General features: G+C 62.7%; 58 protein-coding genes, 1 tRNA gene and 4 pseudogenes (2 of these 63 running past the window's edge). 33 read left to right on the top strand and 30 right to left on the bottom strand.

What is annotated here, in order from left to right:
- The 7 genes and pseudogenes from BKP54_RS16385 to obgE form a co-directional block, all read right to left on the bottom strand.
- Positions 1–200, bottom strand: the 5' portion of a protein-coding gene (locus BKP54_RS16385) for a murein hydrolase activator EnvC (RefSeq protein ID WP_084814571.1). It extends 1,183 nt beyond the left edge of the window; the window shows 200 of its 1,383 coding nt (coding positions 1–200); the start codon lies at positions 198–200; the stop codon falls past the left edge of the window.
- Between the two features lie 257 nt (positions 201–457).
- Positions 458–940, bottom strand: a complete 483-nt coding sequence (rlmH, locus tag BKP54_RS16380; protein WP_025425128.1) for a 23S rRNA (pseudouridine(1915)-N(3))-methyltransferase RlmH — start codon at positions 938–940, stop codon at positions 458–460.
- Between the two features lie 265 nt (positions 941–1,205).
- Positions 1,206–1,697 carry a ribosome silencing factor gene (gene rsfS, locus BKP54_RS16375; protein ID WP_025425127.1) on the bottom strand — a complete coding sequence of 164 codons (492 nt, stop codon included), beginning with the start codon at positions 1,695–1,697 and terminating at the stop codon, positions 1,206–1,208.
- A 44-nt stretch (positions 1,698–1,741) separates the two neighbouring features.
- Positions 1,742–2,350 carry a nicotinate-nucleotide adenylyltransferase gene (locus tag BKP54_RS16370; RefSeq protein ID WP_113567003.1) on the bottom strand — a complete coding sequence of 203 codons (609 nt, stop codon included), beginning with the start codon at positions 2,348–2,350 and terminating at the stop codon, positions 1,742–1,744.
- Positions 2,351–2,366: 16 nt separating this feature from the next.
- Positions 2,367–3,650 (bottom strand): glutamate-5-semialdehyde dehydrogenase, encoded by a 1,284-nt coding sequence (locus BKP54_RS16365; protein ID WP_025425125.1) that lies wholly within the window; start codon positions 3,648–3,650, stop codon positions 2,367–2,369.
- Positions 3,643–4,812 carry a glutamate 5-kinase gene (proB, locus tag BKP54_RS16360; protein WP_025425124.1) on the bottom strand — a complete coding sequence of 390 codons (1,170 nt, stop codon included), beginning with the start codon at positions 4,810–4,812 and terminating at the stop codon, positions 3,643–3,645. The genes BKP54_RS16365 and proB overlap by 8 nt, the downstream gene beginning before the upstream one ends.
- A gap of 1 nt (position 4,813) precedes the next feature.
- Positions 4,814–5,825, bottom strand: a pseudogene (gene obgE / locus BKP54_RS16355) (GTPase ObgE).
- Between the two features lie 85 nt (positions 5,826–5,910).
- Here obgE and BKP54_RS16350 point away from each other — a divergent pair.
- A complete protein-coding gene (locus tag BKP54_RS16350; protein WP_025425122.1) occupies positions 5,911–6,771 on the top strand; it encodes an endonuclease/exonuclease/phosphatase family protein in 861 nt (286 codons plus the stop codon).
- 42 nt (positions 6,772–6,813) lie between these two features.
- Here BKP54_RS16350 and BKP54_RS16345 read toward each other — a convergent pair whose 3' ends face one another.
- The 4 genes from BKP54_RS16345 to rplU all read right to left on the bottom strand — a co-directional run bounded on the left by BKP54_RS16345 (position 6,814) and on the right by rplU (position 8,831).
- A complete protein-coding gene (locus BKP54_RS16345) occupies positions 6,814–7,398 on the bottom strand; it encodes a GNAT family N-acetyltransferase (protein ID WP_025425121.1) in 585 nt (194 codons plus the stop codon).
- Entirely contained in the window at positions 7,395–8,027 is a 633-nt protein-coding gene (locus BKP54_RS16340; protein ID WP_025425120.1) for a GNAT family protein, read from the bottom strand. Before BKP54_RS16340 ends, BKP54_RS16345 begins: the two co-directional genes overlap by 4 nt.
- A gap of 129 nt (positions 8,028–8,156) precedes the next feature.
- Positions 8,157–8,426 (bottom strand): 50S ribosomal protein L27, encoded by a 270-nt coding sequence (gene rpmA / locus BKP54_RS16335; protein WP_025425119.1) that lies wholly within the window; start codon positions 8,424–8,426, stop codon positions 8,157–8,159.
- A 33-nt stretch (positions 8,427–8,459) separates the two neighbouring features.
- Positions 8,460–8,831 (bottom strand): 50S ribosomal protein L21, encoded by a 372-nt coding sequence (rplU, locus tag BKP54_RS16330; RefSeq protein ID WP_025425118.1) that lies wholly within the window; start codon positions 8,829–8,831, stop codon positions 8,460–8,462.
- Positions 8,832–9,133: 302 nt separating this feature from the next.
- Between rplU and BKP54_RS16325 the strand changes: the two genes are divergently transcribed.
- Positions 9,134–9,223, top strand: a tRNA-Ser gene (locus BKP54_RS16325).
- An 87-nt stretch (positions 9,224–9,310) separates the two neighbouring features.
- Here BKP54_RS16325 and BKP54_RS36555 read toward each other — a convergent pair.
- The 5 genes from BKP54_RS36555 to BKP54_RS16305 all read right to left on the bottom strand — a co-directional run bounded on the left by BKP54_RS36555 (position 9,311) and on the right by BKP54_RS16305 (position 12,164).
- Positions 9,311–9,532: a hypothetical protein gene (locus BKP54_RS36555; protein WP_225906505.1), complete on the bottom strand. Its 222-nt coding sequence runs from the start codon at positions 9,530–9,532 to the stop codon at positions 9,311–9,313.
- 59 nt (positions 9,533–9,591) lie between these two features.
- Entirely contained in the window at positions 9,592–9,807 is a 216-nt protein-coding gene (locus tag BKP54_RS36550; protein WP_245317843.1) for a hypothetical protein, read from the bottom strand.
- An 87-nt stretch (positions 9,808–9,894) separates the two neighbouring features.
- Positions 9,895–10,317, bottom strand: coding sequence for a hypothetical protein (locus tag BKP54_RS16315; RefSeq protein WP_084814570.1), 423 nt, complete (start codon positions 10,315–10,317; stop codon positions 9,895–9,897).
- Positions 10,314–11,006 carry a DUF937 domain-containing protein gene (locus tag BKP54_RS16310; RefSeq protein WP_084814569.1) on the bottom strand — a complete coding sequence of 231 codons (693 nt, stop codon included), beginning with the start codon at positions 11,004–11,006 and terminating at the stop codon, positions 10,314–10,316. Before BKP54_RS16310 ends, BKP54_RS16315 begins: the two co-directional genes overlap by 4 nt.
- 648 nt (positions 11,007–11,654) lie before the next feature.
- Positions 11,655–12,164, bottom strand: a complete 510-nt coding sequence (locus tag BKP54_RS16305) for a hypothetical protein (RefSeq protein ID WP_025425116.1) — start codon at positions 12,162–12,164, stop codon at positions 11,655–11,657.
- Between the two features lie 237 nt (positions 12,165–12,401).
- Here BKP54_RS16305 and BKP54_RS36070 point away from each other — a divergent pair, with 237 nt between their 5' ends.
- Positions 12,402–12,563: a hypothetical protein gene (locus BKP54_RS36070; protein ID WP_164474930.1), complete on the top strand. Its 162-nt coding sequence runs from the start codon at positions 12,402–12,404 to the stop codon at positions 12,561–12,563.
- Positions 12,564–12,741: 178 nt separating this feature from the next.
- On the opposite strand, the gene BKP54_RS16300 is transcribed toward BKP54_RS36070, so the two are convergent.
- Positions 12,742–14,049: an amidase gene (locus BKP54_RS16300; protein ID WP_025425115.1), complete on the bottom strand. Its 1,308-nt coding sequence runs from the start codon at positions 14,047–14,049 to the stop codon at positions 12,742–12,744.
- Positions 14,050–14,572: 523 nt separating this feature from the next.
- Here BKP54_RS16300 and BKP54_RS16290 point away from each other — a divergent pair.
- From BKP54_RS16290 to BKP54_RS16280, 3 genes are all read left to right on the top strand, one after another.
- Complete coding sequence (locus BKP54_RS16290; protein WP_025425113.1) at positions 14,573–16,135, top strand: alkaline phosphatase; 1,563 nt, start codon at positions 14,573–14,575, stop codon at positions 16,133–16,135.
- 201 nt (positions 16,136–16,336) lie between these two features.
- The gene (typA, locus tag BKP54_RS16285; RefSeq protein ID WP_025425112.1) at positions 16,337–18,163 is read left to right on the top strand and encodes a translational GTPase TypA; all 1,827 of its coding nucleotides are present in this window, start codon (positions 16,337–16,339) and stop codon (positions 18,161–18,163) included.
- A gap of 207 nt (positions 18,164–18,370) precedes the next feature.
- Positions 18,371–18,877, top strand: coding sequence for a GNAT family N-acetyltransferase (locus BKP54_RS16280; protein WP_025425111.1), 507 nt, complete (start codon positions 18,371–18,373; stop codon positions 18,875–18,877).
- Between the two features lie 114 nt (positions 18,878–18,991).
- On the opposite strand, the gene BKP54_RS16275 is transcribed toward BKP54_RS16280, so the two are convergent.
- Positions 18,992–19,609 carry a hypothetical protein gene (locus BKP54_RS16275; protein ID WP_025425110.1) on the bottom strand — a complete coding sequence of 206 codons (618 nt, stop codon included), beginning with the start codon at positions 19,607–19,609 and terminating at the stop codon, positions 18,992–18,994.
- 159 nt (positions 19,610–19,768) lie between these two features.
- On the opposite strand from BKP54_RS16275, the gene ppa reads away from it, so the two are divergent.
- The gene (gene ppa, locus BKP54_RS16270) at positions 19,769–20,305 is read left to right on the top strand and encodes an inorganic diphosphatase (RefSeq protein WP_025425109.1); all 537 of its coding nucleotides are present in this window, start codon (positions 19,769–19,771) and stop codon (positions 20,303–20,305) included.
- Positions 20,306–20,313: 8 nt separating this feature from the next.
- Here the strand turns inward: ppa and BKP54_RS16265 are convergent, their stop codons facing one another.
- Together BKP54_RS16265 and BKP54_RS16260 are read right to left on the bottom strand one after the other, a co-directional pair.
- Entirely contained in the window at positions 20,314–20,631 is a 318-nt protein-coding gene (locus BKP54_RS16265; RefSeq protein WP_025425108.1) for a DUF167 domain-containing protein, read from the bottom strand.
- Between the two features lie 4 nt (positions 20,632–20,635).
- The gene (locus BKP54_RS16260; RefSeq protein WP_025425107.1) at positions 20,636–20,929 is read right to left on the bottom strand and encodes a YggT family protein; all 294 of its coding nucleotides are present in this window, start codon (positions 20,927–20,929) and stop codon (positions 20,636–20,638) included.
- A gap of 133 nt (positions 20,930–21,062) precedes the next feature.
- Between BKP54_RS16260 and BKP54_RS16255 the strand changes: the two genes are divergently transcribed.
- Entirely contained in the window at positions 21,063–22,304 is a 1,242-nt protein-coding gene (locus BKP54_RS16255) for an MFS transporter (RefSeq protein WP_084814568.1), read from the top strand.
- Between the two features lie 44 nt (positions 22,305–22,348).
- On the opposite strand, the gene BKP54_RS16250 is transcribed toward BKP54_RS16255, so the two are convergent.
- The 7 genes and pseudogenes from BKP54_RS16250 to hemC all read right to left on the bottom strand — a co-directional run bounded on the left by BKP54_RS16250 (position 22,349) and on the right by hemC (position 28,226).
- Entirely contained in the window at positions 22,349–23,077 is a 729-nt protein-coding gene (locus BKP54_RS16250) for a glutamine amidotransferase (protein WP_025425105.1), read from the bottom strand.
- A 1-nt stretch (position 23,078) separates the two neighbouring features.
- A complete protein-coding gene (locus tag BKP54_RS16245) occupies positions 23,079–23,561 on the bottom strand; it encodes a TerB family tellurite resistance protein (protein WP_025425104.1) in 483 nt (160 codons plus the stop codon).
- Between the two features lie 25 nt (positions 23,562–23,586).
- A pseudogene (locus BKP54_RS16240) lies at positions 23,587–25,232 on the bottom strand (heme biosynthesis protein HemY).
- 11 nt (positions 25,233–25,243) lie between these two features.
- Positions 25,244–26,481, bottom strand: a pseudogene (locus BKP54_RS16235) (hypothetical protein).
- A 102-nt stretch (positions 26,482–26,583) separates the two neighbouring features.
- Entirely contained in the window at positions 26,584–26,847 is a 264-nt protein-coding gene (locus BKP54_RS36545; protein WP_245317844.1) for a hypothetical protein, read from the bottom strand.
- Positions 26,848–26,855: 8 nt separating this feature from the next.
- Positions 26,856–27,230, bottom strand: a pseudogene (locus BKP54_RS36540) (uroporphyrinogen-III synthase); the annotation flags it as partial.
- Positions 27,231–27,296: 66 nt separating this feature from the next.
- Positions 27,297–28,226: a hydroxymethylbilane synthase gene (gene hemC, locus BKP54_RS16225; protein ID WP_057221799.1), complete on the bottom strand. Its 930-nt coding sequence runs from the start codon at positions 28,224–28,226 to the stop codon at positions 27,297–27,299.
- Between the two features lie 74 nt (positions 28,227–28,300).
- Here hemC and tsaD point away from each other — a divergent pair, with 74 nt between their 5' ends.
- From tsaD to BKP54_RS16195, 6 genes are all read left to right on the top strand, one after another.
- Positions 28,301–29,395 (top strand): tRNA (adenosine(37)-N6)-threonylcarbamoyltransferase complex transferase subunit TsaD, encoded by a 1,095-nt coding sequence (gene tsaD, locus BKP54_RS16220; protein ID WP_057221798.1) that lies wholly within the window; start codon positions 28,301–28,303, stop codon positions 29,393–29,395.
- Between the two features lie 31 nt (positions 29,396–29,426).
- A complete protein-coding gene (locus BKP54_RS16215) occupies positions 29,427–30,416 on the top strand; it encodes an NAD(P)H-dependent glycerol-3-phosphate dehydrogenase (RefSeq protein ID WP_057221797.1) in 990 nt (329 codons plus the stop codon).
- Between the two features lie 78 nt (positions 30,417–30,494).
- A complete protein-coding gene (locus BKP54_RS16210) occupies positions 30,495–30,788 on the top strand; it encodes a YciI-like protein (RefSeq protein ID WP_025425097.1) in 294 nt (97 codons plus the stop codon).
- Positions 30,789–30,794: 6 nt separating this feature from the next.
- Positions 30,795–31,226 (top strand): EVE domain-containing protein, encoded by a 432-nt coding sequence (locus BKP54_RS16205; RefSeq protein WP_025425096.1) that lies wholly within the window; start codon positions 30,795–30,797, stop codon positions 31,224–31,226.
- 67 nt (positions 31,227–31,293) lie between these two features.
- The gene (locus tag BKP54_RS16200; protein WP_057221796.1) at positions 31,294–31,965 is read left to right on the top strand and encodes a methyltransferase; all 672 of its coding nucleotides are present in this window, start codon (positions 31,294–31,296) and stop codon (positions 31,963–31,965) included.
- A gap of 60 nt (positions 31,966–32,025) precedes the next feature.
- A complete protein-coding gene (locus BKP54_RS16195; protein ID WP_057221795.1) occupies positions 32,026–32,433 on the top strand; it encodes a DUF1761 domain-containing protein in 408 nt (135 codons plus the stop codon).
- A 42-nt stretch (positions 32,434–32,475) separates the two neighbouring features.
- Here the strand turns inward: BKP54_RS16195 and BKP54_RS16190 are convergent, their stop codons facing one another.
- On the bottom strand, positions 32,476–33,153 hold the full coding sequence (locus BKP54_RS16190) for a hypothetical protein (RefSeq protein WP_025425093.1): 678 nt from the start codon (positions 33,151–33,153) through the stop codon (positions 32,476–32,478).
- A gap of 306 nt (positions 33,154–33,459) precedes the next feature.
- Between BKP54_RS16190 and sdhC the strand changes: the two genes are divergently transcribed.
- From sdhC to BKP54_RS16100, 18 genes are all read left to right on the top strand, one after another.
- Positions 33,460–33,855: a succinate dehydrogenase, cytochrome b556 subunit gene (gene sdhC / locus BKP54_RS16185; RefSeq protein WP_025425092.1), complete on the top strand. Its 396-nt coding sequence runs from the start codon at positions 33,460–33,462 to the stop codon at positions 33,853–33,855.
- A gap of 12 nt (positions 33,856–33,867) precedes the next feature.
- Complete coding sequence (gene sdhD / locus BKP54_RS16180) at positions 33,868–34,248, top strand: succinate dehydrogenase, hydrophobic membrane anchor protein (RefSeq protein ID WP_025425091.1); 381 nt, start codon at positions 33,868–33,870, stop codon at positions 34,246–34,248.
- A gap of 7 nt (positions 34,249–34,255) precedes the next feature.
- Entirely contained in the window at positions 34,256–36,097 is a 1,842-nt protein-coding gene (sdhA, locus tag BKP54_RS16175) for a succinate dehydrogenase flavoprotein subunit (RefSeq protein ID WP_057221793.1), read from the top strand.
- Between the two features lie 18 nt (positions 36,098–36,115).
- Positions 36,116–36,895: a succinate dehydrogenase iron-sulfur subunit gene (locus BKP54_RS16170; protein WP_025425089.1), complete on the top strand. Its 780-nt coding sequence runs from the start codon at positions 36,116–36,118 to the stop codon at positions 36,893–36,895.
- A gap of 331 nt (positions 36,896–37,226) precedes the next feature.
- Positions 37,227–37,766 (top strand): protease inhibitor Inh/omp19 family protein, encoded by a 540-nt coding sequence (locus tag BKP54_RS16165; RefSeq protein WP_025425088.1) that lies wholly within the window; start codon positions 37,227–37,229, stop codon positions 37,764–37,766.
- A 62-nt stretch (positions 37,767–37,828) separates the two neighbouring features.
- Entirely contained in the window at positions 37,829–38,983 is a 1,155-nt protein-coding gene (gene zapE / locus BKP54_RS16160) for a cell division protein ZapE (RefSeq protein ID WP_057221792.1), read from the top strand.
- Positions 38,984–39,166: 183 nt separating this feature from the next.
- Positions 39,167–40,132 (top strand): malate dehydrogenase, encoded by a 966-nt coding sequence (gene mdh, locus BKP54_RS16155; protein WP_025425086.1) that lies wholly within the window; start codon positions 39,167–39,169, stop codon positions 40,130–40,132.
- Positions 40,133–40,242: 110 nt separating this feature from the next.
- The gene (gene sucC, locus BKP54_RS16150) at positions 40,243–41,436 is read left to right on the top strand and encodes an ADP-forming succinate--CoA ligase subunit beta (protein ID WP_025425085.1); all 1,194 of its coding nucleotides are present in this window, start codon (positions 40,243–40,245) and stop codon (positions 41,434–41,436) included.
- Between the two features lie 17 nt (positions 41,437–41,453).
- Positions 41,454–42,356 (top strand): succinate--CoA ligase subunit alpha, encoded by a 903-nt coding sequence (sucD, locus tag BKP54_RS16145; protein ID WP_057210840.1) that lies wholly within the window; start codon positions 41,454–41,456, stop codon positions 42,354–42,356.
- Positions 42,357–42,626: 270 nt separating this feature from the next.
- Positions 42,627–45,623, top strand: coding sequence for a 2-oxoglutarate dehydrogenase E1 component (locus BKP54_RS16140; protein WP_057221791.1), 2,997 nt, complete (start codon positions 42,627–42,629; stop codon positions 45,621–45,623).
- Positions 45,624–45,686: 63 nt separating this feature from the next.
- On the top strand, positions 45,687–46,928 hold the full coding sequence (odhB, locus tag BKP54_RS16135; RefSeq protein ID WP_057221790.1) for a 2-oxoglutarate dehydrogenase complex dihydrolipoyllysine-residue succinyltransferase: 1,242 nt from the start codon (positions 45,687–45,689) through the stop codon (positions 46,926–46,928).
- 66 nt (positions 46,929–46,994) lie between these two features.
- Entirely contained in the window at positions 46,995–47,384 is a 390-nt protein-coding gene (locus BKP54_RS16130; RefSeq protein WP_057221789.1) for an MAPEG family protein, read from the top strand.
- Positions 47,385–47,502: 118 nt separating this feature from the next.
- Positions 47,503–47,928, top strand: a complete 426-nt coding sequence (locus BKP54_RS16125) for a VOC family protein (protein ID WP_057221788.1) — start codon at positions 47,503–47,505, stop codon at positions 47,926–47,928.
- Positions 47,925–48,566 (top strand): LysE family translocator, encoded by a 642-nt coding sequence (locus tag BKP54_RS16120; RefSeq protein ID WP_057221787.1) that lies wholly within the window; start codon positions 47,925–47,927, stop codon positions 48,564–48,566. Before BKP54_RS16125 ends, BKP54_RS16120 begins: the two co-directional genes overlap by 4 nt.
- Positions 48,567–48,568: 2 nt before the next feature.
- A complete protein-coding gene (locus tag BKP54_RS16115) occupies positions 48,569–49,072 on the top strand; it encodes a hypothetical protein (protein WP_057221786.1) in 504 nt (167 codons plus the stop codon).
- Positions 49,069–49,821, top strand: coding sequence for an SDR family oxidoreductase (locus BKP54_RS16110; RefSeq protein ID WP_057221785.1), 753 nt, complete (start codon positions 49,069–49,071; stop codon positions 49,819–49,821). Before BKP54_RS16115 ends, BKP54_RS16110 begins: the two co-directional genes overlap by 4 nt.
- A gap of 25 nt (positions 49,822–49,846) precedes the next feature.
- Positions 49,847–51,253, top strand: a complete 1,407-nt coding sequence (lpdA, locus tag BKP54_RS16105) for a dihydrolipoyl dehydrogenase (protein WP_057221784.1) — start codon at positions 49,847–49,849, stop codon at positions 51,251–51,253.
- 173 nt (positions 51,254–51,426) lie between these two features.
- On the top strand, positions 51,427–51,906 hold the full coding sequence (locus tag BKP54_RS16100) for a DUF2867 domain-containing protein (protein ID WP_057221814.1): 480 nt from the start codon (positions 51,427–51,429) through the stop codon (positions 51,904–51,906).
- 235 nt (positions 51,907–52,141) lie between these two features.
- On the opposite strand, the gene BKP54_RS16095 is transcribed toward BKP54_RS16100, so the two are convergent.
- Together BKP54_RS16095 and BKP54_RS16090 are read right to left on the bottom strand one after the other, a co-directional pair.
- On the bottom strand, positions 52,142–53,221 hold the full coding sequence (locus tag BKP54_RS16095) for a TraB/GumN family protein (protein ID WP_057221783.1): 1,080 nt from the start codon (positions 53,219–53,221) through the stop codon (positions 52,142–52,144).
- 97 nt (positions 53,222–53,318) lie between these two features.
- Positions 53,319–54,254, bottom strand: a complete 936-nt coding sequence (locus tag BKP54_RS16090) for a tyrosine recombinase XerC (RefSeq protein WP_057221782.1) — start codon at positions 54,252–54,254, stop codon at positions 53,319–53,321.
- A gap of 134 nt (positions 54,255–54,388) precedes the next feature.
- On the opposite strand from BKP54_RS16090, the gene BKP54_RS16085 reads away from it, so the two are divergent.
- Positions 54,389–55,302, top strand: partial view of a GNAT family N-acetyltransferase gene (locus BKP54_RS16085; RefSeq protein WP_057221813.1) — the 5' portion only. 10 nt of this gene lie beyond the right edge of the window; the window shows 914 of its 924 coding nt (coding positions 1–914); the start codon lies at positions 54,389–54,391; the stop codon falls past the right edge of the window.

Here is a 55,302-nt window from a genome sequence, read left to right as displayed (position 1 = left end):
AGCGTGATGGTTTTCGACAGCGCATCGAGCTCGCTGCGGGTGCTGTCTCGACGAAGCGTCAGGTTTGCCGCCGGATCGGGCGGCCCCTGCTGCTGGTCCGCCGCTGATGCCGCTGGCGTCGCCGGTGCATCCTGGGCGCTGCCGGAAGCGCAGCAACAAGCACAAGCGCCAGCAGCGCCGCACTGCGGCCGGGCCGCCATGCTTCGCCACCGATCTTGCTGAAAGCGCTCATCATGCTTCGGCGCGTCATTCGTCCCTATGCATCCAACTGGAAATGCTTCGCGCTTACTTCCGCCAACCGGAACCGATTTTCGGAAAGCGTCATGCGCAGTTTCAACGTTTCTGAGCGCTCGCCGGGCATCTTTCCCCGGTGCGTGACGCTCTCCTCAAAAAGCCTAATCTGATTTGGCGGATGCGACCAACACATATTCTCGTTATCGCCGGTGCATGGCGCGTCTCAGACACGGTGATAGGGATGTCCGGAAAGGATGGTCACGGCGCGATAGAGCTGTTCGGCGATCAGAATGCGCACCAGCTGATGCGGCCAGGTCATCTTGCCGAGATTGAGCACGGCGTCGGCGCGCGAATGAAGGCCAGGGTCGAGCCCGTCGGCGCCGCCGATCGCGATCATCAGGTCGCGTTTGCCGCTATCGCGAAAACTGCCGAGCAGCGATGCGAAGCCTTCGGAATCGAGCGCCTTGCCGCGTTCGTCAAGCAGCACCAGCAGACTGCCGTCAGTGAGCGCTTTTTCAAGCTGGGCTGCCTCCTCCCGCTTGCGCGTATCGGAGTTGGAGGCGCGGCTTTCGTTGACTTCGACCACGCGGGAAAGCTCGAGACCGATCGCCGGACCGGCCTTGGCAAAACGATCGAGATAGCGGGCCGCAAGATCCTTTTCCGGCCCCGCCTTGAGGCGGCCGACTGCGAAAAGTCCGATACGCATGACCCAATCCGTCTCCGCCTGCGCTGGACCGCACTGCTGCACACCTCCTGAAACCGGGGTCGATTCAAGGAGAAGGTCATGCAGCGCACTAAAGCGTTACAGCGGCATTTGCACGTCATGCCAGACGCGGCGCTGCAAGCTACGATCAGTCGCAACAATTATCCTGGCTGCGAACGCCGCTTCGGCGATGACAGCCACATTCCCAATATGTATGATCGCAATACGGTGCGTGCGGCGGCTCAGACGCCCGACGAACCGTGCGATCTCAATGCAGCGTGCCGTCCTCGATCTCCGGTGTCGCCCACATCTTCTCGATGTTGTAGAACTCCCGGATTTCCGGCCTGAAGATGTGAATGATCACATCGCCGGTATCGATCAGCACCCAGTCACCCGTTTCCAGACCTTCGACGCGGGCGTTGCCGAAGCCCTCGTCCTTCAGGTCCGTGGTCAGATGGTCGGCAATCGCCGCCACATGCCTGCTCGATCGCCCGGAGACAACGACCATGAAGTCCCCCAGCGCCGACTTGCCGGCAATGTTGATGGTAACGATATCTTCTGCCTTCGAGTCCTCTAGGCTTTCGAGGACCAGTTGAAGCGCACGGACAGCGGCTTCGTCGCTAGATCCCGTGCTGCGTGGGAACGCGGAGGCCGCATATCCCTTGGCGTGTGCTGTTGTCAGGGTTTTTCCTTTCCAGGTGAACAGAACAGGCACTTCCGATTCGACTGTTTCGCTCGAACCGTCAGTAAATGTAGGCATCAAACCAGAACGGTTTCAAGACACGAGAAATGAATCATTCGATTTCACGCCGTTCTGGCGGATCGAAGTGCCGTCGAACTCATCGAGGAGCGCGGCCCGTGTATGAAGGTCCAGGCGGGTGCCGGGTGAAAAGCAAGGCGCCGGGCATCGTCTTCGTCGATGCGGGCATAGTCGAAAGTCTTGGCCATGCGCGAGGAGAGATAGGCAAGCGTCGAGCCCGGCCGATCGATGACGGCGATCGGAAACGTGCGGGCGATTTTCTGCCAATTCTGCCAGCGGTGAAAGCTGCGCAGGTTGTCGGCCCCCATGATCCAGACGAAGCGGATATCGCGGTTGCGGGCCTTTACCATCTCGAGCGTGCGAGCGGTATAGCTCTGCCCCAGCGCCTTTTCGAAGGCGGTCACCTTGATGCGCGGATTCGGGGCGATCTTCTCGCTGAGCGCGATGCGATCGGCAAGCGGCGCCAGATTATTGTGGTTCTTCAGCGGGTTTCCGGGGGTGACCATCCACCAGAGTTGGTTGAGGCCGAGGCGCTGGATCGCCGTTTCGGCGACCAGCACATGCCCCTGATGCGGCGGATTGAACGAGCCGCCGAACAGGCCGACCACCATGCCGCTTTCGACATGGGGCATGCGCAGATAGCGGCCGTTCACTTCGCTGGACGTCACGTCAGGGCCTGACCTGTCCGGCGCCGCGCACGCGATACTTGAACGATGTCAGCTGCTCGACGCCAACGGGGCCGCGGGCGTGCATCTTGCCGGTGGCAATGCCGATCTCGCCGCCCATGCCGAATTCGCCGCCATCGGCAAACTGGGTGGAGGCATTGTGCAGCAGGATGGCGGAATCGATTTCGGCGAAGAAGCGCTCGACGACATCGGCATCCTCGGCGATTACCGCCTCGGTATGCGCCGAGGACCAGGTGTTGATATGTTCGATCGCGCCGGAAATCCCGTCCACCAGTCGGACAGAGATGATCGCGTCGAGATATTCCGTCGACCAATCCGCGTCCGTCGCCGGCCGCAAGCCATCGATGGTTCCGGCAAGCTCTTCGGACACCCGCACTTCGCAGCCGGCTGCGAGCAGCGCCTGAAGTAGCGGCCTTGCCAGCTTGTCCGCAGCATTGCTGTCGATCAGCAGTGTCTCGGCGGCACCGCAGATACCAGTGCGGCGCATCTTGGCATTGACGACGATCTTTTCGGCCATGGCGAGATCAGCGGATGCGTCGACATAGATGTGGCAGAGGCCTTCGAGGTGGGCGAACACCGGCACGCGCGCCTCGTTCTGGACCCGTGCGACGAGGCTTTTTCCGCCGCGCGGAACGATGACGTCGATCGTGCCACCGAGGCCCGAGAGCATGGCGCCGACGGCAGCGCGATCGGCAACCGGCACCATCTGGATCGCATGCTCGGGCAGGCCAGCAGCCTTCAGGCCTTCGACGAGGCAGGCATGGATGGCGCGCGAGGAATGGAAGCTGTCGGAGCCGCCCCGCAGGATGACGGCATTGCCCGCCTTCAGGCACAGTGCACCGGCATCTGCCGTCACGTTCGGGCGGCTTTCGTAGATCACGCCGATGACGCCGAGCGGCGTACGCACGCGCTCGATGTGCAGGCCATTGGGGCGATCCCACTCGGCAATGACGTCGCCAACCGGATCCTTGAGGTCGGCAATCGCGCGAATGCCGTTGGCCATGTCGCGGATCCGGCTCTCCGTCAGCGTCAGGCGGTCGATGAAGGACGCGGCGATGCCGGACTGGCGGGCGTTTTCAAGATCGATCGCGTTGGCGGCAAGAATCTCGTCGCGGCGATTGACGATGATCTCGGCCATGGCAACGAGGGCCGCATGCTTGCGTTCGGCGGTGGCGACGGCAAGCGGCCGGCTTGCCGCCTTCGCCTGGCGGCCGATCTCCAGCATGACGCCTTCGACGTCATCCTTATTCCTGACTTCATCAAGCATGGACTTCATCCCTCCGGCCGTCCTTCTCGTCGGCGCGCTTGCCGGTCATCACCAGATCGTCGCGATGCACCATGGCGGCGCGGCCGGCATAGCCGAGGATCGCCGCGATCTCTGCGGATTTCTTGCCGGCGATCTGGCGAGCCTCGTCGGCGTCATAGCCGGCAAGACCACGGGCGATTTCGCGGCCCGCTGCGCCGAGAATGGCAATGGTGTCGCCGCGGCTGAAGGTGCCCTTCACTTCGCGCACGCCGGCAGGCAGCAGGCTCTTGCCGGAGCGCAGCGCCTCCTCGGCGCCGGCATCGATGGCGAGCGTGCCGGCCGGCAGCAGCTGCCCGGCAATCCAGGTCTTGCGTGCGGTCACCGGTGAGCCCGATGGTGCAAACCAGGACGAGCGAGCGCCTTCCTCGATGGCCGCCAGCGGATGGTTGGGTTTGCCCGAGGCGATGATCATGGAGCAGCCGGCGGTGGTTGCGATCTTGCCGGCATCAATCTTGGTGCGCATGCCGCCGCGCGACAGCTCGGAGGCAGCCCCCCCTGCCATCGCCTCGATCTCGGGCGTGATCTCCGCGATCGTGTCGAGGAAACGGGCATCGGGGTCGAGATGCGGCGGCGCCGTATAGAGGCCGTCGATGTCGGAAAGCAGCACCAGGAGGTCAGCGCCGACCATGGTGGCGACGCGGGCGGCCAGGCGGTCGTTGTCGCCATAGCGGATTTCGGTGGTCGCCACCGTATCGTTCTCGTTGATGATCGGCACGGCGCCGAGCTTCAGCAGCTGGTTGATCGTGGCGCGGGCATTCAAATAGCGTCGACGCTCCTCGGTGTCGCCGAGCGTCAGTAGCACCTGGCCGGCGACGATCGCGTCTGTCGAAAGACTTTCCGACCAGGCGCGGGCAAGCGCGATCTGGCCGACGGCCGCGGCCGCCTGGCTTTCCTCGAGTTTTAGCGCGCCAGAAGGGAGTTTCAGTACGGTGCGGCCGAGCGCGATGGCGCCGGAGGAGACGACGAGCACGTCGACGCCCTTGGCCCTGAGGGCGGCGATGTCGGCACACATGGCGTCGAGCCAGGCCTTTTTCAGCCCGGTCGCGCGATCGACCAACAGGGCCGACCCGATCTTGATGACGACCCGGCGATACTTCTGAAGCGGCTTGCGGGTCTTCGTCATGTCAGGCGGTCTCTTCTCCGGACTTTGCCGCGACAATGACGGTGCGTAGCGCCCGCAATGCCTCGGTCATGCCCTTGCTGGTGGCGGCCGAAAGCAGGAGAGGCTGCTCGCCGCAGGCCTTTGCCAGCGCCTTGGCCTTCACCTTCAATTCGTCCTCGTCGAGCACGTCGATCTGCGACAGCGCGACGATCTCGGGTTTGTCTTCGAGCCCGCCGCCATAGGCTACGAGTTCGTGTTTCACGGTCTTGTAGGCCTTGGCGACGTCTTCTTCCTGGGCCGAGACGAGGTGAAGCAGCACGCGCGTGCGCTCGACATGGCCGAGGAAACGGTCCCCGATACCAACGCCTTCATGCGCGCCTTCGATCAGGCCGGGAATGTCGGCGATGATGAACTCGTTGCCGTCGATGGTGGCGACGCCGAGGTTCGGGTGCAGCGTGGTGAAGGGGTAATTGGCGATCTTCGGCCGCGCCCGGGTGCAGGCGGCAAGGAAGGTCGATTTGCCGGCATTGGGCAGGCCGACGAGGCCGGCATCGGCGATCAGCTTCAGCCGCAGCCAGATGGTTTTTTTCTTCGCCTTCGAGGCCGGGGTTGGCCCAGCTTGGCGCCTGGTTGGTGGCGGACTTGAAATGGGCATTGCCGAAGCCGCCATTGCCGCCGGCGGCAAGCCGGTAGCGCTGGCCTTCGGCGACCATGTCGACGATCAGCGTCTCGCTGTCTTCCTCGAAGATCTGGGTGCCGACCGGAACCTTCAGCGTCACGTCGGCGCCGCCGGCGCCCGTGCGGTTGCGGCCCATGCCGTGCGTGCCGGTCTTGGCCTTGAAGTGCTGCTGGTAGCGGAAGTCGATCAGGGTATTGAGGCCGTTGACCGCCTCGACCCAGACGTCGCCGCCGCGGCCGCCGTCGCCGCCATCAGGTCCACCGAATTCGATGAATTTTTCACGACGGAACGACACGGCGCCTGCGCCGCCGTCGCCGGAGCGTATGTAGACTTTCGTTTCGTCTAGAAATTTCATTGGACTGCCATCTGTTCGGTGTATTTGCGCGGTCGTATTTTGCCGCCATCGATATAGGCGGTTCATCCGGAGGTCAAAGAATATCGTGCGTTTTGCCAGCTACAACATCCAATACGGCATCGGTCTTGACGGCCAGTTTGAACCCGAGCGCATTGCTGCGTCGCTTGGCGGCGCCGACATCATCGCGCTGCAGGAAGTGACACGCGGTTTTCACCGCAACGGCCACGTCGATCTGGTTGCCCGTTTCGAAGCGCTCTTCCCCGGTCATTTCTCAGCCTTTCATGCCCCTTGCGACATCGATATCGGCTCTTCGATCGAGGGCGGCCGCGCCGTCAACCGGCGCTTCCAGTTCGGCAACATGATCCTGTCGCGCTGGCCGATCCTGTCGACCCGGTTGATATCGCTGCCGCGCACCCGGACCATCAGCCCGATGAACCTGCAGCGCGGCGCCACCGAAGCGCTGGTCGCCACGCCGGGCGGGCCGCTGCGCGTCTATTCCGTGCATCTCGACCATGTGCTTCCCGCCGAGCGCATCGCCCAGATCCGCTTCCTCAAGGAGCGGCTGCTCGGCTATCCGCTTGAGGGCGGCGGCATTACCGGGGCTGCCGATTTCGGTCTTGCTGAGCCGCCGCATCCGGAGGATTTCGTCGTCATGGGCGACTTCAACATGGAGCCGGAGACGCCGGAATATTGCGCGATGGCCGGCTCGCGCGACGCTTATTACGGACGCTCGCTTCGGCTCGAAAATCCGGTCGACGTGCTCGCCCATCTCAACCGGCTGACGCCGGAAAGCTATAGCTGGGTTCATCCCGACAATCCTCAAAAGCGCATGCATCTCGACTATGGCTTCATCAGCACCGGCCTGGTGCCGCAGCTGAAGGACGCCTGGACCGATTACGACGCCAAGGGGTCCGATCATCTTCCTGTTGGTTTTGAACTCGCTTGACGAATATCCCCGCAAAGGCATGGCTTCGCGGGGATTGTTTCTTCAGTGTGGCCGGCGCAGATCTGCCGCGCTCAGCCGGGTCTCGATATGGGCGACCATGGCATTGCGGGCGAGCGCATAGATCTGGCTGCAGCCGGTGATCTGGAAGCCGAGCTTTTCCTGGACCTTGAGCGACCCCGGATTGTCGGCGAAGACGCCGGAATGCAGGGTCGTTTCCGGCATGCGCCGGAAGAAGCGCTCGATCGCCGCATAGGCTGCTTCGCTCGCCAGGCCCTTGCCCCAGTAGAACCGGTTCAGCCAGTAGCCGACATGCCATTGGCCGTGCCTGAGCTCGATGCCGATGCAACCGATATGCACGTCGTCGCCGGTGGTGATCGCCAGCGTCCAGTCGGGGGTGAGTCCCGAGGTCTGGCTTGCCAGCCAATCGAGCGCATCCTGCTGGTCGTAAGGTGCAGGCACACGCGAGAGCATGCGCGCCACCTGGAAATCGCCCAGCGACTGAGCGATCGCCTCGGCATCGCTTCGGCTGTGGGGCCTCAGCACCAGCCGCCTGGTTTCGATGACCGGGCAGGGCCCGGGGCCGGGACGGATCGCGGTGCGCGAGCGTTCGGAGGTGAGCGCGTTCATCGCATGCCTCCCCAGCTTCTGAGCGAAACCCAGGTCTTGCGGTCGAGCCGATACCATTCGACAGAGATCGAGCCGCCGAGCGCCAGGCTGCCGACCATGCCGCTGCCCTGGAACTGGAAGCCGCACTTCTGGATGACCCGGCGCGAGGCGAGGTTCATGACCCGGCAGCGCGCATCGATCTGGTCGATGTCACGGGTGCGAAAGGCCATGTCGGTGAGCGCCTGGGCAGCCTCTGTGGCATAGCCTTGGTTCCAATAGGGTTCGCCCAGCCAGTAGCCGAGTTCCGCCGTCTTGCCATCGGGGTGCGGCTCGATACCGCAACAACCGAGGAATGCGCCATTATCCGCTTTGGTAATCGCGTAGACGCACTTGCCAATCGTGCCGGCTTTGGCGCGTCGCACGAAATCGGCGGCATCGGCCGTCGTATACGGGTGCGGCATGCGCGAGACCATGGTGGCGACATTGGCATTGTTGGCAAGATGGGCAAGGGCGTCGATATCGTCTTCATGGGGCGCGCGCAGAACGAGCCGGGGTGACAACAATATCGGGCAATCGGTCCTTGACCGTTGGGGCCTCAGCCTTTGTTCGGGAGACCGTGATTGGTCTTCCCTCAGTAGCTCGGTTTGCATGGTTCGTCCTCCAGAAACGAAAAAAAGGGGAGTTGGGTATTGCCCCATCTCCCCTTTTTAGGTCTGGCTTGGAACCGAGGTGCGTCAGCCGGGTCGATGAGACGCCGGCTGTTTTAGAGCGCTACCGGCTTATTCCGCTGCTTCCGCTTTCGGCATTACAGACACGTACACGCGGCCATTGGCCTTCGTACGGAAGTCCACGTTACCTGCCGTAAGCGCAAAAATCGTATGGTCCTTGCCGAGGCCGACATTGGCGCCCGGATGCCACTTGGTGCCGCGCTGACGCAGAATAATGTTGCCGGCGATGACCTTCTCGCCGCCGAACTTCTTCACGCCAAGGCGCTTGGACTCGGAATCGCGACCGTTGCGCGACGAACCGCCAGCTTTTTTGTGTGCCATTGGTGTTCTCCTTTAAACCTTCGATCCCAAAACTCAGTTTGCAGCTTCAGCGGCGGCTTCAGACTTCTTGGAAGCCTTCTTTGCCTTGCCACCGGCAGCAGCGATGTCCAGGATGCGGACGGTCGTCTGGTGCTGGCGGTGACCGCGCGAGCGCTTGGAGTTCTGGCGGCGACGCTTCTTGAAGGCGATGACCTTCTTGGCGCGGCCCTGTTCAACGACTTCGGCGCTGACAACGGCACCTTCGACAAACGGAGCGCCGATGGTTGCATCGGCGCCGACGCCGACCATCAGGATCTCGGTGAATTCAATCTTGTCGCCTGCTACGCCTTCCAGCTTTTCGATGGTTACGACGTCGTTGGCTGCCACGCGGTACTGCTTACCGCCGGTCTTGATGACTGCGAACATTCTTTATCCTTTCATGTTCGGGCCGGCTCTTTACCCCAGGGGCAAGGCCGTCTTTTTGTCAGTCGACATTTTTAGCAGAACTCCGGGATCATTCCCGAAGCCCTGCCGGTGAATGGGCGCAAATCACACCCGCTGCGGTGAGGGCAAGCCACACCACTTCATTGCGCGAATTACGGGAAACGCGCTCCTCTGTCAAGAAGAAGGCACTCGCCGCATTGGATAATCTTCACCGAGGCCCTTGCCAGCACCCGAATCTGCCGCTATGAACCCGACCGCGCCGAACAAGCGCCGACCGACTATGCGGAGAGGTGGCAGAGTGGTCGAATGCACCGCACTCGAAATGCGGCATACCTGCAAGGGTATCGTGGGTTCAAATCCCACCCTCTCCGCCATCGGGACTTCAATCCTGCTTTAGCCCGAATTCCTCCCAGCTCGCCAGAGTAGCTTCAGGCGACGAAGCGGGCATTGCCGGCGCAGCGTCAGGCGATTTTCAGCGCGGCCGATATTTCCGATAGGGTCGCTTTCTCCGCTTCGCTGACGGCGACACCGCCGAAACCCAGGAATCCACCTTCCTTGGCGGCTTCCGCTACGCGCTGGCTGATCTGATACAGCCATGCGGCGAAGGCGCTGGCATCATCCGGAGCCTTGGTTTCGACGACCGTTCGCGCCTGCTGCAACGTTTCGATGCATCTGGCCTTCATGTCCTCAGGCTTGGAGCCTTTCAGTTTCGCCTGCAGGCCGTCGCGTGCCGTCGTTCGTCCTACCGAGGTTTCGAAGTCGGCGACGAGCGCTTTGACGAGCGGACTGGCCGCGGCATCGTTTTTGCCTGCAGCAGGGCGCGGCTGTTGGCGAGGCCCTCCTTGAGCATGCCCCACAGGCCGCTCGGCTCCGCCGCGGTCACGGCTATGCCCGCCATCATCACGCTCTCCAGAAGCAACGTCCATTCCTCCGGGGTGAATGCCGATTTGTCAGCCATGGCTGACCCTCCTTCGTTCGATTTCGTGTTCATGACAGTCGTTGCCGATCCACGCGGCGCGCCGAGTGCCGACGGTTTCTCGAAACATCAGGTCGACAGGGCCGTCAGCTTCGTCTTCAATGCATCGATAGTGGGTTTCAGAATGTCCGAAACGCCGGGGATGGCCAAAACCTTGTCGAACAGCCCATTGAGCGTGGGCATCATCGGCGTGATCAGGGCCGTGAGGGCTGCCTTCTGCCCGGCTGAGAGTTGCCCGGCCACACCGCTGACCTTGTCGAGCTGGCTCGAGACATCCTCCAGCTTCGGCAAGGCCGCCGTGGCGGAGGCCGCATCGGTAACGCCCGTCAGCGCTGTCTGCAGGCTGGCCATGCCGTCCTTGACCTGCTGGCCGACATCGACCCCGCCGACCGTCAAGCTCTGCTCAGGCGTGCCGGCCTGGGGTGCGACCGGTTCCTTTGGCCTGCCGAACAGGTAGAAAAGCACGCCGGCAATCACCAGGGCGGCAATCACCCAATAAAGCCAGTTGCGCGACGAGGCTGGCGCGGCGGCCGCTGCTGCCGCTGCGCGTTGGCCGCACCACCGACTGCGGAGGCCGAAGCGGCAGCGCTGCGGGTCGCTTGGCTGGCAGAGGCTGCAGCGGTTTGTGCCGGAGCGCCGAGCGAGCCGAGCAGGCCGGTGCCGCCGAGCAGGTCTCTGACGCCGGATGGCAATGCGGCGGCGATATTGTCCTTCTGGCTGGCGAGCAGACCGGCGATGCCGTTGGCGCTCAGGTCGCCTCCGCTCTGCTGGGCGAGGCCGCCCATGACCAGCGGAGCAAGCGTTGCCAGCAGCGAGCCGCTCGCCCTTTGATCCATGCCGGAAACCCCGCCTATGGCCGTTGCCAGCGCACTGCCGTCCTTGGCGCAAAACAGCGATGAGATGATCTGTGAGCCGTTTTGGGCAAGCGAAACCTGGTCGCCACCCGCCAGCATTCCCATGAGATTGTCGAGCGAGCCGCTCTGTTGTTTGGCGCTGTCGGCGATCTTTTGCGCGCCGCCCGGCTGCGCGGCGACGCCGGTCAGGCCCGCCAGAATTGCCGGTACGGCAGCGGCGACGGCGCTCTGCACCTTGCTGCTATCCAGGCCAAGCACTGAAGCGATGCGCGCGATCATGTCAGGGGTAAGCATCTGCGCGATGTAGGAAACAAGATTGCTGGCCATTGGCTTTTCCTCCACGTTGATGTCGTCGAACAACGACTCTGGTCATCGAGCGGGGCTCGACGGCGCGGCAATTGGCTGCAAGCAATTCGCGTTTAACTGATTATCGACTGCGAGATTTGTTCGCCAGGAACTCTACAGCGCCGCGCGTCTTGTTAGATGCGCAAAGGTCGCTGCAACACTTTGAATTGCTGCATGTTTTTAACCTTAAATCGAATTCGATTTAAGGAAACATGCAGTAGGCGCAGAAATACTAGCACCTGTAGGTGTATTGCGCCAGTTCGCAACAACCTTCGGAAATAAGCGTGTTGTGTCGCTTGTCGCCCACCCGGGCCTTGCCTCGCCTCTCCCGTTTGTCCGTCTTCTCCTTCTCTTAGAGGGCGGCCCGGACGATGCGCCGGAACATTTCTGTGCCGGATTCAGGCGTGATGACCGCCGCCTATGGACGGCATGTGCGAACGTTCCGGGAACTGAAACGCGCTGCTCAAGCGAGCCTCGACGGCCGGGAGTGATCTCGTGTCTACTGCATGTTTCCTTAAATCGAATTCGATTTAAGGAAACATGCAGTAATTCAGAGTGCTACAGCGACATTTGCGCGTGTAATAAAGACGCGCGGCGCTGTAGTCCAGGGATACCGCTGCGATGACGATGTCACTCTTCATGCGTGCGCAGCCACGCCTCCAGCCCGGCAATCACCGCGAGCCTCAGGCTTGCGTTCTTGGCAAGCGCTCGGGCAAGGGACTGTCCATCGGACAAAAAACCCATCTCGTGCATGACGTCGTCGGGCTTCAGGCGTTGCTTTGCCATGATCGCCTTGATCCGGGTGATCGTGGAGGGAAGCAGGTAACGTCCGCTGGCGATGGGGGCACCTGCGGGTATGGGAGAAGGCACGGCGGCCGTGGGCGGAACTGGAGTGGCAACAGGCAACACGCCTGATATCGCCAGCCAGGTCAGGAAGCCGTCGCGCTCGCCAGGGGTGGCCTTTGCCCACGAATTCTTGAGTTTCTCAAGGCGGGTCCGCTGCGGCTTCAGGCCGGCGATGACGAGAGCCTTGCGAAGCGAGGAGATCCTGCCGGTGAGCACATCACTGTGGATGTCCGGGAACTCGGCCTTCAACCGCTGCTCATAATGGGCGTTATCGCGCTTCGGCTTTTTCGACATTTTCAGTTCCGACGTTCATCTCCTGCGTCCTCTAGCGCGCCGCGCGGGCGAGGGCGAGTAAAAAGGCGATGCCGCCAAGCCGCGTATATCGGGCCACTTGTTTCGAGAGGCCGAGCCCGATGCCAAGCCGCGACCAGAGCGTCATGCAAAGCTCTGCCCGTCAAGCTTTGCACAAGTCGGGCTTTATACCATCGCGCCAAGAGCCGGGATGTGACACGGCGAACAAAGGACGATGATATGTCAAGCGATATCGAGCATTATACCGATCCGCAGGATTCGGCCGTTGCCCTCTACCTCACGAACAATGACGGCGAAGAGCTAACCAATGTGCTGGTCGCAGCACTCGAGGATGCGTTCCGCATCCTTCGCGACGAGGTTTCCGGCGAAACGATGCACTGAGGCGAGACGGCGAGGCCCAGTTCGCTATGCAAGCACAGGCGTGGGCTTTGCAACTGGCCGCCAACTGCAAAGCCGTTCGGTTCGCTGGCCAGGCTTCATATATACGATACGGGCGCCCTCGCGTGAGCGCCCTCAACTGATTATGTGCCGGGGTTTGGTTCGGGTCGAACCGGACGCATCACCTTTCCCGTAACAGCGCCTCGACCGAGGCCGCTACCGCCAGCAGCGTCCCGTCCGTTCCGTTCCTGCCCACCAACATCAGGCCAGCCGGGCGGGTCGGCCCCGGCATCGGCAAGGTTATGGCCGTGAGATCGAACTGGTTTGCGACCTGGCAGTTGCGCAAGAGCAAGCCCTCGACGCGATCATATTCTGCCTCATTCGCCTCCACGGAGGCGATCGGCACTGCGGCGATCGGCGTCGTCGGCAAGACGATGAGATCGTAGGCGGAGAGCCGATCGTCCATGGCACTTGCTAGGCCTGCTCTCGTTTCCAACAGCGCATCTAGTGCTGCCTGCGGCGTCAGCAAACGACGTCGAAGCGTCGATGAAACCCTGATGTCGACCGGTGCGTCGTGATCCGAAAGCCAGTCGGCATGCAGACGGCTCGCCTCGAGGCCGGCGATCGAGCCGATCGCGGTCGCCTTCTTCAACCGGTCGATAAGGTCGTCGATACCGCAATCGACAAGGTCGGCGCCCGCAGCAGTGAGGCGGTCGAGACATGCCGTAAAGTGTGTGGCTATTTCGGTTGAGAGCGCGGCCAGGAGCTGGCCGCGTGGCACGCCGATCCGCAGGCCGGCAATCGGCTGGGGAACAAGCGCTGTTACCGGCTCGCCGGCCATGACGGCATCGACAGCTGCGCAGTCGCTGACCGTGTGGGCGAGCGGCCCGATAGAATCGAGACTCGGGGCAAGCGGGAAGGCGCCGTCGAGGGACACGCGGCTGGCGGTCGGTTTGAAACCGACGAGGCCGTTCAGCGCCGCCGGGATGCGCACGGAACCGCCGGTGTCGGAGCCGATGGCGATATCGCAGGTGCCTTCCGCCGCCGACACGGCCGCGCCCGAGGACGAGCCGCCGGGGATCAGGCTTTCATCGGTCGCGTTGCCGGGAACCGGATAATGGGGATTGAGGCCGACCGCGGTGAAGGCGAATTCGGTCATATGGGTCTTGCCGACGATCACGGCGCCGGCGGCGCGCAATCTCCTGACCACGACGGCGTCCTGTTGCGGCACGGCTGCCGTGCGCTTGATGATCGAGCCGGCGAGCGTCGGTTCTCCGGCAACGTCGAAAAGATCCTTGATCGAAACGATCTTGCCGTCGAGCGGTCCGAGCGTGGCGCCGGCCTGAAGGCGGCGGTCGGCGGCATCGGCCTCGATGCGGGCGCTGTCGGCATAGAGCTTGACATAGGTCTTCTCGTTCTCCCGACGGGCATCGAGCCGGCTCAGGATCTGTTCGAGGTGATCACGCACGGGAGTGTTCGAATGGGACACGATAAGGAACCTGCCGATATCTGACGTCGCCGGGCGGCGAGCTGAAGCGTTTCGTCCGTAGCGCAGCAAGGGGGGCCGCGGCCGCGGACGAGATTCTTCATAGCAGGGCTTGCGGCAAATGCCATGAGGTTGCACCCGCCGCACCGCCTCCATGCAAGTGGATATTCAGCAGGGTTTATGCGCGCAGAGAATGAACCGACGATAGACGAAAGTGCGCAGGCAGTTTCGCAGGTTTGCAGATTTGCGCTGTGCGGCGGCGATCGATTGGTGCGAGGCGCGTTCGATGGTCTCGAAGCCGGCAGCCTTCGATCCCTGGCGGATCGCCCAGGTCGAGAAACGTCCGACTGCCTTCGGCCCGGCCCAGTCGCCGTCGAAGACGAGCCACCTTCGAAGGCCCTGTATTCACCGAATTGTCGCGAAACCGTTCAAATAGTTTCACGCCACTGTTAAGTCGCTGACATACGAACAGCTAAAGGTCCGGCACGCGAAATCCGCTTTCGCAGGGCTCGAACCGGAGGCTTGTTTGGCCGAAATCCTCACCACGCTGTCCCGCCGTTCCTTCCTTCTGTCTGCCGGTGCTGCCGGCCTCGTTGCGTCCTCCGGTCTTGCAACACCGTTCTATGCCCGCGGCTACGGCCGTCCGGAATTCATCCACGGGGTGCAGTCGGGCGATGTCGACACGAGTTCCGGCATGGTGTGGACGCGGGTCGACAGGCCGTCGCGGGTGACGCTCGACTATTCGACGACCGAAAGCTTTTCCAATCCGGTTCGTCTCGCCGAACTCACCGCAACACCGCAGACGGATTGTGCGGTCAAATGCGCGCTGGAGGATCTGCTTCCGGACCAGGACATCTTCTATCGGTTCACCGCGACCGATCTTTACGACATCAACCGGGTGTCCGAGCCGGTCGTCGGGCGGTTTCGCACCGCGCCGTTGCGCAAGCGCTCGGTCCGCTTCGTCTGGTCCGGCGACACGGCCGGCCAGGGTTGGGGCATCGACGATGTCGGCATGAAGACCTATTCGACCATGCGCCTGCACGAGCCGGACTTCTTCATCCATTCCGGCGACACGATCTACGCCGACAATCCCATTCCCGACGAGATAGCCTTGCGCGACGGCGGCATCTGGAAGAACCGGGTGGTGACGCATGAGAAGCGCGATGTGGCGCGCACGCTCGAGGAATATCGCGGCCAGTGGAAGTATAATCTGCTCGACAACCATGTGCGTGAACTCAACGCCGTCTGCCCGACCTTCTATCAGTGGGACGATCACGAGGTCCTGAACAACTGGTCGGCCTCGACAGACCTCAGCGACGATCCGCGCTATCCGGAAAAGGACGTTGCGGTCTACGCCGCGCGCGCGGGGCGCGCTTTTAACGAGATGACGCCGGTCCGCACGCCGCCGACGCAGCCCGGCCGCATCTTCCGCAAGATTGCCTACGGTCCGCTGCTCGATGTCTTCTTCGTCGACCTTCGGTCCTATCGCGGCCCCAACCAGGGGGAGGGTGATGGTGGCCTGTTCGGCTGGCGCCAGGCGGACTGGCTGAAGCGGGAGCTTGCCGCGTCGCGCGCCGTCTGGAAGGTGATCGCCTGCGATATGCCTGTTGGTCTCGTCGTCTGGGACGATTATGCCAACCGGCGTGGTTCCGATGCAATCGCCAATGGCGACAATGGTCCACCGACGGGTCGCGAAACCGAGTTTGCCGAGCTGCTCCGCTTCATCAGGGACAATGCCATCGACAACCTCGTGTGGCTGACGGCGGATGTGCATTATACGGCCGCGCATCACTACGATCCGTCGCGGGCGGCCTTCAAGGATTTCCTGCCATTCTGGGAGTTCGTTTCCGGTCCCTTGCATTCCGGTACCTATGGTCCGAAGGAGCTGGACATGACGTTCGGCCCGGACGTGCGCTTCATCAAGGCGTCCGGTGGAGGTGTGGACAGCAACCTGCCTCCATCAGCCGGGCTGCAGTTCTTCGGCATCGTCGATATCAACGGCCAGACCAAGCAGATGACCGTGCGGCTGATGGATCGGCAGGACCAGGAATTGTGGCGCGTGACGCTCGACCCGGCCGCCGTCGCATGAGCGTTTTGGCTTTGGTTGAACCCTTTCCAAACCCGGTTGGCGCGACCCTTTCCGGTTGCAAACCCATGGCCTGTCGGGACTTCGGAGCCGGGCTCTTGCGCGCGCCCCCCTTTCGCAATCGCAAAAAAACCTGTATGAGCCCGACCATTGAAAAAGCGGCGTGGCCCATTGGGGCGTGCCCTAAACCTTCCGAGACGAAAAATGAGCATTCGTAACATCGCGATTATCGCGCACGTCGACCATGGGAAAACGACCCTTGTCGACGAGCTTCTGAAGCAGTCGGGCTCGTTCCGCGAAAACCAGCGCGTTGCCGAACGCGTCATGGACTCCAACGACATCGAAAAAGAGCGCGGCATCACCATTCTTGCCAAGGCGACGTCGGTCGAGTGGAAGGGTGTGCGCATCAACATCGTCGACACCCCCGGCCACGCCGACTTCGGCGGTGAAGTCGAACGCATCCTGTCGATGGTGGACGGCGCCATCGTTCTCGTCGACGCCTCCGAAGGCCCGATGCCGCAGACGAAGTTCGTCGTCGGCAAGGCGCTGAAGGTCGGCCTGAAGCCGATCGTCGCGATCAACAAGATCGACCGTCCTGATGGACGCCACGAAGAAGTCATCAACGAAGTCTTCGACCTCTTTGCGAACCTCGACGCCACCGACGAGCAGCTCGACTTCCCGATCCTCTACGGTTCGGGTCGTGAAGGCTGGATGAACGTCGCGCCTGAAGGCCCGAAGGACCAGGGCATGGCACCGCTTCTCGACCTCGTGCTCAAGCACGTTCCCGAGCCGACGGTCGGCGAGGGCCCGTTCCGCATGATCGGCACGATCCTGGAAGCAAACCCCTTCCTCGGCCGTATCATCACCGGCCGCATCCATTCGGGTTCGCTGAAGCCGAACCAGCCGGTCAAGGTTCTCGGCCAGGACGGCAAGCTGCTTGAAAACGGCCGTATCTCGAAGATCCTCGCATTCCGCGGCATCGAGCGTCAGCCGATCGAAGAAGCCCATGCAGGCGACATCGTCGCGATCGCCGGCCTGACCAAGGGCACCGTCGCCGACACCTTCTGCGACCCGTCGGTCTCCGAAGCGCTGACCGCACAGCCGATCGACCCGCCAACCGTCACCATGTCCTTCATCGTCAACGACAGCCCGCTTGCCGGCACCGAAGGCGACAAGGTGACGAGCCGCGTCATCCGCGACCGTCTGTTCAAGGAAGCCGAAGGCAACGTCGCGCTGAAGATCGAGGAATCCTCCGAGAAGGATTCGTTCTTCGTCTCCGGTCGTGGCGAATTGCAGCTCGCGGTTCTGATCGAAACCATGCGCCGCGAAGGTTTCGAACTCGCCGTCTCGCGTCCGCGCGTCGTCATGCACAAGGATGAGAACGGCCAGCTGCTCGAGCCGATCGAAGAAGTGGTCATCGACGTCGACGAAGAGCATTCCGGCGTCGTCGTTCAGAAGATGTCCGAACGCAAGGCCGAGATGGTCGAGCTTCGTCCGTCCGGCGGCAATCGCGTCCGGCTGGTGTTCTTCGCACCGACCCGTGGCCTGATCGGCTACCAGTCGGAACTGCTGACGGATACGCGCGGCACAGCGGTCATGAACCGTCTGTTCCACGCCTACCAGCAGTACAAGGGTGAGATCGGCGGCCGCGTCAACGGCGTGCTGCTCTCCAACGACGCCGGCGAATCGGTCGCCTACGCCATGTTCAACCTGGAAGACCGCGGCCCGATGATCATCGAAGCCGGCGAGAAGGTCTATGCCGGCATGATCATCGGCATCCACACGCGCGACAACGACCTGGAAGTCAACGTGTTGAAGGGCAAGAAGCTCACCAACATGCGTGCATCCGGCAAGGACGAAGCCGTCAAGCTGACGCCGCCGATCCGCATGACGCTCGAGCGCGCGCTGTCCTGGATCCAGGACGACGAGCTGGTCGAAGTCACGCCGAAGTCGATCCGTCTGCGCAAGATGTACCTCGACTCGAACGACCGTAAGCGCTTCGAGAAGTCGCGTACGGCTGGCGCCGCTTAAGCGCCCACCGACAAAAGCGAGCGATTAGCGAAACCCCGGAGCAATCCGGGGTTTTTTGCTGTGTGTGCCAGCGGGGGGCGGCTTGCGGATAAAGTTAAAAAGGCGTTAACCTTCCATGGGATGCCGTTAAAGTTGCCTGTGGGTTAACGCGACGCGGCCCCCGGGTGGGATTCCTGTTCGCCCTGTGTGCGTTTAGAGTCGTGAGTCATGAAGACTGTTTCGATCGAGGTCAGGCCTGGAGAACCGCAAGAGGCGTCGGCGATTGCCGACGTGCATCGCGTTTCGTGGCTACAAGCCTATGGCGGCATCATTCCGCACCGCCCCCTGGTCCAGATGGTCAATCGTCGAGACGAGGTCTGGTGGCGCAAGGCGACGCGGGGTCCGGCGACCTTGCTGGTCGTCGACGTGGCCGGAACGATTGCCGGCTATGCGACCCTCGGCCTCAGCCGCGCCAAGGCGCTGCCGCAGGAAGGCGAAATCTACGAGATCTACCTGCGGCCGGAATATCAGGGCATCGGCCTTGGACGGGTTCTCTTCGGCGAAGCCAAGAGCCTGCTGCGGTCGCTCGGCTGCAGGGGACTGGTCGTCTGGTGCCTCGAAGACAGCGATAACGCCTATCAGTTCTTCCAGGGGGCTGGCGGCAGCGATATCGCCGAGGGCATGGAAGATTTCGGCGACAAGCACCTCAAGAAGATCGGCTTTGCCTGGAACTGACGCCTGCTTGCGTCTGACCTCGATGTCACCTCCTGCATAATTCCTTAAATCGGATCCGATTTAAGGACAAAATTATGCAGCAAATTTAAAGCGCTACAGCGTCCTTTGCGCCTCCTATTTGACGCGCGGCGCGGTAGGCAATTGGTGACGCGACCCGCTCGCCTTCTCACCGCGCTTGCCATGGTAGGCTGCTTCGTCGATACCGCACCGGAACCCCGGGGCAATGTCGTCGGCGATCTTGCGGGCGAGCGTGTTCGGATCCGGATTGGCGAGTGCATCGACATAGCCGGCGACGCAGCCGATCCCGTCTTCCTTCTGCGCAACCTTTGAGATCACCAGGACCTGGCCGTCATAGGCCGAGTTGCCTTCGCCGGTTTTCGGATCGCCGTTCTCGATCACCCAGCGCAGGATGGCCGATACCGGCACCTTGTCCTTGTTCAGGCGCCACTCCACCATCGTGCCGGCGTGGTTGAAGGGGCCGAAGGTTTCGAAACCTTCCTTCAGGTATCGCGCATTCAGATGCCCGAAGAAGAAGCTTTGCCGGATATCGGATTCCTTGAAGTGGGCGGGGTAGCCGTCAGGGCCAGGACAGGTCATCGACATGAAGATGCCTTCGACTTCCTCCACAATAGTGCACTTGTCGCGGCTGACATCCGAATAGACGCTGTCGTTGGCCAGAACCGGCGTGGCGGCAAGTGCTGCAGCAAGGAAACATGCGGCCTTTGCGGTCATCCAAAATCCCTCCTTACGAGAAATCCTCTGATGCAATCAACTTCAGGTCACGGCGGGTTGGCAAGGTGAATCTGCACTCCGGACGAAAGTTATGTTGCATCGCGGCATGTTTCCCTTTATCCGACGGGCAAATTTCTCAACCGACCCTGGGAGTATTCCATGCGTATCGATGCGATTTCCATCGGAAAGAATCCACCGGAAGATGTCAACGTCATCGTTGAAGTTCCTGTTGGCGGCCATCCGATCAAGTACGAGATGGACAAGGAAGCCGGCACGCTCGTCGTCGACCGTTTCCTCTACACGCCGATGACCTATCCGGGGAACTACGGCTTCGTGCCGCACACGCTTTCCGATGATGGCGATCCGATCGACGTTCTGATCTGCAACACCCGTCCGCTCGTTCCGGGCTGCGTCATCAACGTCCGCCCGATCGGCGTGATGATGATGGAAGACAATTCCGGCCAGGACGAAAAGATCATCGCGGTTCCGTCGGGTCACCTGACGCAGCGCTACGACAAGGTGCATGAATACACCGACCTGCCGGAAATCACGCTCAAGCAGATCGAGCACTTCTTCGAGCACTACAAAGATCTGGAGCCCGGCAAGTGGGTCAAGATTTTCGGCTGGAAGGATGCCTCCGTCGCCAAGCAGCTGATCAAGGAAGCGGTCGAGCGCGCCAAGGGCGAAAAGAAGTAAGCATCTGGCTATTTGCCGACCAGTTCGGCAAGCCGTTTCAAAACATCCTCCGGGTCGGCGTCGATCCGGAGGATTTTTTTGCGCTGCGTTTCGCCTGAGATGAAGGAAATGCGGTTCTTGGCGACGCCGATCTCTTTGGCGAGGACGGCGATCAGGGCCTGGTTGGCCTTGCCCTTTTCCGGAATGGCGCGCACGCGGACCTTGAGATGGTCCTGCCCGTCGGCGCCGCTCTCCACCCCATCGATCCCGTCGCGTCCGCCGTTCGGTGTCAGTCGAACGGTGACGCGCACGTGATCTCCGTGGGCGGTGAACGCTTGCTGCGTCAATGGATCAGCGCAGGAGCGCCGGCGCGATCGTCGTGTTCAGGAAAAGCTGGATGAAATAGAGGATCACCAGCACGACCAGCGGCGAAAGGTCGACGCCGCCCATATTGGGCAGGACCCGGCGGATCGGACGATAGAGCGGCTCGGTCAGCTGGTAGAGCGAGCGGCCGATCATGTTGATCGCCTGGTTGTTCACGTTGATGACGTTGAACGCATAGAGCCACGAAAAGATGGCTGACGCGATGATCAGAAACCACGCGATGTTGATAATAAAGTTCAAGGTGCCGATGACAGCAATCATGCCGGTCTCCAAATCGTTATTGACAGACATGTAGACATTGAGACCTAAACGAGCAAGTACGCCGATTTACCGTGCGCGATCATGTTTAATGCGGATCGGACAAAGATCGGTACCATCGAGGAGCGTTTCCCCTATGTCTGCCGTTCATACCACCCACCGTTTTGCCGCCTTCCGGCATGTCGGTTATCGCCGCTATTTCTTCTCGCGCTTCCTTGCCTACTTTGCCATTCAGATCATTTCAGTCGCGGTCGGTTGGCAGATCTACGACCTGACGCGCGATCCGTTCGACCTCGGGCTTATCGGGCTCTTCCAGTTCCTGCCGTCGCTGGTGCTGATTCTGGTCACGGGGTCAGTTGCCGATCGCTGTAACCGGCGCATGATCATGGGCATCTGCATGGCCGTCAGCACGCTGTGTGCCGTGGCGCTGCTCACGTTGACGGTCACGGGGCTTTTCTCGCCCTGGCCTGTTTATGCGATCCTGGTCGTCTTCGGCATCGAGCGGGCGTTTCTCGCCCCCGCCTCGCAGTCGCTGGCACCCAATCTCGTCCCGCCCGAAGATCTACCCAATGCGATCGCCTGGAATTCGACCTCGTGGCAGACGGCGATGATCGTCGGTCCGGTTGCAGGCGGCCTGATCTATGGCTTCGGCTCCGTTGCGCCCTATGCCGTCGGCGTCTGCTTCTTCGCCGCCGCGGCGCTGATGGTGTTTGCCATCCCCAAGCCGGCGGCGCGCTCCAAGGCACCGGTGCAGAGCTGGGAAACGATCACAGCCGGTTTCCGCTATATCAAGGCGGAGAAGGTGGTGCTCGGTGCGATCTCGCTCGATCTGTTCGCGGTGCTGCTCGGCGGCGCTGTCGCGCTGATGCCGGTCTTTGCCCGCGATATCCTTGATCTTGGCCCATGGGGCCTAGGCTTGCTGCGCGCCGCCCCCGGCGTTGGCGCCGTCGGCATGGCGGTGTGGCTTGCCGCCCACCCCATTCGCCACCGCGCCGGCTTTTACATGTTCACCGGCGTCGCGCTCTTCGGCCTCGGCACCGTCGTCTTCGGCCTGTCGGCAACGCCATGGATATCGATCGCTGCACTGGTGGTCATGGGCGCTGCCGACATGATTTCGGTCTATGTACGCGAGATCCTGATCACGCTGTGGACGCCGGACGAGCTGCGCGGCCGCGTCAATGCCGTCAACATGGTGTTCGTCGGCGCCTCCAACGAGCTCGGCGAGTTCCGGGCCGGCATGATGGCATCCGGCTTTGGCGCAATCTTTGCCGTCGCTTTCGGCGGCGCAGGCACGTTGCTGGTGTCAGCGCTCTGGGCGCTCGGCTTCCCGCAGTTGCGCAAGATCGACACGCTCGACGTGCCGGAGCATCATCGTTAGAGCCTTTCCAGGAAATGCGCGGGTTCGAGCTGCAAAGCTTGGCGTCAGGCCGCCTGCCTGGAGCCCGCCTGCACGAAAATGAGATCGAGGAAATTTTCCATCCAGGTGCGCAACGGCGCATCGTGCTGCATGCGCCCGTCGAGATGGGCCTTGCCCATCTGGGCGCCGGGCAGTTCGAAGCGGTGCGCGCCGTGCACCACCCATCGATGCATCATCGCGCGTGTCAGCTCGCCATGGAACTGGATGCCCCAGGCGTTTTCGCCATAGCGGAAGGCCTGGTTCGGATAGGTTTCGCCGGTTGCCAGCAACTCGGCACCTGCAGGCAGATCGAACCCCTCGCGATGGAAGTGATAGACCATGTCAGGCCAGTCCATCAGTGCCCGCCCGGCGTCGGTGGCGACCAGCGGGTACCAGCCGATTTCCGTCATGCCTTCATGATGCGGCGCGACCTTGCCGCCAAGGTTGCGCGCCAGCATCTGCGCGCCCAGGCAGATGCCGAGATAGGGCTTGTTTTCCTTGAGCGGCACCGATAGCCAGTCGATCTCGCGGCGGACGAAATCCTCCTCGTCATTGGCGCTCATCGGCCCGCCGAAGATGATCGTGCCGCCGTGGTGCTCGAGCGTCGGTGGCAGCTCGTCGCCAAGCGCCGGACGACGGATGTCGAGGGAAAAACCCTTCTGCGCGAGGATCTGGCCAACACGGCCGGCGCTCGATCGCTCCTGGTGCAGGACGATGAGGATGGGCTTCCTGTCGGTCTCGGCGGCTATCGGCATTTCAGCTTTCCTGTTGCGGTTCGCCTTCTTCCGCCGCATCGATCCTGGCCGCGACCTCCCGTCGCTTCAAAACCCGGTCCCGCCCGGAGACGCCGAGAAGATCGGCGATCCGCCAGATCACGTGATCTTCCATCTCGCTGCGCTCGCCATCGGCGTAGACGACCTCCCAGAGCATGCCGATCAATTCGATGCGCTGCTCCTCGGAGAGGTGGCGTTTCACTTCGGCGGTGAACTGATAGAAGTCGATCGCCTCGCTTTCGGCGGACTTGCCGGCCTCGACCAGCGCGTCGAGTGCTGCATCGTCGAGTTCATAGTGCTGCTTGATGATGGCGCGCATCTTGCGCTGCTCGGAGGCGAGGATCTTGCCGTCCGCCTCCATCACCTGAATGCAGAGCGCGATGACCGCCACGCGCGGATCACCCCTCTCGATCCGCGTCGTCGGGCCGGTCAGGCCCTCAAGAAACGTCCGGAAGCGTTCAAACATGTTTTCGCCCACAGCCCCTCAAAACTCAGAACAATCGGAAAGTGGTCTTTTCCGACACTTTTTTGCCGACAGCCGGTTCCCGCACGCCGGGATCATCCGGAGGACGGCCGAAGAACGGGTCGGCAACCGGCTCGCCATTGGAGGCGCCGTCCTTCTCGCGTGTCTTCTCGACGATCGGGGCAGGTCTTTTCGCTTCCGCCACCTTGATCGGCTCCGTGCGCTCGCGCGGCGTCTCGGCTGCGGCTTCGATGATCACGGGCGTATCGACGACCGGTTTGGCCGGAGCGTGCCGTGGGCTACGGGATGGTGCTCGGCCATGACAGGAGGCAGGCTGCGGATCGCTTCATCGGCGCTCAGGTGGCCATCCTCGACCTGTGTGGCCAGTTGCAGGGCCGGTGCCTTCCATTCGAAGGCGTCGAGCCGGCCGCTCACCGGCGAGACCGGCAGCCAGGTCGGCGAAGTGACGCCGTCGGCCGTCCAGGCCGGATCGCGCGGGCTCTTCAGGGCCTGGGCCATCCAGTGGCGGATGCGGCCCTCGTCCCCGGTGTCGGCCTCCTCGATATCTGCAAGCAGCAGGAAGATGCTTTCGGTCGGCTCCAGCCGGGCCGCGGCCTCCGCCTTGGTGCGGGCAAGCAGAAGCTCTCGCGCCTCGAGTGCTGCCTCGGCGACGGCTGCCATGGCCACCGCGTTGTTCGGGCGCAGCGATTCGAGTTTTCTCGCCCGCTTCAGCCGGTCGACCGCCGTGTCGCCGCCGCGTGCCCGCACGTAAAGTCGGGCGACATCGGGATGCGGCTCATGTTTCCAGGCCTTTTCGAGGATCGATGCTCCTTTGCGCAGGTTGTCCTCGCGAAACAGCGCCTTTGCCGCCACCTGCGCGGCGGGCACCAGATTTTCGTCGAGCTTGAGCGCGGCAAGCGCGTCGTCGCGGGCCGCCTTGGCATCGCCGTCGAGGCGCGTCATGGCGCGGGCGGTCAGAAGCACGGCCTTCTTGCGGTCGGCCTCCTTGCGCTCAAGCACATGGGCTGTCCTGCTCTGGTCGAGCAAGCGCAGTGCCTCATCCCATTGTCCGGCCTGGCTCTGGCTGTCGAGCGTTGCCAGTGTCGCCCAGGGCAGGTGCGGCGCTTTTTCGGCTGCCCGCTCGGCATATTGACGCGCCGCCTCGTGTGCGCCGAGGCGCTTGGCTTCGAGATAGAGACCGCGCAGGCCGAGTTCGCGCGTTTCCGGATCGTCGGCCATCAGTTCGAACTTCTTGCGCGCGTCGTCGTATTTGCCTTCGATCAGAAACGTCTGGGCTTCGAGCAGGTGGATCAGCGGTTCCTGGTCGGCGCTGATCAGGCCGCGGGTGCGGGCGGTCATCTTGCGCGCCTGGTTGGCGTCGCCGGCGCCGGCGGCGATCAGGCCAGTCGACAGTGCCTGGTAGCCCCTGTCGCGCTTTCGGGCGCGGAAATAGCGGGTGACGGTGTGTGGTGACAGCCAGATGGTGCGCACCAGCCAGATGGCGATCAGCACGGCGGCGACCAGCGAGATCAGCAGCGATGCCGCGCGCATCAGGCTCATTTCGATGAGCTGGCCCTGCCAGACGAGCGACAGTTCGCCCGGCCGATCCGCGAGCCACGCGAAGCCGAGGCCGAGACCCAGAACGATCAGGATGAAGATCAAAATGCGGATCATGTCTGTCTTCCTCAGCCCTGGGTGGTGGACTTGTTCATCGTTGCCGCGACCGCCGCATCGATGATGCCTTCGACCCGGAGACGCTGGTCAAGCTTGACTTGAACGGTTCACCGGCGGTCTTGGCCGCAGCCGGAAGACCGTCCCATTCCAATGCCGCGCCCTTAAGATCGCCGTTGTTCAGCTTGTCCTCGATGCGGGCGACGACGGCCTCCGGCGTGTCGCCTTCGACGCTGCCGACGGGACGCACGCGAATGCCCGACATGGCGCTGGAGACGAGGCGATCGAAGATGCCCTCGTTCGGGTCCGGCTGATTAAGCGCGTCGAGCATGGTATTGGATGTGGTTGCAAAATCCCGGCGAAGGTCGGCGCGCGTTGCCACGCCCGTCGTCGCAACCTGAGCGAGGGCGGTGACGGCCGTTTCATCAGGGGCGATGCTGCGAAGCGCATCGAGTTCAGCCAGGAACGGCCCGCCACGATCGATCGCGGTCTTAAGCGCGGTGACGGCGACGGCCTTGGCAACCTGGATATCGTTGGCGGGTTCGTTGAGTTTCTGTTCGGCGGAATCGATGCGGCTTGCCAGTTCGGCTCTGGCCGTCGTTGCCGATTGCTGCGCTTCGGCAAGGCCTGATTTCAGCGCGGCGATCTCCTTGGTGAGGTTCGTCACTTCGGCCTTGAGTGCCGTCATCTCGCCGGTCGCCACTCCGCCGGCGCCCGGTTGTGCTGCCGTCTGTTCCAATGCGGCGAGGCGGTTCTCGAGCGGTGCAATGTCGACGGTTGTGGTTGGCGCCTGTATGCCGGCCACCTGATCGCGCAGGGCCTGGATCTCGCTCGAAAGCGTCAGCTCTGTGGAAGACGTGCCGCGGTCGGGGCCGAGCCCCGGCACATAGCCGGCATATTGCAGTACGCCGAAGCCGAGCAGCGTCACCAGGCCGCCGAGGATCCCGGCTGCCAGTGAACCGGAATTGGACGGCGGTTTTTGCACGGGGCTTGCTTCAGGCTCACGGCTTAAATGCGGCGGCTCCTCGTTGAAGGCGGCGGCTGCCGCATCGGCGCGCTGTTCCTCGATTTCCTCTTCGACGCGGGCTTCCGCTGCGCCATCGGCTTCGGGGATTTCGGTCGGTTCATCGGCGGTTGCCGCGGGGTTTGCCGTCGTTTCGGCATTTTCCGTCACGGTCTTTTCCGCTTCAAGGTCGATCGTCAGCGGCTCTTTCTCGGCTTTCGAGCGGCGCGGCGGGTTTTCCGATACCATGGTGACCTCTTACCGTTGTTGCCTGTCGGTTCTTGCAACAAACCTAGTCAGGCTGGCCGGTGAGGGAAAGCCCCTTTGGTTCCGTTTTTGATCGAAATTGCATTAGAGAAGGCTGAAAAGGCTTTCTTCGTCGGGTCTTGCTGCGACCTCGACCGGTGCGCCATCCGGCAGCGCTCCGGCAACGGCGGCGCTGAGGCAGAGATAGCGCGGAGAGAAAGCGGCGGTCTTGAGGCCGGCTTCGACAAGCAGCGCGGCGAAGCGTCGCGCGGTGTCGTGGGAATAGAGCAGCACCGCGTCCGGCCGGCGGCCGATATCAGGCGCGCCAATATGTTGGGCGGATGGGCGATCGGCTGCATCCGGTAGCATTCGACCGTGACATGCTCGATGCGAAGCTGCCGTAGCGTGGCTTCAAGTCCGTCGGAGCGGGGGGAGCCTGCGAGATAGAGGAGGGGCGCCCGCGATGCAGTAAGCGTGGCGGCGATCATTTCGGCAAGGCTCCTGCCGGTTCCCTCTCCCGTGTGGAGCGAGGTAAAGCCGAGATCGCGCGCCGCCCGGGCCGTCGCTTCGCCGACGCAGAAGCAGGGTTCCGCTTTATAGGGCTCCAGATCGGCGCCAAGTTCGGCCAACGCCCGTACGGCTTCGGCACTGGTCAGCGCGACTGCGGCATGTGGTAGTTCGAGTGCTTTCCGTGCCGCCTCTGGCAAATGTTCCGCCCGCGCCAGCGGCAACAGCAGCGGCTGATGACCCATGACTTCCAACCGGCGGGCCGTAGCCTCGGCGGCGGGCTGCGGCCGGGTCACGAGCAGCCGCATGGCTCAGGTCCAGCTCGAGAAGAAGCCCGGTCCCGCCAACGCGCGGATATCTTCGCCGGCCTTTTGCCCGAGGGCTTCGGCATCGGCAGCCTTGCCTTCGACCGTGATGCGGTGATGGGTGCTGCCATCCGGCGTCAGGATCATGCCGGAGAAACGCAGATGCGTGCCATCCGAGACCGCCAGGCCGGCGATAGGCGTTCGACAGGAGCCGTCGAGCGTCGCAAGGAAGCCGCGTTCGCAGGCGACCGCCTCATGGGTTCTGCTATCGTCGATGGCGGCGAGCAGGTCGTTGACGCGTTTGTCGCCGATCCTGCTCTCGATACAGATCGCGCCCTGCGCCGGTGCCGGCGGAAACTCTTCCGGGTCGAGCAGTTCTGTCGGCACGTCGGCCATGCCGAGCCGCTTCAGGCCGGCATAGGCAAGCAGCGTCGCATCGACCTGGCCTTCGGCGAGCTTGCGCAGCCGCGTCTCGACCTGGCCGCGATAGGTGATGACGTTGATGTCGGGCCTGAGCCTCCGGATCAGCGCCTGCCGGCGCAGCGACGACGAGCCGACAGTCGCGCCTTCGGGCAATTCCAGGAGCCTGGGTGCGGTGCGGCCGATGAAGGCGTCGCGAATGTCCTCGCGCGGCAGGAAGGCGGAAAGAAACAGGCCATCTGGAAGCTTGGTCGGCATGTCCTTCGAGGAATGCACGGCGAAATCGAGTTCGCCCGACAGGAGCTGCTGCTCGATTTCCTCGGTGAACAGGCCCTTGCCGCCGATCTCGGCCAGCGACCGATCGGTGATGCGGTCGCCCTTGGTGGAAAGGATGACAACCTCGAACATTTCCGGCGACAGACCATGCACGGCCGCGAGGCGATCGCGCGTTTCATGGGCTTGAGCGAGCGCCAGCGGGCTGCCACGCGTGCCGATCCGGAAAGGTTTTGTTTGCATCAAAGGCTATCCATTGTTACCGGAGTTCCGTGTACCCACCTTTCGGTGCGACCGCAATCTTTGAGTAGTTCCTGATGTCTCCGCCCATGCGCATCCTCGGCATAGAAACAAGCTGCGACGAAACCGCGGCTTCCGTCGTGCTACGCGACGAAAACGGCAGGGGAAGCATCCTCGGCGACGTCGTCTTGAGCCAGCTGGAAGAGCATAGCGCCTATGGCGGCGTGGTTCCGGAGATTGCCGCGCGCGCCCATGTCGAAGCGCTCGACACCCTGATCGAGGAGGCGCTGCTGCGCGCCGGAGTGACGCTCAACGACATCGATGCGATTGCTGCGACAAGTGGTCCCGGTCTTATTGGCGGCCTCATCGTCGGACTGATGACGGGCAAGGCGATCGCGCGGGCGACCGGCAAGCCGCTCTATGCCGTCAATCACCTGGAAGGTCACGCGCTGACCGCGCGGCTCACCGATGGTCTGAGTTTTCCCTATCTGATGTTGCTGGTCTCGGGCGGTCACACGCAACTGATCCTGGTCAAGGGTGTCGGCGACTACGCGCGCTGGGGCACGACGATCGACGATGCGCTCGGCGAGGCCTTCGACAAGACGGCCAAGCTGCTCGGTCTTCCCTATCCCGGCGGCCCGGCCGTCGAGCGCGCCGCGCGGAGCGGCAATGCCGAGCGCTTCGAGTTTCCCCGCCCGCTGGTCGGCGATGCCAGGCTCGATTTCTCGTTTTCGGGGCTGAAGACGGCGGTGCGCCAGGCGGCGCAATCGCTGGAGCCGGTGACGGACCAGGATATTGCCGACATCTGCGCCTCCTTCCAGCGCGCGATCTCGCGCACGCTCAAGGATCGGATCGGGCGCGGGTTGAAGCGGTTCAAGACGGATCACGCGTCCGTCGAAAAGCCGGCGCTGGTCGTTGCCGGCGGGGTTGCCGCCAACCAGGTGCTCAGGGCAACGCTCCAGGAGCTCTGCGACAAGAACGGCTTCGATTTCATCGCGCCGCCGCTTGAGCTTTGCACCGACAATGCCGCAATGATCGCCTGGGCGGGGGCCGAACGGTTTGCCGCCGGTTTGCCGGCGGATGGTCTCGATGTCGCGCCGCGCTCGCGCTGGCCGCTCGACCAACAGGCGCAGACCTTGCTTGGTTCGGGCAAGCGCGGCGCCAAGGCATGACGGAAAGCAGCCAGGGCATGATGGACAGGATATGAACACCAACCCGAAGATCGTGGTGGTCGGAGCGGGTGCCTTCGGCACGGCGCTTGCCGCTGTCGCCGCATCCGCCAACGGCAGCGATGTGACCCTTCTCGCCCGGCGCGAGGAAACCGCGGATGAATGCCGGCGGACCGGCCGTAACGAACGGGCCCTTCCGGGCATCGACCTGCCGGCAGGGCTCAAGCACAGCGCCGATGCTGCGGTGCTTGGCGACGCTGAGATCGTGCTGTTCGTCATGCCATCGCAGGCACACCGCGAAGCGGCGCGGCAATACGGTCCGTCGATCAATGCCGCGGCGACGATCGTCACCTGCGCCAAGGGCATGGAGCAGGCAACGGGGCGTCTTTTGACCGATGTGCTGGCGGAAGAATTGCCGGGCCACGGCATCGGCGTGCTCTCCGGCCCCGGCTTTGCAGCTGACATTGCCAAGGGGCTGCCGACGGCGATGGTGGTCGCTGCCGCCGACAACGACACGGCGACGCTACTTGCGGAGGCTCTGTCAGGCCCGACCTTCCGTCTCTACCCTTCAGAAGACCGCATCGGCGTGCAGCTTGGCGGCGCGCTGAAGAACGTGCTTGCCATCGCCTGCGGCATCGTCGAAGGCGCAGGTTTGGGCGATAGCGCCCGGGCGGCACTGATATCCCGCGGCCTTGCGGAGATGTCCCGCTTCGTCGTCGCCGAAGGCGGGGATGCCGATACCGTTCGCGGCCTCTCGGGGCTCGGCGATCTCGTGCTGACGGCAACCAGCCACCAGTCGCGCAACCTGCGCTTCGGTATTGCGCGCGGCAAGGATGGCCGCGGTAGCGGACGCCAGGGCGAACTCGTCGAGGGGGCCTTTGCAGCCTCGGTCGCCGCCCGCGTCGCCCGCGATCTTGGCGTCGAGATGCCGATTACCGAGGCGGTCGCCGCCATCATCGACGGCAAGCTCGATGTGCGCACCGCCCTTGAACAATTGATGTCCCGTCCGATCACCCAGGAATGAACTGGTCGTCGGGATGAGGAAAAGTGCTAAGCGGTTTTCCGCCCGCATCCCGCGCCAAACGAAAACTCAGGAGGAAGCATGCTCTTCGCACTTCAATGCACCGACAAATCAGGCGCGCTGCAGCTTCGGCTGGACACGCGTCCGGATCACGTCGCCTATCTCAACGACCTCAATGCCAAGGGCATTCTGAAGATGGCCGGCCCCTTCCTCGGCGACGACGGCAAGCCGACCGGAAGCCTGGTGATCGTCAAGACCGAGACGATCGACGATGCGCGCGCCATCGCCGAAGCCGATCCCTACGCCAAGGCCGGCCTGTTCTCCAACGTCGAAATCAAGGCCTTCAACTGGGTCTTCAACAACCCGGAGGCTTGAGGCGCGATGGCATTCTGGCTTTACAAATCCGAGCCCTTCAAGTGGTCCTGGCAGATGCAGAAGGATGCCGGCGCGAAGGGCACCGAATGGACCGGCGTGCGCAACTACCTCGCACGCAACAACATGCGGGCGATGCAGATCGGCGACAAGGGCTTCTTCTACCACTCGAACGAAGGGCTTGAAATCGTCGGCATCACCGAGGTCTGCGCGCTTTCGCATCCGGATTCGACCGCCGAGGGCGATGCCCGCTGGGACTGCGTCGACATTCGCGCTGTTCGCGACGTGCCGCGCCCGGTGACGCTGAAGGAGATCAAGGATAACCCCAAGCTCGCCAACATGGCGCTGGTCACCAGCATGCGCCTTTCAGTCCAGCCGGTCACCGAGGACGAATGGATCGAGGTCTGCCGCATGGCCGGGTTCGACAGTCCGCCACGGTAGCTTTGTTTTTCCGCGTGATTTATCCGAAAACCGGCTCCCGCATTTCGGATCACGCTCGGAGTGTTTCTTGAAGACCGATCCCGAAAGCTTCATCCGCGCCAACACCGACGTTCTGTCGCCGCCGCATGTGCCGGAAATCCGGCTGCATCTGGCGACGGAAGCGCATGAGCTCTGGCTGAAAACCGAGGAGGAGCTGGAGGAAATCGGTCTGCCGCCGCCGTTCTGGGCCTTTGCCTGGGCCGGCGGGCAGGGGCTCGCGCGTTATATCATCGATCATCCGGAGGTCGTTCGCGGCCGACGCGTCGTCGACTTTGCCTCGGGCTCCGGGCTGGTCGCCATCGCCGCGATGAAGGCGGGGGCGGCTTCTGTTCTTGCGGCCGATATCGATCCCTGGGCCGAGACGGCGGTGCGGCTCAATGCCGAACTGAACGGCGTCGATATTGCCTACACCGCAGAGGAAATTACCGGCCGCGATCTGGCCGCCGACCTCTGCCTTGCCGGCGACGTCTTCTACGACAAGTCCTTTGCCGAGCGCCTGCTGCCCTGGTTTACGGCGCTCAGCTCCGGCGGCGCGACCGTCATCGTCGGCGATCCCGGCCGCTCCTATTGTCCGCGCGACAGGATGACGGCGCTGGCGACCTACGAAGTGCCGGTCACAAGGGCGCTTGAAGACAGCGAGGTCAAGCGCACGACGGTCTGGCAGTTCGGCGCATCAACGGCTCCTTCCGTGCCCGATTGACAGCGGCAACGCATTCGCTTCCAACTTCCTAAAAACGATAAGGGGATGAGGGGAACGAAGATGGCTTTTGCGGGCATGAACTATCTGGCGGTGCTGATTGCCGCCATTGCGGCCTTCGTCATTGGCGCCGGCTATTACGGCGTTCTCGGCAAACCCTGGATGAAGGCGGCGCGCATCGACCCCGCGACGGCGCAGATGTCGCCGGTTCTTTTCGCGATTTCCTTTGTCTCGGAACTAGTGATGGCGACGATGGTCGCCGGTGTCGTCGGCCATCTCGGCCCGGGCCAGGTCACCGCTTTTAACGGCATTGTCTCCGCGTTCTTCCTGTGGCTCGGTTTCGTCGCAACCAGCATGGTCGTCAATCACCGCTACCAGGGATTCGGCTGGAGCCTGTCGCTGATCGACGGCGTGCACTGGCTGCTGGTGCTGTCGGCGATGGGCGCCATCATCGGCGCCATGGGCGTGTGACCGCGCGCAGGCCCGGTGGCTCCTCGGTGGGAGCCGTCACCGCTATCGCCGGATCACGCAGACGCCGTGCTCCCAGGCGCAGGCGCGATTGAACGTTTTCGGCGACATCACGATGATCTTTGCGCGCTTCACCTGCGGCGGCGGCGTAAACTGGCCGTCGTCATAGTAGCTGTAGTTGCCCTCCTGGCTGAAGTAGATGCCGTTGCCGGGATCCCTATAGGCCGAAATGCCGCCGGCATAGGTGCCGATGCTACCGATCGTGTCCGGGAAGCCATCGCCGCCGTAGATATCAAGCCGTTCACCGCCGTAGCTATCCGGGCGATGATCATAGCGGTCGCCTGATGTCCAGATGTTACGCACTGCCTGGTCCCGCCCCCAGCCGTCGCGATAGCGCAGGCGTTCGCTATATTGCCTGTCGTAAGGACGATACCGGGGAAAGCGGATATGCCGGGTCCGGGTCTCGACTTCTGGCGGTCCGTTCTCGGCGGCCCACTGGTTGCGTGGCAGGCGATTGCGGCTGTACGTTGTGCCGTAGCCCATGCGGTCGAACTCGTGGCGACTGAAGGAACGATGCGAATACAGCCTGATGTGTCGGGTGCGCGTCTGCACTTCCCGTGGCCCGCCCCAGTCTCCCGCCCGCACCGGCAGGCAGGCAGTCGCGACAAGCAGGCCCGCAAGTGCTAGAACTTTGGTCGCATGGAATGCCCGCAACAGAGTCATTCTGTCCGTCCTCCGCAAAACGCTTAACAAATCGTTAACCGCACTCTGGGGCAATTCCGCTGGAAAGTCACGGATTTGGTTATGGTTTTCGCCCGTATCGTTAACTGGGCGCCACGTCTCGGTCGGACCTGAAAATGCCGCTTTTCGTCTAATCGATTAAATTGATTTTGCACTGCAAACACACTTGTCGTTAAGCAATATGGTGATTAAAGGTCCGAAGGACTGAATTGCGCACAATCAGGTGCGATACCGGACTAAAATCGTCCACTTTTTGGGCGTGAATCCGGGCATTTCCGTGAGGTTCCGATGACGGATGTCACAAGAAGCCGGCCGCTGTCGCCGCATCTTCAAATCTATAAGCCTATCCCGACAATGGTGATGTCCATTGTGCACCGCATTACCGGCGGCGCGCTCTACTTCGGCACCATCCTCGTTGCCTGGTGGCTGATCGCCGCCGCGTCCGGCGAAGCGTACTACGACTGGGTCAGCTGGCTGTTCGGCACGCTTCTCGGCAAGCTGGTGCTCTTCGGCTACACTTGGGCGCTGGTGCACCATATGCTCGGCGGCCTGCGCCACTTCATGTGGGACCTCGGCTACGGCTACGAGAAGCACTTCGCCACCAAGCTGGCCAAGGCAACGATCGTCGGGTCGGTAGCGCTTACCGTGCTGATCTGGGTGGTCGGCTATCTCGTGCGGTACTGAGGGGACAGGACCATGAACATGCGCACACCTCTCAGCAAGGTCCGCGGCTACGGCTCCGCCAAGGAAGGCACTGACCACTTCTGGCGCCAGCGCGTCACGGCAGTCGCCAACGTTCCGCTCTTGATCTTCTTCGTCATCTTCCTCGTTCGTTATGCCGGCGCTCCCCATGCGGAGGTCGTTTCGGCCCTTTCGAACCCCTTCGTCGCCGTGGTCATGGGCCTGGTCCTGCTTTCGGGACTGATCCACATGAAGCTCGGCATGCAGGTGATCATCGAGGATTACGTGCACGGTGAAGGCGCGAAGATCGCCCTTCTCATGCTCAACACATTTTTCGCGATCGTGGTTGGCGGGCTCTGTCTTTTCGCCATCCTGAAGATCGCTTTTGCAGGGTAATTTCGTCATGGCATCGAACAGTTCACCCGCTGCAAACGGCAAGGCCTACCAGTATGTCGACCACGCCTTCGACGTCGTCGTCGTTGGCGCCGGCGGCGCCGGCCTGCGCGCCACGCTGGGCATGGCGGAGCAGGGCCTGAAGACGGCCTGCATCACCAAGGTCTTCCCGACACGCTCGCACACGGTTGCCGCCCAGGGCGGCATCGCCGCCTCGCTGCAGAACATGACGCCGGACAGCTGGCAGTGGCACCTCTACGACACCGTCAAGGGCTCCGACTGGCTCGGCGACGTCGACGCCATGCAGTATCTCGCCATGGAAGCGCCGAAGGCGGTCTATGAGCTCGAGCACTACGGTGTGCCCTTCTCGCGCAACGAGGAAGGCAAGATCTACCAGCGGCCGTTCGGCGGCCACATGCAGAACTATGGCGAAGGCCCGCCGGTGCAGCGCACCTGCGCTGCCGCCGACCGCACCGGTCACGCCATCCTGCACACGCTCTATGGCCAGGCGCTGCGCAACAACGCCGAGTTCTTCATCGAGTATTTTGCGCTCGACCTGATCATGTCGGACGACGGCCGCTGCACCGGCGTCGTCGCCTGGAACCTCGACGACGGCACCATCCACCGCTTCTCCGCCAAGATGGTGGTGCTTGCGACCGGTGGTTACGGCCGCGCCTACTTCTCGGCAACCTCCGCTCATACCTGCACCGGTGACGGCGGCGGCATGATCGCACGCGCCGGCCTGCCGCTGCAGGACATGGAATTCGTCCAGTTCCACCCGACCGGCATCTACGGCGCAGGCTGCCTGATCACCGAGGGTGCGCGCGGCGAAGGCGGCTATCTCGTCAACTCCGAAGGCGAGCGCTTCATGGAGCGCTATGCGCCGTCGGCCAAGGACCTTGCTTCGCGCGACGTCGTTTCGCGCTGCATGACGATGGAAATCCGTGAAGGCCGCGGCGTCGGCAAGAACAAGGATCACATCTTCCTGCATCTCGACCATCTCGATCCGGCCGTGCTGCACGAACGCCTTCCGGGCATCTCGGAATCGGCAAAGATCTTCGCCGGCGTCGATGTGACCCGCGAGCCGATCCCGGTCCTGCCGACCGTGCATTACAACATGGGCGGCGTGCCGACCAACTACTGGGGCGAAGTCTTGAACGCCGACAGCCAGAACCCGGAGCGCATCGCGCCCGGCCTGATGGCCGTGGGCGAGGCCGGCTGCGCCTCGGTGCACGGTGCCAACCGTCTCGGCTCCAACTCGCTGATCGACCTGGTGGTCTTCGGCCGCGCCGCCGCCATCCGCGCCGGCCAGGTCATCGACCGCAACGAAGCGATCCCGGCGATCAACGTTGCCGCCTGCGACAAGATCATGGCCCGCTTCGACGCCCAGCGTTTCGCCAACGGCTCGACGCCGACGGCGGTGCTGCGCGAAAAGATGCAGCGCGCCATGCAGGAAGATGCGGCCGTGTTCCGCACGCAGGAATCGCTGGAATCGGGCTGCAAGCGCATCTCGGCGATCTGGAAGGAACTGCCCGACGTCAAGGTCACGGACCGGTCGATGATCTGGAACTCCGATCTCGTCGAGACGCTGGAACTGCAGAACCTGATGGCCAACGCCATCACCACGATCTACGGCGCCGAAGCGCGCAAGGAGAGCCGTGGCTCGCACGCCCGCGAAGACTATACCGGCGGGGCGCTTGGCGGCCGTGACGACGTCAACTGGCGCAAGCACACGCTCGCTTGGGTCAACGAGGCCGGCGACGTCAAGCTCGACTATCGCCCTGTTCATACCGACCTGATCGCCGAAGGCATCGATCCGAAAAAGATCGAGCCCAAGGCTCGCGTCTACTGATCTTGAGGAATTAGGCACATGGTTGAACTCGCTCTCCCCAAGAACTCGCAGATGACCGAAGGCAAGGTCTGGCCGAAGCCGGAAGGCGCGACCAATGTTCGCGAATACCGCATCTACCGCTGGAACCCGGATGACGGCGCCAATCCGCGCATCGATACCTTCTATATCGATATCGACGATTGCGGCCCGATGGTGCTCGACGGTCTGCTCTACATCAAGAACAAGATCGATCCGACACTGACGCTGCGCCGCTCCTGCCGCGAAGGCATCTGCGGCTCCTGCGCGATGAACATCGACGGCACCAACACGCTTGCCTGCACCAAGGGCATGGATGAGGTCAACGGCACGGTGAAGGTCTATCCGCTGCCGCATATGCCCGTGGTCAAGGACCTGGTGCCGGATCTCACCCACTTCTATGCCCAGCACCGCTCGATCGAGCCCTGGCTGAAGACGGTCACGCCGACGCCGGCCAAGGAATGGAAGCAGAGCCATGAGGACCGTCTGAAGCTCGACGGCCTCTACGAATGTATCCTGTGCGCCTGCTGCTCGACCTCCTGTCCGAGCTATTGGTGGAACGGCGACCGTTACCTCGGTCCGGCTGTTCTGCTGCAGGCCTATCGCTGGCTGATCGACAGCCGCGATGAAGCGACCGGCGAGCGCCTCGACAATCTCGAGGATCCGTTCCGCCTCTATCGCTGCCACACGATCATGAACTGCGCGCAGGCCTGTCCGAAGGGTCTCAACCCGGCCAAGGCGATCGGCGAGATCAAGAAGATGCTGGTCGAGCGTCGGGTCTGATCCGAGGTAATCGACGCGCTATCGCATATTGCGGCGGGCCCTGTGCCCGCCGTTTGCGTTTTCTCTTCGCCGGGTGAAGGAGCTTCCTCGAACGGCCTTGTTTGTCCGTCCGGCAATCGTTGATTGTGCCGGCGCAAGACAGTCATTTCGGTCACCTGAAGCAACATGCTGCCGGGCCAGAAGTCGTCATTGTCCCGTTCGCGCAGACGTTTCAATCCTGCAACAGGTAGACATGAATCGTCGTCCCTTGATTTGACAGGTGGATTTGCTGTATTTCGGCCTATATTATCGCGTTGCATCATGGTTCGCGGAACACATCGGGAGTAAAGATATGCGGGTTATTCATGCGGCGGCGGGGCTGGCGGTTGTGCTTGCGCTGACCGGATGCCAGCGGACATCCATGGGTGGCTTCAGCTCCCAGGATTCTTCACCTGCTCCCCTCCAGGCCCAGCCCGTACCGTCGGTCTCGTCGAACCAACTCCCTGATCCCACCGGCAACACGTCACAATTCCCGGCTGCACCGACGGCGGGAACGGCAATGGCCGGTGCCGCTCAACCTGGTACCCAGGTAGCAGCAGCCACCAACGCGCTCGATGTGACCAAGGAATCGATGGTCGGCAACTGGCGCGTTTCGAGCGCCGGCAGCTCCTGCGACATGTTCCTGACGCTGACCAACCTCGGCAGCGGTTCGCGCGGCGGCACGCGTGGTTGCGCCGGCGAGCTGACGGCTATGGGTTCCTGGGAAGTGGCCGGCAAGCAGGTCGTCCTCAAGGACCGCACCGGCAACGCCATCGCTCGCCTTTACAAGACGGCCGATGCGCGCTTCGACGGCTCCACCAATGGCGGCCAGCCGGTCAGCCTCAGCCGCTAATGACCTGGTCCAGCCCGGCTAATCGCCGGGCTTCTTGTTTTCCGGTCCACCTCGGGTGAGACGTGCTCAATCCTGACGACAGCATCTACCGCAAGCTCGAAACACTCGTTCAGAGCGGCGAGCGAAAACGCGATCCGGCCCAGTTCGCGATCGCCCGGCGATTCGATCATCTTTCGGCCGAGCTCCTGGCAAGCAGGCCGTCGCGCAAGACCAATGCGCTCGGCTGGCTCTTTGCCTCGCGCAAGAAGGATCATCCCCCGGTCAAGGGGCTCTACATCCATGGCGGTGTCGGTCGCGGCAAGACCATGCTGATGGACATGTTCTTCCAGGCGGTGCCGATCCAGCGCAAGCGCCGGGCGCATTTTCACGAGTTCATGGCCGACGTGCATGAGCGGATCTACAGGCACCGCCAGAAGCTGAAGAACGGCGAGACGAAGCAGGCCGATCCCATTCCGCCGGTTGCCTCCGACCTCTTCGGCGAGGCGCGGCTCCTCTGCTTCGACGAATTCACGGTGACAGACATTGCCGATGCGATGATCCTCGCCCGGCTTTTCAGCGAACTCTTCGCCAAGGGCTGCGTGTTGATCGCAACCTCCAATGTGGCGCCTGACAATCTCTACCGCGACGGTCTCAATCGCGGGCTCTTCCTGCCGTTCATCGATCTCCTGAAGGCGAATGCCGAGATCATCTCGCTCGACACCGATACCGACTACCGCCTGATGAAGACGGACGGCAGCCCGGTGTGGATCTCACCGCTCGGACCCGAGGCCGACGCGGCGATGGCGCAGGCCTGGAACAGGCAAACGGCAGGGGCCGCCGTCGCGCCCGCCGAGGTGCCGCGCAAGGGCCGCAAGATTCCGGTGCCGGCAGCAGCCGGAAAGGCGGCCCGTTTCAGCTTCACCGACCTTTGCCAGCAGCCGCTCGGTGCTGCCGACTATCTTGCGATCCTCGAGCGCTATTCCACCCTCTTCGTCGATCACGTGCCGCATCTCGGGCCGCATGTGCGCAACGAAACCAAGCGCTTCATCCTGCTGGTCGACACGCTCTACGACAACGGCGCCCGCCTCTTTGCCTCGGCCGCTGCCGAACCGCAGAACCTTTTGACGCTGAAGAAGGGCACGGAAGGCTTCGAGTTCGACCGGACCGTTTCGCGGCTGATCGAGATGCAGAGCGCGGAATATGCGGCAGAACATCCTGAAAATATTGCGGTTTCGTGACGCGCGAATGACGATAATTCTTACGTTTACGTAAGAATTTTATGATCTAACCGATTGAAATTGTTCCATCCAAAAGTATCGATTGATATTTCAACGATTGCCGTTTAATGGCTTCCGGCGAAGGTTTGGCGTTTGCGGCGTTTCAGGCCTCGATCAGTTTGGGATCACAAAGGAAGCACTTTCATGGCGCGCAACAAGATCGCACTTATCGGTTCAGGGATGATTGGTGGCACGCTGGCGCATCTCGCCGGCCTGAAGGAACTGGGCGACATCGTCCTCTTCGACATTGCCGACGGCATCCCCCAGGGCAAGGGCCTCGACATCGGCCAGTCCTCCCCGGTCGAAGGCTTCGACGTGAACCTGACGGGTGCCAGCGACTATTCCGCCATCGAAGGCGCCGATGTCTGCATCGTCACCGCCGGTGTCGCCCGCAAGCCGGGCATGAGCCGCGACGATCTGATCGGCATCAACCTCAAGGTCATGGAACAGGTTGGCGCGGGCATCAAGAAGTACGCCCCGAACGCCTTCGTGATCTGCATCACCAACCCGCTCGACGCCATGGTCTGGGCGCTGCAGAAGTTCTCCGGCCTGCCGAAGAACAAGGTCGTCGGCATGGCCGGCGTTCTCGATAGCGCCCGCTTCCGCCTGTTCCTCGCCCAGGAATTCAACGTTTCGGTTCAGGACGTCACCGCCTTCGTTCTCGGCGGCCACGGCGACACCATGGTGCCGCTCGCCCGCTATTCGACCGTTGCCGGCATTCCCTTGACCGACCTCATCCAGATGGGCTGGGTCACCAAGGAACGCCTCGAAGAAATCATCCAGCGCACCCGTGACGGCGGCGCCGAAATCGTCGGCCTGCTCAAGACCGGCTCTGCCTACTACGCACCGGCCGCCTCCGCGATCGAAATGGCTGAAGCCTACCTCAAGGACAAGAAGCGCGTTCTGCCTTGCGCGGCACACCTGACCGGTCAGTACGGCGTCAAGGACATGTATGTCGGCGTTCCCACCGTCATCGGTGCCGGCGGCGTCGAGCGCATCATCGAGATCGACCTCAACAAGGCCGAGAAGGAAGCTTTCGACAAGTCGGTCGCTTCGGTCGCCGGCCTTTGCGAAGCCTGCATCGGCATTGCGCCGAGCCTGAAGCAGTAATCGCGTCCCGTTGAGCGGATGCCTGCATTCGCTCGACCTTTTGTTTTTGCCGCATTTTCGCGGGCGGGTATTTCCCCCGCCTGCAAAATGCTCCAGACAGGAAAAACACCATGAACATTCATGAATATCAGGCCAAGGCTCTCCTGAAGAGCTACGGCGCGCCGGTCGCGGAAGGTGTCGCGATCTTCTCCGCCGACGAAGCAGAAGCGGCTGCCAAGAAGCTCCCGGGCCCGCTCTACGTCGTCAAGAGCCAGATCCATGCCGGCGGTCGCGGCAAAGGCAAGTTCAAGGAACTCTCCGCCGACGCCAAGGGCGGCGTTCGTCTTGCTTTCTCGATCGATGAAGCCAAGGCTCATGCCAAGGACATGCTCGGCAATACGCTCGTCACGGCGCAGACCGGCCCTGCCGGCAAGCAGGTGAACCGCCTCTACATCGAGGACGGCGCCGACATCGATCGCGAACTCTATCTTTCGCTGCTCGTTGACCGCTCGGTCGGCCAGGTTGCCTTCGTCGTTTCGACGGAAGGCGGCATGGACATCGAGGCTGTTGCGCACGACACGCCGGAAAAGATCGTCAACGTCGCGATCAATCCGGAAGCTGGCGTCACCGCCGCTGATCTCGCCAAGCTCACCTCGGCCCTGAAGCTCGAAGGCGAAGCCAAGGCCGACGCCGAAAAGCTCTTCCCGATCCTCTACAAGGCCTTTGTCGAGAAGGACATGAGCCTGCTTGAGATCAACCCGCTGATCGTCATGAAGAACGGCCGCGTGCGCGTTCTCGATGCCAAGGTCTCGTTCGACGGCAACGCCCTGTTCCGCCACGACGACATCAAGGCGCTGCGCGACGAAACCGAAGAAGACGCCAAGGAAATCGAGGCCTCCAAGTGGGACCTCGCCTATGTGGCGCTCGACGGCAACATCGGCTGCATGGTCAACGGCGCGGGTCTTGCCATGGCGACGATGGACATCATCAAGCTCTACGGCAAGGAGCCGGCGAACTTCTGCGACGTCGGCGGCGGCGCCGGCAAGGAGAAGGTCGCGGCAGCCTTCAAGATCATCACGGCCGACCCGAAGGTCGAGGGTATCCTCGTCAACATCTTCGGCGGCATCATGAAGTGCGATGTCATCGCTGAAGGTGTCGTTGCGGCCGTGCAGGAAGTCGGCCTCAAGGTTCCGCTGGTCGTGCGTCTCGAAGGCACCAATGTCGAGCTTGGCAAGAAGATCCTGAACGAATCCGGCCTGGCGATCACCGCCGCCGACGATCTGGACGACGCTGCCAAGAAGATCGTTGCCGCGATCAACGGCTAACTGAAGGACCAGACCTCATGTCGATTCTCGTTAACAAGAACACCAAGGTCCTCGTTCAGGGCCTGACCGGCAAGACCGGCACCTTCCATACCGAACAGGCGCTTGCCTACTATGGCACGCAGATGGTCGGCGGCATTCACCCGAAGAAGGGTGGCGAAACCTGGACCGGTTCCAAGGGCGAAACCCTGCCGATCTTCGCGTCGGTTGCCGAAGGCCGTGAGAAGACCGGTGCGGACGCATCCGTGATCTATGTTCCGCCGGCAGGCGCCGCGGACGCGATCATCGAGGCGATCGATGCGGAAATCCCGTTCATCACCTGCATTACCGAAGGCATCCCGGTTGCCGACATGGTGCGCGTCAAGGCTCGTCTCGACCGCTCCAAGTCGCGCCTGCTCGGCCCGAACTGCCCCGGTATCCTGACGCCGGAAGAATGCAAGATCGGCATCATGCCGGGCTCGATCTTCCGCAAGGGTTCGGTTGGCATCGTCTCGCGCTCCGGTACGCTGACCTATGAAGCCGTGTTCCAGACCTCCAACGAAGGCCTCGGCCAGACGACGGCCGTCGGCATCGGCGGCGACCCGGTCAAGGGCACCGAGTTCATCGACGTGCTCGAGATGTTCCTCGCCGACGAGGCCACGACCTCGATCATCATGATCGGCGAAATCGGCGGCTCGGCCGAAGAGGATGCGGCGCAGTTCCTCATCGACGAGGCCAAGAAGGGTCGCAAGAAGCCGATGGCCGGCTTCATCGCGGGCCGTACCGCGCCGAAGGGCCGCACCATGGGTCACGCCGGTGCCGTCGTTTCCGGCGGCAAGGGCGATGCGGAATCCAAGATCGCTGCGATGGAATCGGCAGGCATCCGCGTGTCGCCATCGCCGGCTCGCCTCGGCAAGACGCTGGTCGAAGTCCTCAAGGGCTGACCTCAGAATTGCGTCATCGGGGCCGGCCATCAAAGCCGGCCCCGATGACCGCACTGCCTGCACAAGTCCTTCGGTCGGCATCGATTTAAGGACAAGATCATGCAGCAGGTTGAAAGTGTTACAGCGCCCTTCGCGCGTCCTGATCGACGCACGGCGCTGCAAGGACCCAAAAGCAGGGCGCACTGGATGCGTCTGACAATGATGAACGACCGGGAAAACCCGGCATCCCAACTTAAGTCAGGAGGCGGACCAAAACGTCCGCGAGAACCCATGGCAAGGCAAGAGGCCAACGAGCAATTCCAGCTCACATCGTTTCTGGACGGCGCGAACGCCGCCTATATCGAGCAGCTCTATGCACGCTACGAAACGGATCCGTCGTCCGTCTCGGCTGAATGGCAGGCCTTCTTCAAGGCGCTGGCCGACAAGCCGGAAGACGTGGTGAAGGCCGCCAAGGGCGCCTCCTGGAAGAAGCCCAACTGGCCGATCGTCGCTAATGGCGAACTCGTCTCGGCGCTCGATGGCGACTGGGGTAGGGTCGAAAAGGTCATCGAGAAGAAGGTCAAGGCGAAGGCGGAAGAAGCCGCTGCCGTCACCGGCACCGCCGTGAGCGCGGCAGATATCCATCAGGCGACGCGCGATTCCGTTCGCGCCATCATGATGATCCGCGCCTATCGTGCGCGTGGCCACCTGCATGCCAAGCTCGATCCGCTCGGCCTTGCTGCCCCGGTCGATGACTACAACGAGCTTTCGCCCTCGAACTACGGGTTTGAGGAGAAGGATCTCGACCGCAAGATCTTCATCGACAACGTGCTCGGCCTCGAATACGCGAGCATTCGCGAAATGGTCGAAATCCTCGAGCGCACTTATTGCTCGACGATCGGCGTCGAATTCATGCACATGTCAAACCCGGAAGAGAAAGCCTGGATCCAGGAACGCATCGAAGGTCCGGACAAGGGCGTCGAGTTCACGCCCGAGGGCAAGAAGGCGATCCTGCAGAAGCTGATCGAGTCGGAAGGCTTCGAGCAGTTCATCGACGTCAAGTACAAGGGCACCAAGCGCTTCGGTCTCGACGGCGGCGAATCGCTCATTCCGGCGCTCGAGCAGATCATCAAGCGCGGCGGCCAGGAAGGCCTGAAGGAAATCGTTCTCGGCATGGCCCACCGCGGCCGCCTGAACGTGCTTTCCCAGGTGATGGCAAAGCCGCACCGCGCCATTTTCCACGAATTCAAGGGCGGCTCCTACGCTCCTGATGACGTCGAAGGTTCGGGCGACGTGAAGTACCACCTCGGCGCTTCCTCCGACCGCGAATTCGACGGCAACAAGGTTCACCTGTCGCTGACGGCGAACCCGTCGCACCTGGAAATCGTCAACCCTGTCGTCATGGGCAAGGCCCGCGCCAAGCAGGACCAGATGGCGACAGTGTTCGAAGGCGACATCATCCCGTTGCGCGAACGCTCAAAGGTCATGCCGCTCTTGCTGCACGGCGATGCGGCGTTTGCCGGCCAAGGCGTCATTGCCGAAATCCTCGGCCTGTCCGGCCTGCGCGGTCACCGCGTTGCCGGCACGGTCCACTTCATCATCAACAACCAGATCGGCTTCACCACGAACCCGGCCTTCTCGCGTTCGTCGCCCTATCCGTCGGATGTGGCCAAGATGATCGAGGCGCCGATCTTCCACGTCAACGGCGACGATCCGGAAGCGGTCGTCTACGCTGCCAAGATCGCCACCGAATTCCGGATGAAGTTCCACAAGCCTGTCGTCATCGACATGTTCTGCTACCGCCGCTTCGGTCACAACGAAGGCGACGAGCCTGCGTTCACGCAGCCGAAGATGTACAAGGTCATCCGCGCCCACAAGACCGTCGTCCAGCTCTACTCCGACCGCCTGGTCGCCGAAGGCCTGATGAGCGAAGGCGAAGTCGAGAAGATGAAGGCCGATTGGCGCGCCCATCTCGAGCAGGAGTTCGAGGCTGGCCAGTCCTACAAGCCCAACAAGGCCGACTGGCTGGATGGTGTCTGGTCGGGCCTGCGTTCGGCCGACAACCAGGACGAACAGCGTCGCGGCAAGACCTCCGTGCCGATGAAGCAGCTCAAGGAAATCGGCCGCAAGATCGCCGAGATCCCGGCCGGCTTCAATGCGCACCGCACGATCCAGCGCTTCATGGAAAACCGCGCCAACATGGTTTCGACCGGCGAGGGGATCGACTGGGCGATGGCTGAAGCGCTTGCGTTCGGCACGCTCGTCACGGAAGGCACGAAGATCCGCCTTTCGGGCCAGGACTGCGAACGCGGCACCTTCTCGCAGCGCCACTCGGTTCTCTACGATCAGCAGACCGAAGACCGTTACATCCCGCTTGCCAACCTCGCGCCGACCCAGGCCCGCTACGAAGTCATCAACTCGATGCTTTCGGAAGAGGCCGTGCTCGGTTTCGAATACGGCTACTCGCTGGCCCGTCCGAATGCGCTGACGCTCTGGGAAGCCCAGTTCGGCGACTTCGCCAACGGTGCACAGGTCGTGTTCGACCAGTTCGTCTCGTCGGGCGAACGCAAGTGGCTGCGCATGTCTGGCCTCGTCTGCCTGCTGCCGCACGGCTATGAAGGTCAGGGTCCGGAGCACTCCTCCGCCCGCCTCGAACGCTTCCTGCAGCTCTGCGCGGAAGACAACATGCAGGTCGCCAACGTCACGACGCCGGCGAACTACTTCCACATCCTGCGCCGCCAGGTGAAGCGCGACTTCCGCAAGCCGCTGATCCTGATGACGCCGAAGTCGCTGCTGCGCCACAAGCGTGCGGTTTCGAGCCTGTCGGAAATGGCCGGCGAAAGCTCGTTCCACCGTCTGCTGTGGGATGACGCCGAGGTCATCAAGGACGGCCCGATCAAGCTGCAGAAGGATTCGAAGATCCGCCGCGTCGTGCTCTGCTCCGGCAAGGTCTACTACGATCTGCTCGAAGAGCGCGAGAAGCGCGGCATCGACGATGTCTACCTGCTGCGCGTCGAACAGCTCTATCCGTTCCCGGCCAAGGCGCTGATCAACGAGCTCAGCCGTTTCCGCAACGCGGAGATGGTCTGGTGCCAGGAAGAGCCGAAGAACATGGGCGCCTGGTCGTTCATCGACCCGTACCTGGAATGGGTGCTGGCTCATATCGACGCCAAGTATCAGCGCGTGCGCTACACCGGCCGTCCGGCTGCGGCATCGCCGGCAACGGGCCTGATGTCGAAGCACATGGCGCAGCTGGCCGCCTTCCTCGAGGACGCGCTGGGGGGCTGATCCTGCCCCCTTGGCGCCGAGCCAATCGATAGAAACAGATATCTGATCAACGGAACAAAAATCATGGCAACAGAAATCCGCGTTCCCACCCTTGGCGAATCCGTCAGTGAAGCGACCGTCGGCACCTGGTTCAAGAAGGTCGGCGATGCCATCAAGGCAGACGAGCCGCTGCTCGAACTCGAAACCGACAAGGTGACGATCGAAGTTCCGGCTCCCTCGGCCGGCGTTCTCTCCGAAATCGTTGCCCTGGCCGGCGAAACCGTCGGTCTCGGCGCGCTGCTCGGCCAGATCGCCGCCGGCGCTGGCGCCGCTGCTGCCGCTCCGGCTGCTGCCGAGAAGAAGGCCGAGCCGGCTGCTGCCGCTCCGGCTGCCCAGCCCGCAGTTGCCGCTGCCGCACCGACCGCATCGTCGATGCCGCCGGCTCCGTCCGCCGGCAAGCTGCTTGCCGAAAACAACCTCTCGGCCGACCAGGTCGATGGTTCGGGCAAGCGCGGCCAGGTCCTGAAGGGGGATGTGCTCGCCGCGGTCGCCAAGGGCATTTCGGCACCGGCCGCTTCCGAGCCGGTCAAGGTCCAGGCCCGCGCGCCGTCGACTACCGAGGACGTCGTTCGTGAAGAGCGTGTCAAGATGACCCGCCTGCGCCAGACGATCGCCCGTCGCCTCAAGGACGCGCAGAACACCGCCGCCATGCTCACCACCTACAACGAAGTGGACATGAGCGCGGTCATGAGCCTGCGCAACAAGTACAAGGACATCTTCGAGAAGAAGCATGGCGTGAAGCTCGGCTTCATGGGCTTCTTCACCAAGGCCGTCACCCATGCGCTGAAGGAAATCCCGGCCGTCAACGCCGAAATCGACGGCACCGACGTCATCTACAAGAACTTCTGCCACATCGGCGTCGCCGTCGGCACGGACAAGGGTCTTGTCGTTCCGGTCGTTCGCGATGCCGACCAGATGTCGATCGCCGAGATCGAGAAGGACATCGGCCGCCTGGGCAAGCTTGCTCGCGATGGCCAGCTCTCCATGGCCGACATGCAGGGCGGCACCTTCACCATCTCCAATGGCGGCGTCTACGGTTCGCTGATGTCGTCGCCGATCCTGAATGCGCCGCAGTCGGGCATCCTCGGCATGCACAAGATCCAGGACCGTCCGGTCGTGGTCGGCGGTCAGATCGTCATCCGTCCGATGATGTACCTGGCGCTGTCCTATGACCACCGCATGGTCGACGGCAAGGAAGCGGTTACCTTCCTCGTGCGCGTCAAGGACAGCCTCGAGGATCCGGAACGTCTGGTTCTCGATCTCTAAGGCAATGACGGGGGCGCAATCGCAGCCCCCTTTTGCTTCTCCGGCCCGTTCTTTCCGGATCCCCTGATGTCGCTGGAACTGACCTACCTGCTCTGGAGTGCCGTGCTCGCCTTCGTCTATGTAATGGCGCAGGCGGGAACCTATAGGCTGCAGAACGGCATCATCGAAGCCGACACCAATCGCGATGTGGCGCCCGAGCCGAACGTCTTGACGGGACGAGCCACCCGGGCGCTGCGCAACTTCCATGAAACCTATCCGGTCTTCATTGCGCTTGCCGTCGTGATCGAGTTTTCGGGTCGAAGCGACGCGCTCAGCCAATGGGGCGCGATGATCTGGTTCTGGGCAAGGGTCGCCTATCTGCCGATCTATATCGGCGGTCTCGGGCTTGTCCGCTCGGCTGTGTGGACGGTGTCTGCCGCCGGGCTCATACTGATGCTGGCAGGTATTCTCGTCTAGAGCGTTTCCGGTTTTAAGCGGAGTCTTGGAAACGCTCGATCTATTTGTTTTTACGCATTTCCTGACGGGAAACCGCTTCGTACTTTTCCTGGAAATGCTCTAGACGGAGGAGCACGACATGGCATTCGGATCCGACGTACCGCCTATCCAGGCACACATCTGCGTCAAGGACGGGTTGGCGGCAATCGCCTTCTACGAGAAGGCATTCGGTGCGGTGAACACGTTCCATCAGATGGCCGAAGACGGCAAGCGCGTGATGCACGCCAACCTGGCGCTGTTCGGCGGCGAGGTCATGATGCACGACGAGTTCCCCGAATTCGGCGGCAGCGTGCTGTCGCCGCTGACCGTCGGCGGCACCGGCGTGGCGATCAGCATCAACCTGCCTCAAGCGGGCGATGTCGATGCGGCCTATGTCCGGGCCATGGCGGCCGGGGCATCGACAGTTCTGGAGCCGCAGGATACGTTCTGGCAGGCGCGTTATGCGCGCATCAGGGATCCCTTCGGCCACGTCTGGGCCTTCAACGCACCGGTCGCACAATCATGAGCCAATATCTTTTCGAACTCGCATCGCTGATGGCGATCTTCACCTTCGCCATCGTCTCGCCCGGCGCCGATCTGGCGATGGTCATGCGCCAGTCGATCGTCCATGGCCGCCGTCAAGCGATCATCACATCCTTCGGTATCGGCAGCTCGCTGATGTTCCACGTGACCTATACGATCCTCGGTCTCGGGCTGATCATTTCGCAGTCGATCTATCTGTTCAACATCGTCAAATGGTGCGGTGTGGCTTACCTGATCTATATCGGGATCAAGGCGCTGCGGGCCGGCCAGACGGAGATTTCGGTCGACGCCGCACCATCAGGCGAACCGGCAAGGAGCCAGTCCGCGATCAAGGCGTTCGGCCTCGGCTTTGCGGCAAATGCGCTCAATCCGAAAGCGGTGTTCTTCTTCCTGTCGATCTTCTCGACGGTCGTTGGCGCCCACACGCCGATCATGATCAAGTTTGGCTACGGGCTGGTGATGGCAACCTGCCTCATCCTGTGGTTCGTTGGCGTCAGCCTGTTCATGACCACGCCGCGCATGCGCGCCGCCTTCACCCGCGCCAGCAAGTGGATCGACCGCACCAGCGGCCTGGTGTTCATCGCGCTCGGCCTGAAGCTCGCGACCGAGAAGGCCGTTTGATCATGGTCATTGTCCGTTCTCTGCTCGTCGCTGCACTCGGCGCCGTGGTCGCCACGCCGGCGCTTGGCCAGGAATGCAGCCAGGCGCGCGCCATCTATGGCGACCGCGACGGCGCCTATGAGCTGCGCTTCGAGCCGGTGGGATCGGAAAGTGCGGTGACAAGCAATCTTTTCAAGATCGCGGTTCTGAAACCGGGCCTGTTGCTCGACGGTGTCGTCATGCCTTCCGGCGAGCCGGAACGCGCGACCGGCATCGTCATGCACAAGTGCCCCACCGGTGACGTCACCGGCGAAGAGCTTCGCAAATGCACCGTCTGGCAGGGGCCTGTCTATTCCGTCGGCAAGACGGGTGCGATCGACGCGATTCCGGCCGAAACCGCGCCGGCTGCACACCAGATCCTGCTGCCGGATTTCGGCCCCGCCCTTCGCGCGTCGAGCGCCTGGGGCAAGGGCAAGGCCGAAACAGACAGCTGGGACGCCTTCACTCTCAAGGGGTGCGCCGAATGAGTGCTGCGCCCGTTGTTCTCGTCACCGGCGGCAGCCGTGGCATCGGGGCAGCTGTCTGCCTCGGCGCCGCCAGAGCCGACTGGTCCGTCGTCGTGAACTACGCATCGAACGCCGAGGCGGCAGATGCGGTCGTGGCCACGATCCGGAAGGGCGGCGGCTCGGCGATCGCGGTCAGGGGCGACGTCGGGTCCGATGCGGACATCAAATCGATGTTCGCCGCCGTCGACAAGGCTTTCGGCCGGCTCGACGGGCTGGTCAACAATGCCGGAATCGTCGGCCCGACCCAGCGCATCGACGAAATGTCGGTTGAGCGGCTCGAGCGGATGTTCCGCATCAACGTGACCGGTTCGATCCTGTGCGCGGCAGAAGCCGTTCGCCGCATGTCGACGCGTCACGGCGGCAAGGGCGGCGTGATCGTCAATATCTCGTCGGTTGCGGCCGAACTCGGCTCCCCGGCGCAATATGTCGACTATGCCGCCTCGAAGGGCGCGATCGACACGTTCACGATCGGTCTTGCGCGCGAAGTCGCCACCGAGAGCGTGCGCGTCAACGCGGTTCGCCCCGGCATCATCGACACCGAAATCCACGCGTCCGGCGGCCTGCCGGACCGGGCACGCGATCTCGCGTCAACCATCCCCGTCCAGCGACCCGGCACGGCCGAGGAAGTGGCGGATGCGGTTCTTTACCTCCTGTCCGATAAGGCGACTTACGTGACGGGAGCCATTCTCAATGTCAGCGGCGGACGGTAACCGTCCCTGAAGGAAGGATAATCCAATGGCTTATGATCTCATCGTTATCGGCAGCGGCCCAGGCGGCTATGTCTGCGCTATCAAGGCGGCACAGCTCGGCCTGAAGGTTGGCGTCGTCGAAAAGCGCGCCACCTATGGCGGCACCTGCCTCAACATCGGCTGCATTCCGTCGAAGGCCCTGCTGCACGCTTCGGAAATTTTCCACCAGGCCGGCCACGGCCTGGATACGCTCGGCGTCGAAGTCGGCGCGCCGAAGCTCAACCTCGAAAAGATGATGGCGCACAAGGACGCGACGGTTAAGTCCAACGTCGAGGGCGTTTCCTTCCTGTTCAAGAAGAACAAGATCGACGGCATCCAGGGCACCGGCAAGGTGCTCGGCCAGGGTAAGGTCTCGGTGACCAACGACAAGGGCGAAGAGCAGGTTCTGGAGACGAAGAACATCGTCATCGCCACCGGTTCCGACGTTGCCGGCATTCCGGGCGTGTCGGTCGAGATCGACGAGAAGGTGATCATCTCGTCCACCGGCGGCATCGCGCTCGAAAAGGTGCCGGCGAACATGATCGTCGTCGGCGGCGGCGTCATCGGCCTCGAGCTAGGCTCGGTCTGGGCCCGTCTCGGCGCCAAGGTGACCGTGGTCGAATATCTTGACGCGATCCTCGGCGGCATGGACGGCGAAGTCTCCAAGCAGTTTCAGCGCATGCTCGCAAAGCAGGGCATGGAGTTCAAGCTCGGTGCCAAGGTGACCGGCGTCGTCAAGGACGGCAAGGGCGCCAAGGTGACGTACGAGCCGGTCAAGGGCGGTGACGCCGTGACGCTCGATGCCGACGTCGTTCTGATCGCCACCGGCCGCAAGCCCTACACTGACGGTCTTAGCCTCGCCAAAGCCGGTGTCGTCATGGACAAGCACGGCCGCGTCGAGATCGACAACCATTTCCAGACGAGCGTTGTCGGCGTCTACGCCATCGGCGACGTCGTGCGCGGCCCGATGCTGGCGCACAAGGCCGAAGACGAAGGCGTTGCTGTTGCCGAGATCCTCGCAGGTCAGGCCGGCCACGTGAACTACGACGTCATCCCCAGCGTCGTCTACACCCAGCCGGAAGTCGCTTCCGTGGGCAAGACCGAGGAAGAACTGAAGGCTGCAGGCGTCGCCTACAAGGTTGGCAAGTTCCCGTTCACGGCCAACGGTCGTGCGCGGGCGATGCAGGCGACCGACGGTTTCGTCAAGATCCTCGCCGACAAGGAAACCGACCGCGTTCTCGGCGGCCACATCGTCGGCTTCGGCGCCGGCGAGATGATCCACGAGATTGCCGTTCTGATGGAATTCGGTGGCTCGTCGGAAGATCTCGGCCGCACCTGCCATGCACATCCGACCATGTCGGAAGCGGTCAAGGAAGCGGCGCTGTCGACCTTCTTCAAGCCGATCCATATGTGACGATTTGGCAGGGGGCTGCGACAAGCGGCCCCCTGTCTTGCGCCGACATTAGGCGCGATCATCGACCCCATGCGCTTGCGACGGAAAGCCGTCGCTCTTGGCAATTGCGCAATTCCCGGGAAAACCGTTTCACCAGTTTCCTGGAATTGCTCTCGCTGCCGCCACGAGGGATCATGAAACCTAGACCCGCCACCGTTCTTTTGCCGAGCCCGCATCTGCCGGATGCCGATTGGGCTGATCGTTTCGAGCTTGCCCTGAACGGAAAGGGGCTGACGGCGATCGAGGTGGCCGAGCGCTCGCTCGGCAATTCTCCCGCCTGGGTTCGCACCCTGCTTAAGCTTCGCAACCGGGTGGTATCGGTGGCCGGCCTCAAGTCGGAGGCGCCTTCACCGGGCAAGCTTGGCCTTATCGGCCCGTTTCCGGTGCTGTCTCGAAGCGACGACGAGGTCGTGCTCGGCTTCAACGATGCCCATCTCGATTTTCGCATCGTCGTTGACGTCAGGGCGGGATCGGCCGTCAACCAGATCATCGGCATGACGACACTGATCCGGCGTCACAACACGCTCGGGCGCGTCTACCTGGCGGCAGTCATGCCGTTTCACAAGGTCATCGTGCCGACGCTGCTGGCGGGCGCAGCGAGCCCACGTGGCTGAGCGGCATCACCGCCCTCTGTCGAGGATAGAGACCGATCATGCCGCGCGGCAGACTTCGGGACCGGCTCTTGTGTCAATACTACGGCGCCGCGCGTCTTGTTAGACGCGTAAAGGTCGCTTTAGCACTTTGAATTGCTGCATGTTTTTATCCTTAGACCGGATACGATTTCAGGAAGCATGCAGTCGCTTGAAGACGGAAGGCGCCCGTGGCCGGCATCCCTGCCGGCCGGTTCCGTCAGTTGGCGCGGGTGACCGAGAAGCCCTGGCGCTTGAGCAGTTCGACCAGGCCCACGTCGCCGGCAAGATGCAGGGCACCGACCGCCATGAAGACGTTGCCGTTGCCGAGGATCGGCTCGGCGCGTGTCGCCATCGTCTTGTTGCGGTCGATAATGATGCGCTGTTCGAAGTCGGCGTAGCCGGCGTCTTCGCTTGCCACATCTTCGGAAACGGCCTTCATCATCGGCATGATCATGCCGGTGTCGCCGGAGAGGTAGAGGTCGGTGGTGGTGGCGAGCACGTCGTCGATCGTCTTGCCGAGGGCGAGCGTCTCGATGAGGGCGCGCAGGTGCAGTTCGGTCGGCAGCGAATCCATCGCGGCCAGCTGCTCGATGAGGGTTTCAAGCCCCTTCAGCGTCTTGCCCTGGCTGACGGCGTCTTCAGCGAGCTTCATGTCGAGGAACGATGCGCCGGCCGCCTTGCGCGTCATCTCGCAGGCCGGCAGCGCGACGAAGCTCGCAATCATCCAGGGCTTCATCTTGGCAACCAGCGTCAGCGGTATGCCGCGCTCCTTGAGGCCGCGTTCGAGCCGCTCGCGGTCTTCAGGGTTGAGAAAATCGTTGATGGTCTTGTTGTCGGCAAACATGGTGAGGTCGGGCCGCATCAGGATGGCGGCGGCCGACTTCTTCTCGTCGATGATCTCGTCCGATTCGACGATGACGGTCGATGCCGTGGCGAAGGCATCGGCGGCACCCGTTGGCATCGCCAGTACGCGCGGATCGGTGACATGCATGGTGCCGAGTAGCCAGGAGGGGGCGATGCCATCCTTCTCGATCTTCCAGAATATGCCCTTGCCGTTCGGGATGGCGTCGGCTTCGGCTTTCAGCCTGGCGAGTTTTGCGGGGTCGGCTTTTTCGAGACCGGTGATGATGTTCGTACCGCCGCAGACGGCTTCGGCCGCGGCGTGCGCCTGCGAGATCGAGGCGACCATCGCAATGAGGCTGGCCGCGAGCAGCAGATGGATAAGCGCGATCAGCCAGAGGGCCATATCGGCGGCCCTGGCCGCGAGGTTACGGGCGGGCTTGGCGATCGAATACATGATCACTTCCTAATGTTCTGCCGAGTCTAGCGGACCCTACGCTTCGTCGGTCACGGCTTCCTTAATAGGTATGGTTAACCTGCCCCTCCGCCCAAATTCAGGCGCGCGGATGAGCCCGGTCGTAGATCTCCAGCAGCCGCGTCGAGTCGACGCCGGTATAGACCTGTGTCGTTGACAGGCTGGCGTGGCCCAGCAGCTCCTGGATAGTTCTGAGATCGCCGCCGCCAGCCAGCAGATGCGTGGCGAAGGAGTGGCGCAGCGCATGCGGTGTGGCCGTGTCGGGTAGGCCGAGCGCGCCGCGCAGCTTCTGCATCTCGCGCTGGATGATGGCCGGCTGAAGTTTCGCCCCGCGCGTACCGCGGAACATCGGCTCGTCGGCGCCGGCATGGTAGGGGCAGAGCTTGAGATAGGTCGCGACCGCGTCGCGCGCCACAGCCATGAGCGGCACGATGCGGGTCTTGCCGCCCTTGCCGGTGATGCGCAGCGAGGATGGCGTGCCGGCGAAATCGCCCGGCGTCAGATCGAGCGCCTCGGAAATGCGCAAGCCGCAGCCGTAGAGCAGCGTCAGCACGGCGGCGTTGCGCGCGGCCACCCACGGCTCTTCGGCAAGCTGCGCATCCGTCGTGACGACATTGAGCGCCTCGCGGTCCGTCAGCGGCTTAGGCAGCGATTTCGGCTGCTTCGGCGAACGGACGGCCGCGGCACCGGCGGCATTGGCAAGTCCGCTGCGTTCGAGATAGCGCAGAAAGGAGCGCAGGCCGGCTAGGCCCCGGCCGAGCGTGCGCGCGCCCGCACCGCCCTTGCGACGCTGGGCGAGAAAGCCGCGGAGGTCGGCCGGCCGCAATGTGCTGATGTCTGAAAGACGGGGCGGGCCGGCGAGATGGCCGGTGAGGAATGTGAGGAATTGTCGCGTGTCGCGCTCATAGGCGTCGACGGTATTGTCGGACAGGCGGCGCTCCTGCAAGAGCCCTTGCAGCCATCTCTGGCGCTCTGCAAGCAGGTCTGGATGGCCGATGACGAGCAGCTCGTTCATTGTCGCTTTCCAAGGTGGTCGGTCATCGACAATGCCCTGATGCCTCTTATGTTTTTGCTAACGTAGCCTTGGATTTTGTCATCCTTCGATCATATTGAGTTGCGATGTTCAGCCGCAAAGAATCGGATGAAACCATGGCGGGACGGGATTCGGTGAACGGATTCGCGCATTTTGCTGAAGTGATCGCCCTGGTCTCGCAAGGGCAGCCCGGCCACATCGTCGATACACTCATTGCCGAACGCGGCCAGAGGATCGTCAGGAGCCCGATGTGGCCCGTTCTCCGGCCCTTTCTCCACACGCTTCTGAACTACCGAAAGGCGCTGGAATTCGCTGACGCCGTGGCCAACGTGCCGGGCTTCCATGCCTTCGAGCATCTGAGTTCGCTTCTCTCACTCGACGTGCGTGTCGATAGGGCTGAGCGCATTCCTGATAAGGGCGGGTTCCTGCTGGTCAGCAATCATCCGACCGGGATTGCCGACGGCATCGCCGTCTTCGATCTCCTGAAGACGCGGCGGCCGGACATGATGTTCTTCGCCAACCGCGACGCGATCCGCGTCAACCCACGTTTCGTCGAGATGGTCATTCCGGTCGAATGGCGAGAGGAGCACAAGAGCAAGCTCAAGGCCCGTGAAACGCTGCAGGTGACCAACCGAGCGATCGGCGAGGGCAAGGCGACGGTGCTGTTTCCCTCCGGCCGCATCGCCTACTGGGCCGATGGCCGTCTCAACGAGCGGCCGTGGAAGACGTCGGCCGTCGGCTTTGCGCGCAAATACGGCCTGCCGATCCTGCCGGTTCATATGAGCGCGCGCAATTCCGGCCTGTTCTACTGGTTTGCCAAGTGGTCGACCGAACTGCGCGACATGACGGTGTTCCACGAGTTGCTCAACAAGAAGGGCGACCTCTTCGATTTCCGCATCGGCAATCTCATTGCGCCGGAGGCTCTGGACGGTGACGCTGTCGACGTGACGAAGGCATTGGAACGGCACACGGTGTCCGAACTGGCGCGCGACGCCGATGCGGTGTTTCGGCCGGCTTTGCGCGCTGCCGT

Origin of the sequence: Ensifer sp. 1H6 (assembly GCF_001976035.1) — a bacterium.
Classification (GTDB): Bacteria; Pseudomonadota; Alphaproteobacteria; order Rhizobiales; family Rhizobiaceae; genus Ensifer; species Ensifer canadensis.
Note: the sequence above shows the minus strand (reverse complement) of the source record. Positions and strands in the feature narration are given on the sequence as shown.

Coding starts and splice junctions, on each gene's coding strand:
- rlmH (WP_025425128.1), bottom strand. CDS start 940: ATGCGTATCGGACTTTTCGCAGTCGGCCGCCTCAAGGCGGGGCCGGAA.
- rsfS (WP_025425127.1), bottom strand. CDS start 1,697: ATGCCTACATTTACTGACGGTTCGAGCGAAACAGTCGAATCGGAAGTG.
- BKP54_RS16365 (WP_025425125.1), bottom strand. CDS start 3,650: ATGCTTGATGAAGTCAGGAATAAGGATGACGTCGAAGGCGTCATGCTG.
- proB (WP_025425124.1), bottom strand. CDS start 4,812: ATGACGAAGACCCGCAAGCCGCTTCAGAAGTATCGCCGGGTCGTCATC.
- BKP54_RS16345 (WP_025425121.1), bottom strand. CDS start 7,398: ATGAACGCGCTCACCTCCGAACGCTCGCGCACCGCGATCCGTCCCGGC.
- BKP54_RS16340 (WP_025425120.1), bottom strand. CDS start 8,027: ATGCAAACCGAGCTACTGAGGGAAGACCAATCACGGTCTCCCGAACAA.
- rpmA (WP_025425119.1), bottom strand. CDS start 8,426: ATGGCACACAAAAAAGCTGGCGGTTCGTCGCGCAACGGTCGCGATTCC.
- rplU (WP_025425118.1), bottom strand. CDS start 8,831: ATGTTCGCAGTCATCAAGACCGGCGGTAAGCAGTACCGCGTGGCAGCC.
- BKP54_RS36555 (WP_225906505.1), bottom strand. CDS start 9,532: ATGAAGGCCAGATGCATCGAAACGTTGCAGCAGGCGCGAACGGTCGTC.
- BKP54_RS36550 (WP_245317843.1), bottom strand. CDS start 9,807: ATGGCTGACAAATCGGCATTCACCCCGGAGGAATGGACGTTGCTTCTG.
- BKP54_RS16310 (WP_084814569.1), bottom strand. CDS start 11,006: ATGGCCAGCAATCTTGTTTCCTACATCGCGCAGATGCTTACCCCTGAC.
- BKP54_RS16305 (WP_025425116.1), bottom strand. CDS start 12,164: ATGTCGAAAAAGCCGAAGCGCGATAACGCCCATTATGAGCAGCGGTTG.
- BKP54_RS36070 (WP_164474930.1), top strand. CDS start 12,402: ATGTCAAGCGATATCGAGCATTATACCGATCCGCAGGATTCGGCCGTT.
- typA (WP_025425112.1), top strand. CDS start 16,337: ATGAGCATTCGTAACATCGCGATTATCGCGCACGTCGACCATGGGAAA.
- BKP54_RS16280 (WP_025425111.1), top strand. CDS start 18,371: ATGAAGACTGTTTCGATCGAGGTCAGGCCTGGAGAACCGCAAGAGGCG.
- BKP54_RS16275 (WP_025425110.1), bottom strand. CDS start 19,609: ATGACCGCAAAGGCCGCATGTTTCCTTGCTGCAGCACTTGCCGCCACG.
- ppa (WP_025425109.1), top strand. CDS start 19,769: ATGCGTATCGATGCGATTTCCATCGGAAAGAATCCACCGGAAGATGTC.
- BKP54_RS16260 (WP_025425107.1), bottom strand. CDS start 20,929: ATGATTGCTGTCATCGGCACCTTGAACTTTATTATCAACATCGCGTGG.
- BKP54_RS16255 (WP_084814568.1), top strand. CDS start 21,063: ATGTCTGCCGTTCATACCACCCACCGTTTTGCCGCCTTCCGGCATGTC.
- BKP54_RS16250 (WP_025425105.1), bottom strand. CDS start 23,077: ATGCCGATAGCCGCCGAGACCGACAGGAAGCCCATCCTCATCGTCCTG.
- BKP54_RS16245 (WP_025425104.1), bottom strand. CDS start 23,561: ATGTTTGAACGCTTCCGGACGTTTCTTGAGGGCCTGACCGGCCCGACG.
- BKP54_RS36545 (WP_245317844.1), bottom strand. CDS start 26,847: ATGCTACCGGATGCAGCCGATCGCCCATCCGCCCAACATATTGGCGCG.
- hemC (WP_057221799.1), bottom strand. CDS start 28,226: ATGCAAACAAAACCTTTCCGGATCGGCACGCGTGGCAGCCCGCTGGCG.
- tsaD (WP_057221798.1), top strand. CDS start 28,301: ATGTCTCCGCCCATGCGCATCCTCGGCATAGAAACAAGCTGCGACGAA.
- BKP54_RS16215 (WP_057221797.1), top strand. CDS start 29,427: ATGAACACCAACCCGAAGATCGTGGTGGTCGGAGCGGGTGCCTTCGGC.
- BKP54_RS16210 (WP_025425097.1), top strand. CDS start 30,495: ATGCTCTTCGCACTTCAATGCACCGACAAATCAGGCGCGCTGCAGCTT.
- BKP54_RS16205 (WP_025425096.1), top strand. CDS start 30,795: ATGGCATTCTGGCTTTACAAATCCGAGCCCTTCAAGTGGTCCTGGCAG.
- BKP54_RS16195 (WP_057221795.1), top strand. CDS start 32,026: ATGGCTTTTGCGGGCATGAACTATCTGGCGGTGCTGATTGCCGCCATT.
- BKP54_RS16190 (WP_025425093.1), bottom strand. CDS start 33,153: ATGACTCTGTTGCGGGCATTCCATGCGACCAAAGTTCTAGCACTTGCG.
- sdhC (WP_025425092.1), top strand. CDS start 33,460: ATGACGGATGTCACAAGAAGCCGGCCGCTGTCGCCGCATCTTCAAATC.
- sdhD (WP_025425091.1), top strand. CDS start 33,868: ATGAACATGCGCACACCTCTCAGCAAGGTCCGCGGCTACGGCTCCGCC.
- sdhA (WP_057221793.1), top strand. CDS start 34,256: ATGGCATCGAACAGTTCACCCGCTGCAAACGGCAAGGCCTACCAGTAT.
- BKP54_RS16170 (WP_025425089.1), top strand. CDS start 36,116: ATGGTTGAACTCGCTCTCCCCAAGAACTCGCAGATGACCGAAGGCAAG.
- BKP54_RS16165 (WP_025425088.1), top strand. CDS start 37,227: ATGCGGGTTATTCATGCGGCGGCGGGGCTGGCGGTTGTGCTTGCGCTG.
- mdh (WP_025425086.1), top strand. CDS start 39,167: ATGGCGCGCAACAAGATCGCACTTATCGGTTCAGGGATGATTGGTGGC.
- sucC (WP_025425085.1), top strand. CDS start 40,243: ATGAACATTCATGAATATCAGGCCAAGGCTCTCCTGAAGAGCTACGGC.
- sucD (WP_057210840.1), top strand. CDS start 41,454: ATGTCGATTCTCGTTAACAAGAACACCAAGGTCCTCGTTCAGGGCCTG.
- BKP54_RS16140 (WP_057221791.1), top strand. CDS start 42,627: ATGGCAAGGCAAGAGGCCAACGAGCAATTCCAGCTCACATCGTTTCTG.
- odhB (WP_057221790.1), top strand. CDS start 45,687: ATGGCAACAGAAATCCGCGTTCCCACCCTTGGCGAATCCGTCAGTGAA.
- BKP54_RS16130 (WP_057221789.1), top strand. CDS start 46,995: ATGTCGCTGGAACTGACCTACCTGCTCTGGAGTGCCGTGCTCGCCTTC.
- BKP54_RS16125 (WP_057221788.1), top strand. CDS start 47,503: ATGGCATTCGGATCCGACGTACCGCCTATCCAGGCACACATCTGCGTC.
- BKP54_RS16120 (WP_057221787.1), top strand. CDS start 47,925: ATGAGCCAATATCTTTTCGAACTCGCATCGCTGATGGCGATCTTCACC.
- BKP54_RS16115 (WP_057221786.1), top strand. CDS start 48,569: ATGGTCATTGTCCGTTCTCTGCTCGTCGCTGCACTCGGCGCCGTGGTC.
- BKP54_RS16110 (WP_057221785.1), top strand. CDS start 49,069: ATGAGTGCTGCGCCCGTTGTTCTCGTCACCGGCGGCAGCCGTGGCATC.
- lpdA (WP_057221784.1), top strand. CDS start 49,847: ATGGCTTATGATCTCATCGTTATCGGCAGCGGCCCAGGCGGCTATGTC.
- BKP54_RS16100 (WP_057221814.1), top strand. CDS start 51,427: ATGAAACCTAGACCCGCCACCGTTCTTTTGCCGAGCCCGCATCTGCCG.
- BKP54_RS16095 (WP_057221783.1), bottom strand. CDS start 53,221: ATGTATTCGATCGCCAAGCCCGCCCGTAACCTCGCGGCCAGGGCCGCC.
- BKP54_RS16090 (WP_057221782.1), bottom strand. CDS start 54,254: ATGAACGAGCTGCTCGTCATCGGCCATCCAGACCTGCTTGCAGAGCGC.